General features: G+C 70.5%; 45 protein-coding genes (1 of these 45 cut by a window edge). 18 read left to right on the forward strand and 27 right to left on the reverse strand.

Annotated features, from left to right (window positions below; all coding sequences use genetic code 11):
• The 7 genes from FHY05_RS01050 to FHY05_RS01080 form a co-directional block, all read left to right on the forward strand.
• Positions 1-2,294, forward strand: the 3' portion of a protein-coding gene (locus tag FHY05_RS01050; protein WP_260181075.1) for a TonB-dependent receptor. 514 nt of this gene lie to the left of the window's left edge; the window shows 2,294 of its 2,808 coding nt (coding positions 515-2,808); its start codon lies off the left edge, out of view; its stop codon occupies positions 2,292-2,294.
• 273 nt (positions 2,295-2,567) lie between these two features.
• Positions 2,568-4,898 (forward strand): beta-N-acetylhexosaminidase, encoded by a 2,331-nt coding sequence (locus FHY05_RS01055; protein ID WP_183942575.1) that lies wholly within the window; start codon positions 2,568-2,570, stop codon positions 4,896-4,898.
• Positions 4,898-7,492 carry a glycoside hydrolase family 2 protein gene (locus FHY05_RS01060; RefSeq protein ID WP_183942576.1) on the forward strand — a complete coding sequence of 865 codons (2,595 nt, stop codon included), beginning with the start codon at positions 4,898-4,900 and terminating at the stop codon, positions 7,490-7,492. The genes FHY05_RS01055 and FHY05_RS01060 overlap by 1 nt, the downstream gene beginning before the upstream one ends.
• 53 nt (positions 7,493-7,545) lie before the next feature.
• On the forward strand, positions 7,546-10,008 hold the full coding sequence (locus FHY05_RS01065) for a glycoside hydrolase family 3 C-terminal domain-containing protein (RefSeq protein ID WP_183942942.1): 2,463 nt from the start codon (positions 7,546-7,548) through the stop codon (positions 10,006-10,008).
• Positions 10,009-10,144: 136 nt separating this feature from the next.
• Positions 10,145-11,578, forward strand: a complete 1,434-nt coding sequence (locus tag FHY05_RS01070) for a glycoside hydrolase family 125 protein (protein ID WP_183942577.1) — start codon at positions 10,145-10,147, stop codon at positions 11,576-11,578.
• Between the two features lie 131 nt (positions 11,579-11,709).
• The gene (locus FHY05_RS01075; protein ID WP_311732337.1) at positions 11,710-14,067 is read left to right on the forward strand and encodes a GH92 family glycosyl hydrolase; all 2,358 of its coding nucleotides are present in this window, start codon (positions 11,710-11,712) and stop codon (positions 14,065-14,067) included.
• 113 nt (positions 14,068-14,180) lie between these two features.
• On the forward strand, positions 14,181-16,085 hold the full coding sequence (locus FHY05_RS01080; RefSeq protein WP_183942578.1) for an alpha-L-fucosidase: 1,905 nt from the start codon (positions 14,181-14,183) through the stop codon (positions 16,083-16,085).
• A gap of 185 nt (positions 16,086-16,270) precedes the next feature.
• On the opposite strand, the gene FHY05_RS01085 is transcribed toward FHY05_RS01080, so the two are convergent.
• The 3 genes from FHY05_RS01085 to FHY05_RS01095 form a co-directional block, all read right to left on the reverse strand.
• Entirely contained in the window at positions 16,271-17,728 is a 1,458-nt protein-coding gene (locus FHY05_RS01085; RefSeq protein ID WP_409321554.1) for a glucoamylase family protein, read from the reverse strand.
• A gap of 64 nt (positions 17,729-17,792) precedes the next feature.
• Positions 17,793-20,951: a TonB-dependent receptor domain-containing protein gene (locus FHY05_RS01090; protein ID WP_260181077.1), complete on the reverse strand. Its 3,159-nt coding sequence runs from the start codon at positions 20,949-20,951 to the stop codon at positions 17,793-17,795.
• Complete coding sequence (locus FHY05_RS01095; RefSeq protein WP_183942579.1) at positions 20,948-21,967, reverse strand: LacI family DNA-binding transcriptional regulator; 1,020 nt, start codon at positions 21,965-21,967, stop codon at positions 20,948-20,950. The genes FHY05_RS01090 and FHY05_RS01095 overlap by 4 nt, the downstream gene beginning before the upstream one ends.
• A 118-nt stretch (positions 21,968-22,085) precedes the next feature.
• On the opposite strand from FHY05_RS01095, the gene FHY05_RS01100 reads away from it, so the two are divergent.
• The 3 genes from FHY05_RS01100 (at position 22,086) to FHY05_RS01110 (ending at position 28,789) form a co-directional block, all read left to right on the forward strand.
• Positions 22,086-24,380, forward strand: coding sequence for a glycoside hydrolase family 3 N-terminal domain-containing protein (locus FHY05_RS01100; protein WP_183942580.1), 2,295 nt, complete (start codon positions 22,086-22,088; stop codon positions 24,378-24,380).
• A gap of 146 nt (positions 24,381-24,526) precedes the next feature.
• Complete coding sequence (locus FHY05_RS01105) at positions 24,527-27,748, forward strand: TonB-dependent receptor domain-containing protein (protein ID WP_183942581.1); 3,222 nt, start codon at positions 24,527-24,529, stop codon at positions 27,746-27,748.
• A 78-nt stretch (positions 27,749-27,826) separates the two neighbouring features.
• Positions 27,827-28,789 (forward strand): 2OG-Fe(II) oxygenase, encoded by a 963-nt coding sequence (locus tag FHY05_RS01110; protein ID WP_183942582.1) that lies wholly within the window; start codon positions 27,827-27,829, stop codon positions 28,787-28,789.
• Between the two features lie 39 nt (positions 28,790-28,828).
• Here FHY05_RS01110 and FHY05_RS01115 read toward each other — a convergent pair whose 3' ends face one another.
• The gene (locus tag FHY05_RS01115; RefSeq protein WP_183942583.1) at positions 28,829-31,966 is read right to left on the reverse strand and encodes a S8 family serine peptidase; all 3,138 of its coding nucleotides are present in this window, start codon (positions 31,964-31,966) and stop codon (positions 28,829-28,831) included.
• 286 nt (positions 31,967-32,252) lie between these two features.
• Positions 32,253-32,570, reverse strand: coding sequence for an I78 family peptidase inhibitor (locus FHY05_RS01120; protein ID WP_183942584.1), 318 nt, complete (start codon positions 32,568-32,570; stop codon positions 32,253-32,255).
• A 147-nt stretch (positions 32,571-32,717) separates the two neighbouring features.
• Between FHY05_RS01120 and FHY05_RS01125 the strand changes: the two genes are divergently transcribed.
• Positions 32,718-32,861, forward strand: coding sequence for a hypothetical protein (locus tag FHY05_RS01125; protein ID WP_183942585.1), 144 nt, complete (start codon positions 32,718-32,720; stop codon positions 32,859-32,861).
• A 61-nt stretch (positions 32,862-32,922) separates the two neighbouring features.
• Here the strand turns inward: FHY05_RS01125 and FHY05_RS01130 are convergent, their stop codons facing one another.
• Positions 32,923-33,123, reverse strand: a complete 201-nt coding sequence (locus FHY05_RS01130) for a DUF6356 family protein (protein WP_260181078.1) — start codon at positions 33,121-33,123, stop codon at positions 32,923-32,925.
• A 122-nt stretch (positions 33,124-33,245) separates the two neighbouring features.
• On the opposite strand from FHY05_RS01130, the gene FHY05_RS01135 reads away from it, so the two are divergent.
• Entirely contained in the window at positions 33,246-33,713 is a 468-nt protein-coding gene (locus FHY05_RS01135; RefSeq protein ID WP_221190931.1) for an Lrp/AsnC family transcriptional regulator, read from the forward strand.
• A 10-nt stretch (positions 33,714-33,723) separates the two neighbouring features.
• On the opposite strand, the gene FHY05_RS01140 is transcribed toward FHY05_RS01135, so the two are convergent.
• From FHY05_RS01140 to FHY05_RS01160, 5 genes are all read right to left on the reverse strand, one after another.
• Positions 33,724-34,512 carry a pyrroline-5-carboxylate reductase dimerization domain-containing protein gene (locus tag FHY05_RS01140; protein ID WP_311732338.1) on the reverse strand — a complete coding sequence of 263 codons (789 nt, stop codon included), beginning with the start codon at positions 34,510-34,512 and terminating at the stop codon, positions 33,724-33,726.
• 5 nt (positions 34,513-34,517) lie between these two features.
• Complete coding sequence (locus FHY05_RS01145) at positions 34,518-35,024, reverse strand: YbjN domain-containing protein (RefSeq protein ID WP_183942948.1); 507 nt, start codon at positions 35,022-35,024, stop codon at positions 34,518-34,520.
• Positions 35,025-35,072: 48 nt separating this feature from the next.
• On the reverse strand, positions 35,073-35,333 hold the full coding sequence (locus FHY05_RS01150) for an accessory factor UbiK family protein (protein WP_183921080.1): 261 nt from the start codon (positions 35,331-35,333) through the stop codon (positions 35,073-35,075).
• Positions 35,334-35,357: 24 nt separating this feature from the next.
• A complete protein-coding gene (locus tag FHY05_RS01155) occupies positions 35,358-35,879 on the reverse strand; it encodes a TspO/MBR family protein (RefSeq protein ID WP_183942587.1) in 522 nt (173 codons plus the stop codon).
• Positions 35,880-35,987: 108 nt separating this feature from the next.
• Positions 35,988-36,722 (reverse strand): TlyA family RNA methyltransferase, encoded by a 735-nt coding sequence (locus FHY05_RS01160; protein WP_183942588.1) that lies wholly within the window; start codon positions 36,720-36,722, stop codon positions 35,988-35,990.
• 182 nt (positions 36,723-36,904) lie between these two features.
• Between FHY05_RS01160 and FHY05_RS01165 the strand changes: the two genes are divergently transcribed.
• Together FHY05_RS01165 and FHY05_RS01170 are read left to right on the forward strand one after the other, a co-directional pair.
• The gene (locus tag FHY05_RS01165) at positions 36,905-37,567 is read left to right on the forward strand and encodes an alpha/beta hydrolase (protein ID WP_183942589.1); all 663 of its coding nucleotides are present in this window, start codon (positions 36,905-36,907) and stop codon (positions 37,565-37,567) included.
• A 172-nt stretch (positions 37,568-37,739) separates the two neighbouring features.
• Positions 37,740-38,051 carry a UrcA family protein gene (locus FHY05_RS01170; protein WP_183942590.1) on the forward strand — a complete coding sequence of 104 codons (312 nt, stop codon included), beginning with the start codon at positions 37,740-37,742 and terminating at the stop codon, positions 38,049-38,051.
• A 176-nt stretch (positions 38,052-38,227) separates the two neighbouring features.
• Here the strand turns inward: FHY05_RS01170 and FHY05_RS01175 are convergent, their stop codons facing one another.
• The 3 genes from FHY05_RS01175 to parE all read right to left on the reverse strand — a co-directional run bounded on the left by FHY05_RS01175 (position 38,228) and on the right by parE (position 42,789).
• Positions 38,228-39,805, reverse strand: a complete 1,578-nt coding sequence (locus tag FHY05_RS01175; protein WP_183942591.1) for a winged helix-turn-helix domain-containing protein — start codon at positions 39,803-39,805, stop codon at positions 38,228-38,230.
• A 330-nt stretch (positions 39,806-40,135) separates the two neighbouring features.
• Positions 40,136-40,801, reverse strand: a complete 666-nt coding sequence (locus tag FHY05_RS01180; RefSeq protein WP_183942592.1) for a YoaK family protein — start codon at positions 40,799-40,801, stop codon at positions 40,136-40,138.
• Complete coding sequence (gene parE, locus FHY05_RS01185) at positions 40,798-42,789, reverse strand: DNA topoisomerase IV subunit B (RefSeq protein ID WP_409321525.1); 1,992 nt, start codon at positions 42,787-42,789, stop codon at positions 40,798-40,800. The genes FHY05_RS01180 and parE overlap by 4 nt, the downstream gene beginning before the upstream one ends.
• A gap of 129 nt (positions 42,790-42,918) precedes the next feature.
• Here parE and FHY05_RS01190 point away from each other — a divergent pair, with 129 nt between their 5' ends.
• The gene (locus tag FHY05_RS01190; protein ID WP_183942594.1) at positions 42,919-43,779 is read left to right on the forward strand and encodes an outer membrane protein; all 861 of its coding nucleotides are present in this window, start codon (positions 42,919-42,921) and stop codon (positions 43,777-43,779) included.
• A gap of 163 nt (positions 43,780-43,942) precedes the next feature.
• On the opposite strand, the gene FHY05_RS01195 is transcribed toward FHY05_RS01190, so the two are convergent.
• A complete protein-coding gene (locus FHY05_RS01195; RefSeq protein ID WP_183942595.1) occupies positions 43,943-44,641 on the reverse strand; it encodes a GcrA family cell cycle regulator in 699 nt (232 codons plus the stop codon).
• Positions 44,642-44,702: 61 nt separating this feature from the next.
• On the opposite strand from FHY05_RS01195, the gene FHY05_RS01200 reads away from it, so the two are divergent.
• Positions 44,703-45,554, forward strand: a complete 852-nt coding sequence (locus FHY05_RS01200; protein ID WP_183942596.1) for an ABC transporter permease — start codon at positions 44,703-44,705, stop codon at positions 45,552-45,554.
• Between the two features lie 145 nt (positions 45,555-45,699).
• Here FHY05_RS01200 and FHY05_RS01205 read toward each other — a convergent pair whose 3' ends face one another.
• Positions 45,700-46,461, reverse strand: a complete 762-nt coding sequence (locus FHY05_RS01205) for an alpha/beta fold hydrolase (protein WP_183942597.1) — start codon at positions 46,459-46,461, stop codon at positions 45,700-45,702.
• On the reverse strand, positions 46,442-46,888 hold the full coding sequence (locus FHY05_RS01210; RefSeq protein ID WP_183942598.1) for a GFA family protein: 447 nt from the start codon (positions 46,886-46,888) through the stop codon (positions 46,442-46,444). The genes FHY05_RS01205 and FHY05_RS01210 overlap by 20 nt, the downstream gene beginning before the upstream one ends.
• A 119-nt stretch (positions 46,889-47,007) precedes the next feature.
• Between FHY05_RS01210 and FHY05_RS01215 the strand changes: the two genes are divergently transcribed.
• Positions 47,008-47,616, forward strand: coding sequence for a YitT family protein (locus FHY05_RS01215; RefSeq protein WP_132910578.1), 609 nt, complete (start codon positions 47,008-47,010; stop codon positions 47,614-47,616).
• 155 nt (positions 47,617-47,771) lie between these two features.
• Here the strand turns inward: FHY05_RS01215 and FHY05_RS01220 are convergent, their stop codons facing one another.
• The 6 genes from FHY05_RS01220 to FHY05_RS01245 all read right to left on the reverse strand — a co-directional run bounded on the left by FHY05_RS01220 (position 47,772) and on the right by FHY05_RS01245 (position 53,477).
• Positions 47,772-48,845 (reverse strand): aspartate-semialdehyde dehydrogenase, encoded by a 1,074-nt coding sequence (locus tag FHY05_RS01220; protein ID WP_183942599.1) that lies wholly within the window; start codon positions 48,843-48,845, stop codon positions 47,772-47,774.
• Between the two features lie 85 nt (positions 48,846-48,930).
• Positions 48,931-51,168: a S9 family peptidase gene (locus FHY05_RS01225; RefSeq protein WP_183942600.1), complete on the reverse strand. Its 2,238-nt coding sequence runs from the start codon at positions 51,166-51,168 to the stop codon at positions 48,931-48,933.
• A gap of 534 nt (positions 51,169-51,702) precedes the next feature.
• Positions 51,703-52,089: a 50S ribosomal protein L19 gene (rplS, locus tag FHY05_RS01230; RefSeq protein WP_132910575.1), complete on the reverse strand. Its 387-nt coding sequence runs from the start codon at positions 52,087-52,089 to the stop codon at positions 51,703-51,705.
• A 4-nt stretch (positions 52,090-52,093) separates the two neighbouring features.
• Positions 52,094-52,822 carry a tRNA (guanosine(37)-N1)-methyltransferase TrmD gene (trmD, locus tag FHY05_RS01235; protein ID WP_183942601.1) on the reverse strand — a complete coding sequence of 243 codons (729 nt, stop codon included), beginning with the start codon at positions 52,820-52,822 and terminating at the stop codon, positions 52,094-52,096.
• On the reverse strand, positions 52,819-53,184 hold the full coding sequence (locus tag FHY05_RS01240) for a type II toxin-antitoxin system VapC family toxin (RefSeq protein ID WP_221190964.1): 366 nt from the start codon (positions 53,182-53,184) through the stop codon (positions 52,819-52,821). Before FHY05_RS01240 ends, trmD begins: the two co-directional genes overlap by 4 nt.
• A gap of 5 nt (positions 53,185-53,189) precedes the next feature.
• On the reverse strand, positions 53,190-53,477 hold the full coding sequence (locus FHY05_RS01245; RefSeq protein ID WP_183942603.1) for an AbrB/MazE/SpoVT family DNA-binding domain-containing protein: 288 nt from the start codon (positions 53,475-53,477) through the stop codon (positions 53,190-53,192).
• A 52-nt stretch (positions 53,478-53,529) separates the two neighbouring features.
• On the opposite strand from FHY05_RS01245, the gene FHY05_RS01250 reads away from it, so the two are divergent.
• Positions 53,530-54,438, forward strand: a complete 909-nt coding sequence (locus tag FHY05_RS01250; protein ID WP_183942604.1) for an NAD(P)/FAD-dependent oxidoreductase — start codon at positions 53,530-53,532, stop codon at positions 54,436-54,438.
• A gap of 247 nt (positions 54,439-54,685) precedes the next feature.
• Here FHY05_RS01250 and rimM read toward each other — a convergent pair whose 3' ends face one another.
• The 4 genes from rimM to ffh all read right to left on the reverse strand — a co-directional run bounded on the left by rimM (position 54,686) and on the right by ffh (position 57,395).
• Positions 54,686-55,129, reverse strand: coding sequence for a ribosome maturation factor RimM (gene rimM, locus FHY05_RS01255; protein WP_183942986.1), 444 nt, complete (start codon positions 55,127-55,129; stop codon positions 54,686-54,688).
• A 25-nt stretch (positions 55,130-55,154) separates the two neighbouring features.
• Positions 55,155-55,307, reverse strand: a complete 153-nt coding sequence (locus FHY05_RS01260; RefSeq protein WP_183942605.1) for a hypothetical protein — start codon at positions 55,305-55,307, stop codon at positions 55,155-55,157.
• A gap of 71 nt (positions 55,308-55,378) precedes the next feature.
• The gene (gene rpsP, locus FHY05_RS01265) at positions 55,379-55,771 is read right to left on the reverse strand and encodes a 30S ribosomal protein S16 (protein ID WP_183942606.1); all 393 of its coding nucleotides are present in this window, start codon (positions 55,769-55,771) and stop codon (positions 55,379-55,381) included.
• A gap of 97 nt (positions 55,772-55,868) precedes the next feature.
• Positions 55,869-57,395, reverse strand: coding sequence for a signal recognition particle protein (gene ffh / locus FHY05_RS01270; RefSeq protein WP_183942607.1), 1,527 nt, complete (start codon positions 57,393-57,395; stop codon positions 55,869-55,871).
• Positions 57,396-57,671 lie beyond the last annotated feature (276 nt).

Below are 57,671 nucleotides of genomic sequence, written 5' to 3' on the forward strand. Positions count from 1 at the left end.
TCGAGGACGGCAGCCTCGGCGGCACGGTGATCGTGCGCACGCGCCGGCCGCTGGAGCTGGAGGCCAACTCGCTGTTCGGCTCGGGCGGCTACACGTACAACGACCGCTCGGACAAGGGCAGCGTCCGCGGCTCGGGGCTGTACAGCTGGAAGAACAAGGACGAGACCTTCGGCTTCCTGGTCGCCGCCACCTATGACAAGCAGCAGCTGGTCCGCGCCGGCGTCGAGTTCTTCGGCTATGACAATAGCGCGCCCAACGCCGACGGCACGTACAACAGTCCCTTCGTCAATCGCGACAGCGCCACCGGTGCGCTCAGCCTGAAGAACCCGAACGCGACGATCAGCGGCGGCACGATCTCGGACCTGTACAAGGCGGCCTCGCCGTTCGGCATCAACTACGCCTATTTTCAGCAGCAGCGCGAGCGCACGAGCGTCTCGGGAACGGTGCAGTACCGCCCCGCCAGCAACCTGACGCTGACCCTGAACGGCCTGCACATCAACGGCAATTACAACAACTACAGCCAGGCGATGTACACCATCCCGGGCGCGTGGAGCGGCGCGGACCTGCAATCGGCGACGATCTCGAACGGGCTCGTCACCGCGGCATCGTTCGGGGCGGCGACCAGCCAGCGCAACGCGCAGGTCGATACGTTGGTGCGAGCGACCAAGCTGAAGACCGACAATCTCAACTTCTTCGCCGACTGGGAAGGCGATGACGGCGCCAAGGTGACGTTCCTCGGCGGGTGGAGCAAGGCGACCGGCGGGCGCAACCCGGAATATCTGTTCAACGTGCAGACCAAGCTGCCGTTCAGCTACGCGATCAGCCCCACCACGGCCGAGGTGAACTATACCGGTGACCTGACCAACCCGGCCAATTACTTCACCAACCCGCAGAACAACCCGGTCACGATCGAGGGCGTGCCCTACAACGTGAACGGCACGCAGCTGAACGCGGCGCAGATCGGCGGCCTCGACTACAGCGTCACCACCGACCGCGACATCTTCGGCGACTTCGACGCGACCGTCCCGCTCGGCGACGGCTTCTTCAAGCAGGTGCTGATCGGCGCACGGATCACCGATCACGTCAACAAGATCGACGCGCGCGGCATCAACACCTACCTGACCACGTCTAAGCTCGGCTCCGAGCTTGGTGTCACCACGCTGACCACGCCCGACGGCATCTTCGACGGCTCGGGCGGGTCGGGGTCGGCGACCCAATACCTCAACCTGCCGCGCGACGCGGTGATCGATATCCTGGCGAACAGCATCAACACGCCGCTGTTCACCAAGGTCGGCGGTTCGACCCGCGTCGAGGAGCGCACCGCCGCCAGCTACGTCCAGGTCAACTTCGACCAGGGCGGCCTGCGCGGCAATCTCGGCGGGCGGCTCGTGTACACGCGCGACGTCTCCTATTACGCGCTGTCGCTGCCGACGCTGGACAATCCCAATCCGGTCCCGGTGCCGACCAGCACCTCGACCGACTATCTGAAGTTCCTGCCCGCGCTCAACGTCGCCTACGAGATCAACCCGCAGGTCATCGTGCGCGGCGCGGTGGCCAAGGTGATCTCGCGTCCGCGCTATCAGGACCTCGCGGCGTCGATCACGCAGAACGACGTCACCTTCGACGCGGGCGGCGGCAACCCGAACCTGAAGCCCTATGAGTCGACCAACTACGAGGTGACCGCGGAATTCTACCCGCGCGCGGGCGCGCTGCTGTCGCTGGAACTGTATCGCCGCGAGATCGGCAACTACATCCTGTCGACCACGCTCAACAACCAGAGCTTCTACAATTCCCTCGAGGGCCGGGTGATCAACACCTATCGCCTCTCCAGCCCGATCAACGCGGGCAAGGCCAAGGTGAACGGCGTGCTGGTCAACGGCCAGGCGGAGATCTGGGGTGGGTTCGGCATCCAGGCCAACTACGCCTATCAGGACAGCTCGACCTCGGTGATCCCGGGCGTCGACGGCGAACTGAACCTGCCTTACCTCTCGAAGCACACGGTCAACGTCATCCCCTATTTCGAGAAGGGACCGTTCCAGGCGCGGGTTAGCTACAATTATCGCTCGTCCTACTTCCGCGCGATCGGCCGCCTCAACTCGTTCGAGATGGTCGCGCCGTACAACCAGCTTGACGCCTCGGCCTCGCTCGCGCTGACGCCGAACATCTCGCTCACCGTCAACGCGCAGAACCTGCTGGACGAGACCTACCTGCAATATAGCGGCACGCGCGACCGCCCGTCGGCCTTCTACAAGAACGGCCGCACCTTCGTGGGGAGTGTCACCTTCCGGATGTGAGTTCGGCTGCCATAGCTGTCGCCCCGGCGGAAGCCGGGGCCCAGGTGGGAAGGCCGGAGTGGGAGCCACCAACCTCGCCCAACTGGACCCCGGCTTCCGACGGGGCGGCAGTAAGCGAGCGCGGTTGCGCTCTTCCCATAGCTCCGGCTCTCCCCACGGGGTGATGCCATCTCCCCCAGACCGCAGCCTTTCTTTTTATGGCCGAGGCATGGACGCCCGGCGGCGCATCGGTCATGATACCTCTTAATACCAAAACGTAACCAAGGGGTGGGCATGATCCGCAGCACGCTGGGGGCCTCGATCGGGGCGGCATTGGTGATCGCGACGCCGGCGACGGCGCAGCGCGACGGTGACGTACCCAAGCTGCTCCCCATGCCGCAGTCGATCACGCGCGGAACCGGCACGCTGACGGTCGCCGCCGGCACCGGCGTGGCCGCGGAGACGCCGCTCGCCGAGCCCGCGGCCAGGCTGCTGGTCGACCACGTCCGCACCGCGCGCGGCATCGCGCTCGCCCCCGCCGAGGCCGCGACCGCACGCATCCGCTTCGTCGCCGACCCCTCGATCAAGGGGGACGAGGCCTATCGCCTCATCGTCGCGCGCGACGGCGTCCGCGTCGCCGCCTCCGCCGCGCCCGGCTTCGTCCACGGCGCGATGACGCTCGTCCAGCTGCTGAGCCCGGACGCGCGCTTCGGCCAGCCCGCGCGCGTCCCCGCGATGACGATCGAGGATACGCCGCGCTTCGCCTGGCGCGGGCTGATGCTCGACACCGCGCGCCACTTCCTCCCGCTTCCCGAGATCGAGAAGATCGTCGACCAGATGGCGGCGGTGAAGCTCAACACGCTCCACCTTCATCTCAGCGACGACCAGGGCTGGCGCTTCGAGGTGAAGCGCTATCCCAGGCTCATCGAGGTCGGCGCGTGGCGCACCCCGCCCTCCACCGGCGGCGCGGCGCCGGAACAGCGCTACGGCGGCTTCTACACGCAGGACGAGCTGCGCGGCCTAGTGCGCTACGCCGCCGACCGCGGCATCACGATCGTCCCCGAGATCGACCTGCCCGGCCACGCGCAGGCGCTGGTCGCGGCCTATCCCGAGTTCGGCGTGCTCGGCGACCGGCCCGAGACGGGCAACGGCTGGGGCATCTTCCCCTATCTGCTCAATCCCGGCCCCGAGGGCGTCGCCTTCGTCAAGCAGGTGCTCGACGAGCTGATCGACGTGTTCCCCGGCACCTATGTCCATCTCGGCGGCGACGAGGCGGTGAAGGACCAGTGGGAGCGCAGTCCCGCGGTGCAGGCACAGATCAGGGCGCTCAACCTCAAGGACGAGAACGCGCTGCAGAGCTGGCTGATCGACGAGCTCGGCACCTATCTGTCGAGCAAGGGTCGGCGGCTGATCGGCTGGGACGAGATCCTCGAGGGCGGTCTGCCGCCGTCCGCCTCGGTGATGTCGTGGCGCGGCGAGAAGGGCGCGGTCGACGCCGCGAACCAGAACCACGACGTCGTGCTCTCGCCGGCGCCGACGATGTACATCAACTATCTCCAGAGCCACCGCGCCGACGAGCCGCCCGGGCCGATCCAGGTGCAGACGCTCGCCGACACCTATGCCTATGAGCCCATGCCCAAGGGGCTCGACCCGGCCAAGGCGGGCCACGTGCTCGGCGCGCAGATGAACCTGTGGAGCGAGTATCTCGTCACGCCCTACCAGTATCAGCATTCGATCTTCCCGCGCCTCGCCGCGCTGGCGGAGAACAGCTGGATCGAGCGGCCGCGCGACTTCGCCGGCTTCCTGACGCGGCTCCAGCCGCAGGTCGCGCGCTGGAAGCGCGGCGGGGTCGAGGTGGCCGATTCCAGCGCCGCGGTCGACTTCCGGCTCGCTGGCACGCGCGGCGAGGCACTGCGCGGCAAGAAGGTCGGCCTGACGCTCGCGCAGGACGCGCCGCAGGGGACGATCCGCTACACGCTCGACGGCTCGGCGCCGACGCCGAAATCGCGCCGCTACGCCGCGCCGCTGTCGCTGCCGTTCGGGCACACGGTGCGCGCGGCGCCGTTCGACGCCGCGGGCACCGCGCTGGCCGCGCCGCGCGCGTTCGACACGGGGCGCGAGGCGCTGCTCACGCGCGTGTCGGGCGAGCTGGCGGCCTGCCCGGGCGAGACGCGCGGACTGCGCGTGCCGCTCACCGCCGACGCGACCGCGAACGCGCCGACCTATGACGTCAATATCTTCAACCTGTGCAGCGTCTATCCCGCCGCACCGCTCGACGTGGCGGGCGGCTTCACCGTCGAGGTGGCGCGGCTGGCGCGCAACCACGGGTTGGCGCACGATGTCGACAAGGTACGCCGCCACTTCAACGTCACCCCGCACGGCGAGCTGCTGGTGACGCTGGGCTGCCCCGCGATGAAGGACGGCAAGCCCGTGCCCGACGCGCCACGCCCCGTTATCGCCGCGAGCTTCCCGCTGCCCGATCCCGCGAGCGCGCCGCAGCGGCTGCGGTTCACCGGCACGCTGCCGGCGACGGAGGGCGACCGCGACCTCTGCTTCCAGTTCACCGCCCCGCTCACCGAGCCGCTCTACGCGGTCGAGCGGGTCAGCCTCACGGACCGTCGTTGATGCGTCGCACTGCCCTGCTCTGCCTGCCGCTCCTGTTCGTCACCGGCGCCGCGGCCGCCGCTCCCAAGACCGTCACCCCGCTCGACGCCGGCTGGCGCGTGCGGATCGATCCCGCCGACGCCGCCGCGGCCAGGGCGCATCCCCGCGCCGCGCGCTGGTTCGCCGCGACCGTGCCGGGCAGCGTCCAGCAGGACCTGATCGCGACGCGCCAGGTGCCCGACCCGTTCCTGCGCACCAACGAGGCCGCGATCCAATGGGCCGGGCTGGCTGCCTGGCAGTATCAGCGCGTGCTCGACGTCACGCCCGCGATGCTCCAGCGCGACCATCTCGACCTCGTGTTCGACGGGCTCGACACGTTCGCGACCGTCTCGATCAACGGCCAGGTCGCGCTCACCGCGGACAATGCGCACCGCCGCTGGCGGGTCGACGCCAAGACGTGGCTCCGCGCCGGTCGCAACGAGGTGACGATCGCCTTCGCCTCGCCCATCAGGAAGCTCCAGCCGATGGTGCTCGCCGAGGCGAACCCGCTGCCGGGCGAGTATGACTCGGCGTTCGGCGACGAGCCCAAGGGGAAGCAGACCTCGCCCTACATCCGCAAGCCCAAATACCATTACAGCTGGGACTGGGGCCCGCGCATCGTCAACATCGGCGTGTGGCAGGACGTGCGGCTGGAGGCGTGGGACGACGCGCGGCTCGACCGGATGACGGTCGAGCAGGTCGCGCTCAACGACCAGGAGGCGCGGCTCGCCGCCAAGTTCGAGGTGATCGCCGACCGCGCCCGCACCGCGACGCTGCGCGCGCAGGTGGCAGGGCCGGACGGCAAGGCCGTCACCGCCGAGCAGAAGGTGTCGCTCGCCCCCGGGCTCAACCGCGTCACCGTGCCGCTCGCGATCGCGTCGCCGCAGCGCTGGCAGCCGGTCGGCTATGGCGCGCAGCCGCTGTACCGCGTCACCGGCGCGCTGGTCGAGGACGGCACCGCCAGCGACGGCGCCGAGCGCCGCATCGGCCTGCGCACCGTCGAGCTGATCCGCGGCGACGGCGCGTTCGGCTTCCGCGTCAACGGCATCCCGATCTTCGCCAAGGGCGCGAACGTGATCCCCTTCGACAGCTTCCCGTCGCGCGTCACGGCTGAGACGATGCGCGGGCTGCTGCGCGACGCCAAGGCGGTCAACATGAACATGCTGCGGATCTGGGGCGGCGGCCACTATCTGCCCGACTCCTTCTTCGACGCCGCCGACGAGATGGGGCTGATGATCTGGTCGGACTTCATGTTCGGCGGCTCGGTCACCCCGCCCGACGCGGCGTTCCGCGAGAACGTCCGCGTCGAGGCCGAGGAGCAGGTCGCGCGCCTCTCCGGCCACCCCTCGATCGTGCTGTGGGCGGGCGGCAACGAGGTGCTGTCGGGCTGGGAGAATTGGTCCGATCGCAAGGCGTTCAAGAAGCGCGTCGGCGCGGACGAGCAGGAGCGGATCGGCACCGGCATGGCGGTGCTGTTCGATCGCGTGCTGCGCGACGCGGTGCGCGACTATGACCCGGCGGTCCCCTACTGGCCCGGCTCGCCCTCGACCGGCTACGAGGGCCCGGTGGACACCGACGCCGCGGGCGACCGCCACTTCTGGGACGTCTGGTCGGGCTCCAAGCCGGTCGAGAATTACCTCGACAGCTGCCCGCGTTTCATGAGCGAGTACGGCTTTCAGGGCGCCCCGGACCTCGCCACGATCAAGGACTTCGCGGGCACGCTGGAGCTGGCGCCGGACGCGCCGGTGTTGCGCGCGCACCAGAAGTTCCTCGCCGGCGAGGGCAACGAGCGGCTGATGTTCTACCTGCGCGAGCGCCTCGGCGAGCCGCGCGACCTGGCCGACTTCGTCTATCTCACCCAGGTCAACCAGATGCAGGCGATCGAGCTGGCCGCGCTGCATCACCGCGCCTGCCGGCCGACCAACATGGGCTCGCTCTTCTGGCAGCTCAACGACGTCTGGCCCGCGATCTCCTGGGCCAGCATCGATCACTCGGGGCGGTGGAAACTGCTCCAGTACGCCGCGCGTCGCTTCTTCGCGCCGCAGGCGATCGTGGCGGAGCATCGTGACGGCAAGCTGCGCGTCGCGGCCGTGTCCGACGCGACCCAGCCGATCGCGGCGCGCTGGCGCGTGCGCGCCTTCGCTACTGACGGCAGCGCTCTGGGCGAGCGCGGCGGCGACCTCACGCTCGCCCCGCTCGCCGCCGCCGAGGTGGCGTCGATCGCCGACGCCGAGCTGTTCGCCGCCGCCCCGGCCGAGGCGAGCTACGCCGTGGCGGAGCTCCTGATCGGCGACGCGGTGGTGAGCCGCCGCGTGATCGAGCGCGTGCTACCCAAGGCGATGCGCTGGCCCGACCCCGGGCTCAGCGCGCGCTGGGACGGGCGCAGCGTCACCGTCACCGCGCGCAAGCTCGCGCAGGCGGTGATGCTCGACTTCGGCGCCACCGCGGCGCAACCATCGGATGACGGCTTTGACCTCTTGCCGGGGGAGAGCCGCACCGTCACGATCGAGTCCGCCGCGTCGGACGCCGCGCTGAAGCGCGCGCTGGTGGTGCGCTCGCTGGGAGGAAGCAAGTGATCTGGCTGTTACTCGCGCAGGCCGCCGACCCCGTGGCCGCGACCGTCGCGGCGATGACGATCGAGGAGAAAGCGGCGCAGCTGCAGAGCACCGCGCCCGCCGATGCCAAGGCCAAGCTCCCGGCCTATGACTGGTGGAACGAGGGGCTGCACGGGCTGGCGCGCAACGGCTATGCCACCGTCTTCCCCCAGGCGATCGGGATGGCGGCGACCTGGGACACCGACCTGGTCCACCGCGTCGGCGACGTGGTCGCGACCGAGGCGCGCGCGCGCTTCAACGCGCAGCCGGTGGATGCCGACCGCCGCATCTACCAGGGGCTGACGATCTGGTCCCCCAACATCAACATCTTCCGCGATCCGCGCTGGGGCCGCGGGCAGGAGACCTATGGCGAGGACCCGTATCTCACCGGCAAGCTGGGCGTCGCCTTCATCACCGGGCTGCAGGGTCCGAACCCGCTCTATCCCAAGGTGATCGCCACCCCGAAGCATTTCGCCGTCCACAGCGGCCCGGAGGCCGGGCGCGACAGCTTCGACGTCGATCCCAGCCCGCAGGACCTGGAAGCGACCTATACTCCCGCGTTCCGGCTCGCGATCACCGAGGGCAGGGCGCGCTCGCTGATGTGCGCCTACAACTCGATCCACGGCGTGCCCGCCTGCGCCTCCTCGCCGCTGCTCAACGATCGGCTGCGGCGCGACTGGGGCTTCACCGGCTTCACCGTCTCCGACTGCGACGCGGTCGCCAACGTCCACCTCTTCCACCATTATCGCCTCGACGCCGCCGAGGCGGCCGCGGTGTCGGTACGCGGCGGCGATGATCTCAACTGCGGCAACACCTATGGCGCGCTGCCCGAGGCGGTGAAGCGCGGGCTGGTGAGCGAGCAGGAGGTCGATCGCGCGCTGATCCGCTCGCTCGAGGCGCGCCGCGCACTCGGCATCGCGTTCGGCGCGACCAGCCCCTGGTCGCGGATCGCGGCGAGCGAGGTGGGCACGCCCGCCCACCGCGCGGTGGCGCTGGAGGCGGCGCGCAAGGCGATCGTGCTGCTCAAGAACGACGCGGGTCGGCTGCCGCTCGCGGCGGGCACCAAGGTGGCGGTGATCGGCGCCAACGCCGACGACCTCGGCGTTCTCCAGGGCAATTACCACGGCACCGCGGCGCAGCCGGTGACGCCGCTCCAGGGCGTGCGCGCGCGCTTCCCCGGTGCGACCTTCGCACAGGGGTCGGTACTCGCCGAGGGCGCCCCGGTGGTGCTGCCCGAGACCGCGCTCAAGGGGCTCACGGTCGGCTATACCGCGGGCGACCGCACCATCGCGCCCACCGCCGCGCGCACGATCGACCTCGACCTCAACCGCGCCGCCCCGACGCCAGAGCTGCCGGTGACCGGCTATGTCGCGCGCTGGACGGGTGCGCTCCAGCCGCCCGCGGCGGGACGCTACCGGCTGGTGCTCGACCAGACGCAATGCTGGAAGAACTGCACCACGCACGACAGCGCGCGGCTGACGATCGGCGGGCGCGTCCTCCACGACGGCCCTCTGCCCAAGGGCCGCGTCGAGATCGACTATGACAGCGACGGCAGCGCGCAGCCGCTCGAGCTCACGCTCGACCATCGCAGCGAGGACGACAGCTTCCGCCTGCTGTGGCTGCCCCCCGCCGACGCGCTGCTGAACGAGGCCGTCGCCGCGGCGCGTGCCGCCGACGTGGCGGTGGTGGTCGGCGGGCTCTCGCCCGACCTCGAGGGCGAGGCGCTCCAGGTGCAGGTGCCCGGCTTCGTCGGTGGCGACCGTACCGATATCGCTTTGCCCGCGCCGCAGCAGCGGCTGCTCGCCGCGCTCAAGGCGGCGGGCAAGCCGATCGTGCTGGTGCTCGCCAGCGGCAGCGCGGTGGCGGTCGATCCCGCGGTGGCGGACTCGATCGTGGCGTTGTGGTACCCCGGCGAGGCTGGCGGCACCGCGCTGGCGGACGTGCTCTCGGGCGCGACGAACCCGTCGGGCCGGCTGCCGGTGACCTTCTACAAGGCGACCACCGACCTGCCCGCCTTCGTCGATTACGGCATGAAGGAGCGGACCTATCGCTATTTCACCGGCACGCCGCTGTGGGGCTTCGGCCACGGGCTGAGCTACACCCGCTTCGGCTATGACCGGGTGAGCGCGCCAGCGACGCTCGCCGCCGGCGCGCCGCTGACGCTCACCGCGCGCGTCACCAACCAGGGCCAGCGCGGCGGCGAGGAGGTGGTGCAGGCCTATGTCGTGCCGCCCGCCGCCAAGGGAGGCAGCTTCACCGCGCCGGTGCTCCAGCGCCAGCTCGCCGGCTTCCAGCGGATCGCGCTTAGGCCGGGCAAGAGCGGGACCGCGCGGCTCACGATCGACCCGCGCTTCCTCAGCGTGGTCGAGCGCGACGGTCGCCGCCACGTGCCGCCCGGCGCCTATCGCGTGTGGGTCGGCGGCGGTCAGCCGGGCGATGGAGAAGGAAGCTGGACCGACGTGACTCTAACGGGCGAGGACAAAGACCTGCCGAAGTGAAGGCGCCTCGCCTTACCACCTCGTCGCCCCGGACTCGTTCCGGGGCCTACCTCGCAGCGCACCTCGCGATCGCGGCGCGCGCGGCGCGGTGGATCCCGGACCAGGTCCGGGACGACGACCTAGGAGAAGACATAGCATGACGATCGATCGCCGCACCTTCGTGGGCGCCGCCGCGGCGCTGGCCACCGCTCCCGCCGTCGCGCGTGCCGCCACCCCCGCGGCCTTCGCCAGCAAGCGCCCGCCGCTCGGCGAACGCCGCTTCACCAGCCGCGCGGTGGAGCAGGAGATGCAGCGCGTCTCGGCCAAGATCGGCGACCCCAAGCTGCGCTGGATGTTCGGCAATTGCTACCCCAACACGCTCGACACGACGGTGCGGCTGGGCACGGTAGACGGGCGCGCCGACACCTTCGTGATCACCGGCGACATCGACGCGATGTGGCTGCGCGACAGCTCGGCGCAGGTCGCGCCCTACGTCCATCTCGCCAAGGCCGACCCGCGGCTGGCGGAGCTGTTTCGCGGGCTGATCGCGCGCCAGGCACGCTGCATCCTGATCGACCCCTATGCCAACGCCTATCTCGAGGACCCGCGCGCCAAGACGACACTGGAATGGTCGCTCAAGGACGTCACCGAGCTCAAGCTGGGCGTGGCCGAGCGCAAGTGGGAGATCGACTCGCTCTGCTATCCGATGCGGCTGGCCCTGCAATATTGGCGCGCGACGGGTGACGCGCGCCCGTTCGACGCCACCTGGGCGGAGGGCGCGCGCGCGAGCATCCGCACGTTCCGCGAGCAGCAGCGCAAGGACGGACCGGGGCCGTACCGCTTCCTGCGCGTGTCGGACCGCAACACCGAGACGATGCCGCTCAGCGGCTACGGCAATCCGATGAAGCCGGTCGGGCTGATCGTCTCGGGCTTCCGCCCGTCCGACGACGCCTGCCAATATCCTTTCCTGATCCCGTCGAACCTGTTCGCGGTGAGCGCGCTGCGCGGACTCGCGACGGTGGCGAACGAGGCCAAGCGCGACGCCGCGCTCGCGCAGGAGGCGAGCGCGCTGGCCGACGAGGTCGACGCGGCGCTGCGCGCCTACGGCACGATGAAGCTGCGCGACGGACGCGAGGTCTGGGCCTATGAGGTCGACGGCTACGGCAACGCCTATTTCATGGACGACGCCAACGTGCCGTCGTTGTCGGGGCTCTCCTATCTCGGCTGTGTCGCCCCCGACGACGCGCTGTGGCGCCGCACCGAGGCGGCGGCGTGGAGCGACGACAATCCCTATTTCTTCCGTGGCCGCGCCGGTGAGGGGATCGGCGGGCCACATGCGGGCATGCGGCAGATCTGGCCGATGTCGCTGATCGTGCGCGCGCTGTCGACCAGCGACCCGGCGGTGATCCGCACCTGCCTCAGGACGATCCGCGACACCGACGCGGGCACGGGCTTCATCCACGAGAGCTTCGACCAGGACGATCCGACCACGTGGACGCGCCACTGGTTCGCCTGGGCCAACGGGCTGTTCGGCGAGCTGATCGTGCGGCTGGCGACGACGCAGCCCGCGCTGCTGGCGGGACCGATGTGATGGGGCGGGATGAGGTCGAGACACTCGCTATGATCGGCCCCGCCCCGGCGGACGCCGGGGCCCAGGTGGGGGACGCTGGTGCCAAGTCACCACGGCTGCCCCAACCGGACCCCGGCGTCCGCCGGGGTGGTGTGGCGACTCGCACCTACGCGCCGCGCCCGGCCCGCCTCCAGCTCAGCCGCCGTACGCTGCTCGCCACCGCCGCGAGCACCGCGCTCGCCGCCCCCTTCCCGCTCGCCGCCGCGGCCCGCACGCAGCGCATCGCACCCAACCTCTTCGTCGGCACCGGCGGCGACGGCCACACCTACCCGGGCGCGACGCTGCCGTTCGGCATGGTGCAGCTCTCGCCCGACACCGACGTCGAGCGCTGGGACACCTGCTCGGGCTACCACCACGGTGACGGCTCGATCATGGGGTTCAGCCACACGCACCTGTCGGGCACGGGCATCGGCGACATGCTCGACGTGCTGCTGGTCCCCACACGCGGCCCGGTCCAGCTCACCCCCGGCCCGCTCGCCGACCCCGACGCGGGCTATCGCCAGCGCTACTCGGACGAGCTCGCCGAGCCCGGCTATTACCGGGTGAAGCTCGAGAGCGGCGTGCTCGCCGAGCTCACCGTGACCGAGCGCACCGGCTGGCACCGCTACACCTTCCCCGAGGGCGCGGCGCACGTGCTGGTCGACCTGTCGCACCTCGTCCTCGACAAGAGCGACGCCAAGCCGCTGATCGACGAGGCCTCGCTCGCGCTCGATGCCGAGGGCACGCTGACCGGCAGCCGCCGCGTCCATCGCTGGGCCAAGGGGCGGCGCGTCCATTTCGCGCTCCAGCTCTCGCGCCGGCCCGACCGGGTCACATTCTACGGCGACGACGACGAGGAGCAGCCTGCCGGCGCCGGCGGCGTGCAGGGCAAGCGCGTCAAGGCGGTGCTCCACTTCGACGAGGCCGGGGGGGCGCCGCTGCTCGCGCGCTGCGGCATCTCCGCGGTCGACGTCGCGGGCGCGCGCGCCAACCTCGCCGCCGAGGCGCGCGGCTGGGACTTCGACGCGGTCCGCCGCGCCGCCGCGCGCCGCTGGGCCGAGCAGCTCGGCGCGATCGCGGTCGAGGGCGGCAGCGCCGATCAGCGCGTCATCATGGCCTCGGCCTTGTACCACGCGATGGTCGCGCCGACGCTCTTCTCCGACGTCGACGGCCGCTATATCGGGCTCGACCGGAAGCCGCAGCGAGTCCCCGCGGGCGAGCGCGCCTTCTCGACCTACTCGCTGTGGGACACGTATCGCGCGCTCCACCCGCTGCTGACGCTCGTCGCGCCCGATCAGGCCGGCGCGCTGGTGCGCGACCTCGTCCGCCAGACGCAGCAGAGCCCCTATGGTCCGCTCGTCTGGCCGCTCCAGGGCATCGAGACCGGGACGATGATGGGCTGGCACGGCGTCTCGGTGCTCGCCGAGGCGCAGGCCAAGGGCATCCCGGCCGATTATGCCGCGGCCTGGCCGGCGATCCGCAAGCGCTCGTTCGACTTCGCCGCGCCCGATCTCGACAACAGCAAGGGCCGCGACCTGTACGACGCCAAGGGCTATGTCCCGGCCGACGCCTGGTTCGAGAGCGTCAGCCGCACGCAGGAATATGCGTATGACGACTGGGCCTCGTCGCACCTCGCGCGCGCCGCGGGGCAGAGCGCCGACGCCGAGCGGCTGGCGAAGCGCTCGGGCAATTGGCGGAACGTGATCGATCCCTCCATCGGCTTCGCGCGCCCGCGCTTCACCGACGGCAGCTGGTGGAAGGACTATGACCCGATCCAGCTCGGCCACATGCCCAAGCCGTGGTGGCGCGACTACACCGAGGCGAACGGCTGGCAGGCGACCTTCCTCAACCAGCACGACGTCTACGGACTGATCCGGCATATCGGCGGCGACCAGGCGTTCGAGGCCAAGCTGGACGCGCTGTTCACCGCCCCCTCGACGCTGCCCAAGAACGCGCCGCCCGACATCGCCGGGCTGGTGGGCCAATATGCGCACGGCAACGAGCCCGACCAGCACGCGCCCTATCTCTACGCCTATGTCGGCGCGCCGTGGAAGACGCAGGCGATGGTACGGCGACTCTGCGTCGAGATGTACCAGAACGCGCCCAAGGGCGTGATCGGCAACGACGACTGCGGTCAGATGAGCGCCTGGTTCGTGTTCTCGGCGCTGGGCTTCTACCCGGTCGATCCGGTCGAGGCGGCCTATGTGTTCGGCTCGCCGCTGTTCGAGCGCGCGACGCTGCGGGTCGGTGACGGCAGGCGGCTGGTGATCGAGGCGCCGGGCAACCGCGCCGACACGCCCTATGTCGCCGCGGTAGCGTGGAACGGTCGGCCGTGGAGCAGGAGCTGGATCAGCCACGCCGAGTTGGTGAAGGGCGGTACTCTGCGCTTCACGATGAGCGCGACGCCGGTGCGCGGCTTCGGCCGCGCCATGGCGGACCGGCCGCCGTCGTTCGGGCGGGTGCCCTCATGACGCGGTGCCCCGGCGCAGGCCGGGGCCGACTTGAGGGACGTCGCCGCTCTCCCCGACCCGATACTGCGCCCCGGCCTTCGCCGGGGCACTAGCTCTTCACGCTGGAGCCGCCCATGACCGACCTCACCCGCCGCGCGTTGCTCGCCGCCGGTGCCGCCACCGCCGCGCTTCCGGCCGCCGCGCAGCGCGTCGGCGCGCCCAGGCCCTGGGGCGCGACGCCGTCGCGGCGTCAGCTCGCCTGGCACGCGCGCGAGCAATATGCCTTCGTCCACTTCTCGATCAACACCTTCACCGATCGCGAATGGGGCTACGGCGACGAGAGCCCGGCGTTGTTCAACCCCACCGACTTCTCCGCCGACCAGATCGTCGCCGCGGCCAAGGCGGGCGGCATGCGCGGCATCATCCTCACCGCCAAGCACCACGACGGCTTCTGCCTCTGGCCGACCCGGCTGACCGAACATTGCATCCGCAACAGCCCGTACAAACAGGGCGAGGGCGACATCGTCCGCGAGATGGAGCAGGCGACGCGGCGCGCCGGCCTGGCCTTCGGCCTCTACCTCTCGCCGTGGGACCGCAACCATCCGGAATACGGCCGCCCAGGCTATGTCGACTATTTCCGCAAGCAGGTGGTCGAGCTCTGCACCAACTATGGCGAGCTGTTCGAATTCTGGTTCGACGGCGCCAACGGCGGTGACGGCTATTACGGCGGCGCGCGCGAGGCACGGAAGATCGACGCGCCGAGATACTATAACTGGCCCTCGATCGTGGCATTGGTCCACCAGCACCAGCCGATGGCGTGCACCTTCGACCCGCTCGGCGCCGACGTGCGCTGGGTCGGCAACGAGGACGGCGTCGCGGGCGACCCATGCTGGCCGACCATGCCCAACCACCCCTACGTGCAGAGCGAGGGCAACTCGGGCGTGCGCGGTGCGCCTTTGTGGTGGCCGGCCGAGACCGACGTCTCGATCCGCCCGGGCTGGTTCTACCACGCCGACGAGGACGCCAAGGTCAAGGATCCGGCGCGGCTGCTGCGGCTGTACGACGAGTCGGTCGGGCGCGGCACCAACCTCAACCTCAACCTGCCGCCCGACCGCCGCGGCCGGCTCCACGATCATGACGTCGCGGTGCTCAAGAGCTTCGGCGACGCGCAGGCGGCGACCTATGCGACCGATCTCGCGCGCGGCGCGGTGGCGCACGCCAGCGCCGAGCGCGCGCCGGCCTTCGCCGCGGCGCGCGTGCTCGACGGGCGGCGCGACACCTATTGGTCGACGCCCGACGCGGTCACCACCCCCACGCTGACGCTCGACCTGCCGCCGGGCCGCGCGTTCGACGTGATCCGCCTGCGCGAGCATCTCCCGCTCGGCGTGCGCGTGACCCGCTTCGCGGTCGACCTCAAGGAAGGCGGCGCCTGGCGCACGGTCGCGGAGCACCAATGTATCGGCGCGCAGCGGATCATCCGCCTGCCGCGGCCGAGCGAGGCGCGGCGCCTGCGACTGCGCGTGGTCGAGGCGCCCGCCTGCCCCGCGATCAGCGAGATCGCGCTGTTCCGCCAGGTCGCGCCGGTTGCGGTGGCGCCGGTGCGCTCGTCCGACCCGACGGTACTCGCCAAGGACAAGTGGCGCATCGTCGCGGCGAGCGGCGCCGGCGCCGAGGCGCTGATCGACGGCGACGCGGCGACGCGCTGGACCGTCCCCGCGCCCTCCCCCGCCGCGCCGGCGAGCGTGACGATCGATCTCGCCGCGGCGGTGACGCTGACCGGCTTCAGCCTCACGCCCTCGCGCACCGTGGCGAAGGATACCGCGCCGCCGCGCGGCTATCGCTGCGAGACCAGCGCGGACCGCACGAGCTGGCAGCCCGCGGCCAGCGGCGAGTTCGGCAACATCGCCTATGCGCTGTCGACGCAGCGGGTGACGTTCACGCCGCGCCGCGCGCGCTACCTGCGCGTGACCTTCGACGCGGTGGCGCTCCCGGCGTCGCAGCTGACGGTGGCGGAGATCGGCGCGTTCGGGGAAGCGTGAGCAGGGCGGCAGGCGCTCGCCAGACACGCCGTCGACGCCCGTCATGTCGGGCCTGACCCGGCATCCATGTTGCCGCGAGCGCCGCGACCGTCGGCGCGCGGACGGGCGGATCCCGGCTCAAGACCGGGATGACGAGGCGCGGAAGGGAACAGGCGTCGCCGAACTACCCCCAGGCGACGGCGCGCTCAGCTCCCCATCCACCCGCCCTTGAAGCCGGCACGCTCGAGCCCGGCGCGGATGTACGGGTTGCGCTGCATCGTCTTCCAGATCAGTCCGCTGCGCCAATTCTCGATCATGCAGGCGATCGGCCCCTGGTCGATGCCGAGATAGTCGCTCGCCACCCAGCCCACGCCGGGGACCACCTTGCCGTGCTTGAGCGGTACGTCCGGCAGCGTCAGCGTCGGGTTGAAACTGTCGAAGAAGCCGTACTGACCGTAGATCGCGGTGCCGTAGCGCTGGTACATCTCGCGCGCGGCGGGAAGCACGATCTCGGGCGCGAAAGCGATCGAGCCGAGCGCCGCGGTCGGGGCGATCGTGCCGTCGTCGCGGTCGCCGGGTCCGCGCGCCGAGTAGGAGAAGAACTCGCGGTTGCGCCCGTCGATCTCGCGGACGAAGTCGCCCGGGCCATCACACGCGGTGAGGCCCCAGACGTTCTCGTCATAGCCGCGCCAGCCCGGCGGGTTGTTGATGCAATAGCGCCGCTGCGCGTAGGTGGCGCGGCGGCTGTTCTCGAAATAGTCGAGCCCGCGCCGAATGGAGTAGGCGTCGCGCACGCCGCGGAAGTCGAGCCACACCTGGCTGTACTGGTGGCCGAACAGCGGCGGGAAGGCGGTGAAGGGGTTGTCGTACTTCTCGTCCCACGAGGGGTCGAAGCGCGCGGTCCACTCGTCCCAGGTGGTGGGCGGCAGCGCGTGGGTCGGCGATCCGAGCGCGAGCACGTAGAGGATCAGGCTCTCGTTGTAGATGTTCCAGTCGGAGCCGATGAAGCCGCTCTCGGGGTGCCAGCCCATCGCCACGAAGGGCGCGCGCGGCGTGATCCAGTCCCATTCTACGCCGCGGTAGATCTGGTCCGCGAGGTCGCGGATCTGCTTCTCGCGCGCGTCGGTCGGGTCGTCGAACCAGGTCTGCGCGAACAGCACGCCGCCGAGCAGCAGCGCGGTGTCGATCGTCGACAGCTCGCAGCGCGCGAAGCGGTGGCCCTTGGTGGTGCCGAGGAAGTGATAGAAGAAGCCCTTGTAGCCGCTGGTGTCGTCCCCCGGCCCCTGCGGCGCCTCGGCGAAGAAGCGCAAGGTGGTGAGCGTCCGCTCGGCCGCCGCCGGCCGCGTGATCCAGCCGCGCGTCGCCGCGATCGGATAGGTGGTCAGCGCGAAGCCGACCGCGGCGATCGAGGCGAAGCTCGGGGTGGGCCAGCGATCGGGAGCGAGCCCCATCACCTGGTCGGTGGTGTTCCAGAAGAAGCTGACGGTACGCTTCTGGATGTCGTCCATCAGCGGGTCGCTCGCCGAGGCGGGGGTGGTGCCCAGTTCGGGCAGCACGCCGGGGAAAGCGAGCCGCGGGACACGCGGTGCCGGGGCAGTACATCCCCCGGCGAGGGCCGCGCCGCCCCACGCGGCGGCGCGCAGCATATCACGTCGGTCGAGGATCATGCACCTCCTGCGAATAGGGCGCGGCGGACGAGGTCACACAGCTCGTCCGCCGCGTCATGGGTCAGAAGCTGAACCCGGCCGAGAGTTTCACCGTGCGCGGTGGATTGCCGCCGATGCTGTAGGTCGAGCGTTCGCGATAGATGCTCGGTGACGCGTCGGTGCGCGTCGTGTCGGTCGGGTCGTTGTTATAGTCGACGAAGTTGCGGTCGTTCATCGCGTTGAGGATGTCGACCCGCAGGCGCACGCGGGTCTGGTCCGAGAGGAAGCCCAGCGGCACGTACTTCGTGAAGGCGAGGTCGAGCTGGCGCCGGCCCCAGCGATCGCCCAGCCCGAACACCTCGGAGCCGACGATCCGGCGCTCATACGGGGTCGCGGTGTCGAGCAGCGCGCGCTGGAACAGCGGCGACTCGATCTGGAACTTGGCCGAGAGCGTCACGCCGATCGGCGTGTCGGCGCTGCCCGCGATCACGAAGCGGTGCCGCGGCACCACGCCCGAGCGCAGCATCGGGTAATCCGAGGCGCTGGGGAAATCGAGCAGGAAGTAGGCTGCCTGGTCGTTGTTGGGCCGGTTGTCGGTCGCCGCGGTGAAGGTGTAGGTCGCGTCCAGGCTCCACGGCGACGCCGCCGAATAGGCCTTGGTCAGCTTCACATAGGCCGAGTCCGCCTTGGTCTCGAGCCCGTTGTCGCCGATGATGATCGCGCCGTAGCCGGAGGGTGCGAACGACACGTCGGGGCCTTGCGGCGCGCCGGTGCTGGGCGACGGCGCGAAGAAGGAGCCGTCGGGGCGGCGCGTGCCGAGCAGGTAGACGAAGCCGTCCTTGCTGACGATCCGCGTGTAACCCAGCTCGAGCTCGACCGGGTTGAAGCGACCGCGGATGCCGAGGCTGAACTGGTCCGAGTAGGGGATCTTCAGGTCGTTCTTGATGAAGCGGAACTCGCGCCCGCCCGGCACGCCGTTCCCGGCGAGCTGCTGCCGGCCTGCCTCGGTGAGATAGGTGTCACTCCACGGGATACAGGTCGCGCTCGGCGTGCACGGGTTGACCGTGTCGGCGCCCTGGAAGAGGAACTGGCGGCGCTGGAAGCGACCGTTCGACAGCTCCTGCTGGAGGAAGTCGAACTGGTTGCGGTCGTAGGACCGGCCGTACCCGCCGAACACGGTGAAGCGGCCCTGCTCGTCGAGCCGGTAGGTGAAGCCGACACGCGGCTGCCACGCGCCCTTGAACGCCTTCCGGTTGTTCCCGGTCGAGATATAGTCGTTGATGTTGTAATCGGCATCGTTGAGGTTCGGGTAGTTCGCCGAGGATACCGCGGCGAGATCCTCCGCCGACGTGACGTAGTTGAGGAACGCCGGCGTGCGCTCGTAATCCCAGCGGACGCCGAGGTTGAGCGTCAGCCGGTCGGTCACGTCCCAGTCGTCCTGGACGTAGGCGCCGAACTGGAAATTGTTCGAGCGGATACGCGGGTCACCCAGCGAGCCGTTGGCGCCGAACTCGAGGCTGTACGGTATCGTGTTGTTGAAGCTGCCGCCGGTCGGCAGCGTCGTATCGTACGAGTAGAGCGGGTTGATCAGGTTCTGCTCGAGCGAGTTGAGCTTCACCCACTTCGCCTTGGCACCGACCTTGATCGTGTGGCCCTCGAAGCCGGTCCAGGTGAAGTCGTCCTGTACCGTCCAGCCAGTCTGGCCCTTGTCCTGCAGGCTCAGCCCGGCACCGTCGCGGAACAGGTTGTAGGTGCTCACCCCCGTCGGCGTGCGCGAGGTGGCGCGGAACTGCTGACTGATGCCGTCCGTCGCCGGCTGCGGCGACCAGCTGACGTCCTCGTAGGAGACGCGGAAGTCGTTGACCCACTTCTCCTCGCTGTGCTGCCACCGGCCCATCGCGCGGATCTCCTCGACCTTGGTCAGGGTCGCGGTGGAATAGGCGGCGATGCCGTTGCTGATCTGATAGCCCGACTCGTTGCGATACTTGCCGGTGAGCTCGAACAGGTCCCTGTCGGTCGGAGTCAGGTCGATCTTGCCGAAGTACAGGTCCTGCTTGAAGGTCGAGTTGAACGAGCCGAACAGGTCCTGATACTGCGCCGGCAGGCTGCTCACGGCCACGCCGTTGCCGGGCAGGATGTCGACCGGGATCTCGCGGCGCTTGCCCTCGTAGCTGACGAAGAAGTGCGCCACGTCCTTGACGATCGGGCCACCCAGCGCGACGCCATATTGCTTGTCGGTCGACGCCACCTTGTCGATCTTCTGCGGGAAGATCTCGGTCGGGCGGCGATCGCGCAGGTTCTGGTTCGTGTAGTCGAAGAAGCCGTCGCCGTGGAACTCGTTGGTGCCCGATTTGGTGCCGGCGACGATCGCGACCGAGCCGACCTGGTCGAACTCGGCCTTGTAGTTCGACGACAGCACCTGATACTCGCCGATGGCGAGCTGCGGGAACGGGTTGCCCGGCGAGCTGTCCTGCCCGGTGAGGCCGCCGCGCAGCACGTAGTCCTTCTGGCTGACGCCGTCGATGAAGACGTTGACCGAGTTGCTGCCCTGCGCGCCGCCCTGGATGCGCGAGCTGCCGTCGGCGCTCTCGATGAAGCGCACGCCCGGCGCCAGATCGGCGAAGGCGAGGAAGTTCCGGCTGTTCTGCGGCAGCTGCTCGATCAGCCGCTGGGTCACGTTGATGCCCACCTGCCCGCCCGAGAGCGAGCGCAGCCGGCTGCCGGTGACGATGATGTCGCCCGGCTCGGCCTGCGGCGTCGCCCCGCCCTGTTCCTCGGTAGCGGCGTCTCCGGTCGCGCCCTGCTGCGGCGCGTTGCCGTTGCCGTCCGCTCCCGTGGCCGGCGCCGGTGCGGTCGCGGCGGGGGCGGAGAGATCGAGGTCGAGCCCGGCGTTCTGGCCGACTCGAAGCGTGAACTGGTCCGAGTTGCGCACGCCCGCCTTGGTGCGGATCTCGAGCCGATAGGCGCCGGCACGCAGCGAGGCGAAATTGTAGCTGCCGTCCGGACCGACGACGGTGGAGCGGCGGTAATTGGTCGCGACCTCGACGATCGTCACCTCGGTGACGGGGTTGTCGGGGGTGGAGCGGATGACGCCGCGCAGCGATGCCTGCCCCACCTGCGCCGCCGCGGGGGCGCTCCAGCTCGCGGCGAGCGTGGCGCCGAGCGCGCCGACGGCGCCGAGCGCGGTCGCGCGCGCGCACGCCGCTCGGATCGTCCTGCGCCGGTTCGAGCCCATGATCATGACTGTTTCTCCCTGTCCGTTTCTGTTGTCGTGTCGCGCACCACCAGACGCGGGACGATCGCCGCCGCGTCGGCCGGGCCGACCTCCACCAACCCCTCAGCCGGCGCGGCGATCCGCCGGGCCAGCAGCTGCACCGCGCGGGCGCCCAGCGCCGCGATATCGACCCGCATCGTCGTGAGCGCCGGCGTCACCAGCCGCGCGAGCGGGATGTCGTCGAAGCCGGCGACGCGTACCTGTCGCGGCACCGCGACCCCGTGCCGCTTCAGCGCGACCAGCGCGCCGATCGCCATGGCATCGTTGGCGGCGAACAGCGCGTCGGCCCGGACCGCGCCGTGCGCCACCTGTGCCGCGGCGGCAGCGCCGCTCGCCTCGTTGAAGTCGCCCTCGATCACCGTCAGCGCGACACCGGCGCGCTCGGCCGCGGCGACCGCGCCGGCACGGCGCTCCTCGGCGTCGACGTTGCCCGGCGGCCCGGCGACATGCGCGATCGCGCGCGCGCCCGCGGCGACGAGATGGTCGACCATCGCCGCCGCGCCGGCGGCATTGTCGACGCGCAGCGCCGTGCCGGCGAGCCCGGGCACGCAGTTGAGGAATACCGCGGGCAGTCCGGCGGGCAGCTGCGCGCGCAGCTCCGCCGCGCCGAGCTGCGGTGCCATCACCACCAGCCCGTCGACCTGACCGCGCAACCGGGCCAGCGTGTGGAGCCCCCGCCCGTCCTGCAGCACGGTCAGCAACAGTGCGAGCTGCTGCGCCGCCGCCTCGCGATCCATGCCGCGCAGCAGCTCGGAGAAGAACTCGCCGTGGAGATCGGGCAGCACCACCCCGATCGCGGAGGTTCGCGCCAGGCTGAGGCTGCGCGCGCCGGCGTGCGGCACATAGCCGAGCCGCGCCGCCACTGCCTGCACGCGCGCGCGCAGCTCGGGCCGGACCCGCTCGTGCCCGTTGAGCGCGCGCGACACCGAGGCGACCGATACCTGCGCCTCGCGGGCGACGTCACGGATCGTAGCGTTCGGCATGCGCCGCGTGGACATCCTCTCCCGGGACGGCGCGCACGTCGCGCATTGCCGCCGCTGATGTAACCGTTTACACGTAACATCCGAGACGATCAATCCTGTGCGGACGAGGGGAGAGGACATGACTCAGGACTCATCACGGCCCTCGCGCCGCGCCTGGCTGATGGGGGCGGGCGCGACGCTCGCCTGGGCCACCAGCCCGGCCCGCGCGCTGCTGGCCGAGCGCGCCGCCGCGCCGCTGCCCGCCGCGGTCGAGTCGCTCGTTGCCCGCATGACGGTGGAGGAGAAAGCGGGCCAGCTCACGCTGATGGCCGCGGCCTGGGCGGGCGGCGCGGCGACCGCGCTCAACCCCGCGGGCGCGGGCGCCAGCTTCGAGGGGCAGTTGCGCGACGTCCGGCGTGGCCGACTCACCGGCGTGTTCAACGGCAATGGCGCCGTCATGGCGCAGCGGATGCAGCGCGCGGCGATGACGCAGTCGCGGCTCAAGGTACCGCTGCTGTTCGCGGCCGACATCATCCACGGCTTCCGCACCGTCTTCCCGGTGCCGCTGGCCGAGGCGGCGAGCTTCGACCCCGAGCTCGCGCGCCGCACCGCGCGCGCCGCCGGCGCGGAGGCGGCGGCGTCGGGGATCGACTGGACCTTCGCGCCGATGGTCGACATCGCGCGCGACGCGCGCTGGGGCCGCGGCGTCGAGGGCGCGGGCGAGGACGTGCTGCTCGGTCGGCTGATGGCGGCGGCGCGGGTGCGCGGCTTCCAGGGCGAGAACGGGTTGGCCGACCCGCGCGCGGTCGCCGCCTGCGCCAAGCATTTCGTCGCCTATGGCGCCGGCGAGGGCGGGCTCGACTATAACAGCGTCGACGTCTCGGAGCGGACGCTGCGCGAGATCTATTTCCCGCCGTTCCAAGCGGCGCTGGCGGCGGGTGCACCCACGCTGATGGCCTCGTTCAACGAGATATCGGGCGTTCCCGCCACCGCCAACGACTGGCTGCTCACCGAGGTGCTGCGACGCGAGTGGGGCTTCGGCGGCTTGGTCGTCTCCGACTATACCGGCGACGAGGAGCTGATCGCGCACGGCCTCGCCGCCGACGCGCGCGAGGCGACCAGGCTGGCGTTCCTCGCCGGCGTCGACATGTCGATGCAGAGCGGCTTCTACCTCCAGCACCTCCCCGGCCTCGTCGCTAACGGCGAGGTGCCCGCGGCGCGGCTCGACGAGGCGGTGCGGCGCGTGCTCGCGCTCAAGGTGGCGCTGGGACTGTTCGACGATCCGTTCTGCCGCATCGACCCGGCGCGCGAGCGTGCCGAGGTGCGCACGCCGGCGACGCTGGCGCTGGCGCGCGAGGCCGGGGCGCGCTCGATCGTGCTGCTCAAGAACGACGGCCAGCTGCTGCCGCTGCCGCACGCGGGCCAGCGGATCGCGCTGATCGGCCCCTTCGTCTCGGGCCAGCACGACCTGGTCGGCCCGTGGAACGTCTATGGCACCGACGCCGGCGCAGTGGACCTCGCCACCGCGATCCGCGGCGCGGTCGCGGACGCGTCGCAGGTGAGCGTCACGCCGGGGTCGGCGATCCACGCGCCGCTCCCCGGCGGGATCGCCGCGGCGGTCGCGGCGGCGCGCGCCGCCGACGTCGTCGTGCTCGCGATCGGTGAGGCGCAGGACATGTCGGGGGAGGCGCAGTCGCGCTCGGCGGTGGTGGTGCCCGAGCCGCAGCTCGCGCTGGCGCGCGCGGTCGCCGCGACCGGGACGCCGGTGGCGGTGCTGCTGCGCACGGGGCGCGCGCTCGCGCTCGACGCGACGGTGCTCGGCGCCCGCGCGATCGCGGTGACCTGGTTCCTCGGCTCGCAGGACGGTCCGGCGATCGCGGACATGCTGTTCGGCGCGGTGCCACCCTCGGCGCGGCTGCCTGTCTCCTTCCCGCGCGCGACCGGCCAGTCACCTTATTATTACGCGCACAAGTCCACCGGGCGCCCCAACCCGCCCGGCCCGCTCCAGCCGTTCAAGGCGCATTACCGCGACTTCGAGCAGAGCGCGCTCTTCGCTTTCGGCCACGGCCTGACCTACGGCGACGTCGCTTACTCGGACCTGTCGCTGAGTGGCGACCGCCTCGCCCCCGGCGGTACGCTGACGGTGCGCGCGACGGTGACGAACCGCGGGCGCCATGCCGCCGAGGAAGTGGTCCAGCTCTACGTCCACGATGTCGCCGCCAGCGTCACCCGCCCGGTCCGCGAGCTCAAGGCGTTTCAACGGGTGGCGCTGGCGCCAGGCGAGCGGAAGACGGTCGCTTTCGCGCTGCGCCGTGACGACCTGCTGTTCGTCGGGCGCGAACTCCGGCGCACGGTCGAGCCCGGCGCCTTCCGCCTGTGGGTGGCGCCATCGGCCGAGGCAGCGGGGGTGAGCGGTTCGTTCAGCCTGGGCTAAGCCGCTACCCTGCCGTGTCGCAGAGTTGTAAGAATGTCACATCGTTTTGCAAATTTATTACCGCCGCGTTGCAGCGGTGCTACCGGGCTTGTTTCTTTCGGCCTCACCGTTTTGAGTGACCCCAATCGATAAAAAGGGGTTACCTCATGAAATTGTCGCGTTTTCTATGCGCCACCGCGATCGCGAGCGCTGCCCTAGCGTCGCCGGTCGCGGCCTTCGCTCAGGCCGGGTCGCCGACCCAGGAGCAGGACGCCACCGCGCCGGGCACGACCGAGGTCGGTGCCGAGGACGTCGTCGTCACCGGCTCGCGCATCCGTCGCCCGAACGATGAATCACCGATCCCGATCACCACCATCACCGCGCAGGACATCTTCGAGACCGGCCGCATCTCGATCGGCGACACGCTCAACCAGCTGCCGCAGCTGCGTCCGTCGCTCGGCTCGCAGAACTCGACCTCGGGGCTTGGCACCCGCGGCGTGACCTTCCTCGACCTGCGTGACCTCGGGCGCTCGCGCACGCTGGTGCTGGTCAACGGCCGCCGCCACGTCTCGGCCGACATCATCAACAACGGCAACGCCGTCGACGTCAACACCATCCCGACCGACCTGGTCGAGCGGGTCGACATCGTCACCGGCGGCGTGTCGTCGGTGTACGGATCCGACGCGATCGCGGGCGTGGTCAACTTCGTGCTCAAGGACAGCTACGAGGGGCTGCAGCTGCACGGGCAGAACGGCATCAGCACCTACGGGGACGCCGGCAACCAGTATGTCTCGGTCCTCGCCGGCAAGAACTTCGCCGACGGGCGCGGCAACATCGCGATCAACGCCGAGTTCGCGCATCAGCAGGACTATTACGCGTCCGGCCGACCTAACCTGCGCCAGAACAACAGCTTCATCGTCACCGACACCGATGCCGCCAGCGCGCCATCGGACGGCGTGTTCGATCGCACCTTCTACAACGACCTGCGCGGCGCGACGATCTCGCTCGGCGGTCAGGTCGGCATCCGCTATCGCGCCGGCACCGCGCCGTGCGGCGCCGACTCGGTCGGCAACTCGTTCACTTGCGGGTACCTGTTCCAGCCCGGCGGCACGCTGACGCCGCAGACGGGCACGCGCGTCGGCCTCGCGCCGAACGGCAATTTCATCGGCGGCAACGGCACGACCAGCCGCGAGGCGAACCTGACCGTCCTCTCGCCCGACCTGAAGCGCTACGTCGTCAACGTCCTCGGTCACTTCGAGGTGTCGCCGGCGTTCGTGCCGTTCATCGAGGCCAAGTACGTCCGCACCGAGGCGTTCGGCTCGCAGAGCGGCCCCTTCTTCTCGCAGGGACAGACGTTGCAGGACGGGATCGACGCTGGCTTCTCCGATCGTTCCTACTCCAACGCCGGCTCCGTGACGAACCGCGAGGGCATCCGGCTCGACAACCCGTATCTGGATAGCGCCGCGCGCGGCACGATCTCGCAGCAGCTGATCGCCGCGATCAACTCGGGCGTGAACCCGAACACCGGCGCCGCCTTCACCGGCGCCAACGCGGCGGCGAACCAGGCGGCGGCGCTGGCGCAGGTGGCGGCGGGCACCTACCGCTTCTCGCTGCGGCGCAACTGGATCGATCTGGGCACGCGCGACGAACGTCTGGTGCGCGACACCTATCGCGCCGTGGTCGGCGTGCGCGGCGACTTCAACGACGACTGGCACTATGAAGTGTCGGCCAACTACGGCCAGCACAAAGAGAATAGCGTCATCACCGGCAACGTGAACACGCAGCGCTACCTGCTGGCGGTGGACACGACGCGCAACGCCGCCGGCCAGATCGTGTGCCGCTCGCAGGTCGACCCGGCCTATGCCGGAGAGGACATCGGCGGCGATCCCTCGCGCCTCGCCGCCGACATCGCCGCCTGCGTGCCGCTCAACCCGTTCGGCCAGGGCTCGGTCAGCGACGCGGCGCGCGCGTACCTGATCAGCCCGACGACCGCCGAGGGCAAGGCGACCCAGTTCGTCGCCAGCGGCTATGTCGCCGGTGACCTCAGCCAGCTGTTCGAGCTGCCCGGCGGCCCCGTCGGCTTCTCGGTCGGTGCCGAGTACCGCCGCGAGACGCTGAGCTACGACCTCGATCCGCTGACCCAGGCGGGCTATAACTTCTACAACGCGATCCCGAGCTTCCGCTCGCCCGCGTTCGAGGTGAAGGAAGCGTACGGCGAGCTGTCGATCCCGCTGATCAAGGACGTGTTCCTGATCAAGGAACTGACGCTCTCGGGCGCGGGCCGCGTCGCCGATTACAAGGGTTCGGTCGGCACCGTGTTCGCCTGGAACGGGCAGGCCGTGTGGCGCCCGGTCGCCGACCTGCAGCTGCGCGGCGGCTATGCCAAGTCGGTCCGCTCGCCCTATCTCGGCGAGACCTACGCGCCCGCCGGCCAGAATTTCACGCCGGCTCCGGCGGACCCCTGCTCGGCGCGCAACATCGGCACCGGCTCGGCCAACCGCGCCGCCAACTGCGCCGCGGCGGGCATCCCGACCAGCTACGACTACGTCTACTCCTCGTCGCTCGAGATCAACAGCGGCGGCAACCGCAGCCTCTCGGAGGAGACGTCCAAGTCGATCACGCTGGGCGGCGTCTTCCAGCCTCGCTTCGTGCCCGGCCTGTCGGTGTCGGTCGACTATTACGACATCAAGGTCGAGAACGTGATTACGTCGCCGGACGTCCAGCAGGCCCTCAACGCCTGCTACGACGCGCCGTCGCTCGATAACCAGTTCTGCGCGCTGTTCCAGCGCGCCGGGGCGGAGGGTGGCCCGAACGGCGAGGAGCCGTATCGGATCATCGAGGGCTCGTACCAGGACTCGCCGCGCAACTACGCTCAGCTGCGCGCGCGCGGCATCGACACCCAGGTCGCGTACAACCACGATTTCGGCATCGTGCGCGCCTCGGTCGAAGGCGTGTGGACTCACATCCTGCAGCGCGACGACTTCACCGATCCGTCCAACCCTCAGTTCAAGAACGTCATCACCGACGAGCTCGGCACGCCGTCGGATCGCTTCAACATCAGCACCAACCTGAAGTTCGGCGCGTTCAGCATCGGCCACACGCTCCGCTGGCTCGACGGCATGTACCTGAACACCTGGGAGGACTATAACGGCGTCAACGGCGAGCCGCCGCAGAACGCCGACTATGCGCCGATCAAGAAGTACCCGACCGTCACGTACAACGACATCCGCTTCTCGCTGGACGTGAACGACCAGTTCAACTTCTACGGCGGCGCCACCAACATCGGCGACGTCAAGCCGCCCTACGGCCTCACCGGCATCGGGCTGGGCTCGGGCATCTACGATAACCGCGGCCGCTTTATCTACATGGGCCTCACCGCGAAGTTCTGATCCGCCGATCAGCGTGATACGGATGGAGGGGTCGGGCATCTGCCCGGCCCCTTTTTCAATGTGGCGCGGGAGCGGCGGATGGCGGTGGACGAAGCAGAGCGGCTCGCCGCGGCGGGGCAGGCGGTCGCCGCCGCCAAGCGGCTCGCCGTCGCGGCACGCGCCGGGGACGCCGATGCGGCGATGCTGCTCGCGGTCTGGCTGCTGCGCGGCACGCCGCTGCGGCGCGACCTTGCCGCGGCGCGGATCTGGTTGCGGCGGGCAGTGGAGATCGGTCACGTCGACGCCGCGCTGACCGAGGTCGCGCTCACCGCCAACGGCACCGGTGCGCCCGGGGACTGGCCGCGCGCGCTCACGCTGCTGCGGGCTGCCGCGGCCAGCGATCCCGTGGCGGCGGCGCAGCTCGCGCTGGTGGAGGCGATGGCGCTCGACGCCGCGGGGCTGCCGACCCACCTGCCCGATCCCGTCCCGTTGAGCACGACGCCCCGCGTCGTCCGCTTCCCCGCGCTGCTCACGGCCGCCGAGTGCGCCCATCTCGCCGGCGTGGGCGCGGCGCTGCTCGAGCCGGCGCGCGTGATCGATCCGCGCACCGGCGCCTGGGTGGCGCATCCGATCCGTACCTCGGACGGGGGCGCGATCGGGCCGACGCGCGAGGATCTGGTCGTGCGCGCCATCAACGCGCGTGTGGCGGCGATCAGCGGCACCCGCGTCGAGCAGGGCGAGCCGCTGACCGTGCTACGCTATCGTCCTGGCCAAGAGTATCGCCCGCACCTCGACACGATCCAGGGCGCCGCCAATCAGCGGATCGTGACCGTGCTGCTCTACCTCAACCAGGGGTTCGGCGGGGGCGAGACGCACTTTCCCGAGCCGGGCGTCACGGTCACGCCGCGCGGCGGCGACGCGCTGCTGTTCGCCAATACGGGCGCCGACGGTCGTCCCGACCCTTCGTCGCGCCATGCCGGCCTGCCCGTCACCCACGGTGCGAAGTGGCTGGCGACGCGGTGGATCCGCGCGACACCGGTGGATCCCTGGACGATCGCCTGAGCGGGTCGGCCGGATCGCACCCGGCCGGCCCGGCGACCCTCAGCCGACGTAGCCGAAGGCGTCGCCGGTGAAGCTCAGCTGTCCCGGCTGGATGCCCTTGAGCAGGATCGTGTTGCCGTCGCCCAGGTCGATCAGCGTGTCGCTGCCCACGTCGGTGACGATCGGCGCGCCGTCGAGCGTGTAGGCCGCGATGTCGATCGTGTCGCCGCGCCCGAAGTCGCGGATCGTGTCCTTGCCGAAGCCGTCGGCGAACACGAAGCGGTCGCTGCCACTGCCACCGGTGAGCAGGTCGTCGCCGCCGCCGCCGATCAGCGTGTCGTTGCCGGCCTCCCCGCTCAGCGCATTGGCACCGGCGCTGCCGCGGATGACATTGTTCAGCGCGTTGCCGGTGCCGCTGTAGGCACTGCCGCTGAGCGTGAGGTTCTCGACGTTCGCGGCGAGGCGATAGTCGATCGAGGCGAGCACGAGATCGATACCCTCCCCGCTGAGCTCGATCACCTGATCGCCGCGGCTGTCGACGACATAGGTGTCGTTGCCCGCCTCACCGCGGAGCGTGTCGTCGTCCTTGCCGCCGTCGAGCCGATCGTCGCCGGCGCCGCCGAAGAGCGTGTCCCTGCCGCTGCCGCCGTAGAGCTTGTCATTGCCCTCCCAGCCGCGCAGCAGGTCGTTGCCGTCCACGCCCCACAGCGAATCGGCGCCGCCGGTACCGTAGAGGTCGTTGTCGAGCCCGTTGCCCGTGCCCGAACGCGCCGCGCCCGTGAGATACAGCTTCTCGACGTGGGAGCCGAGCGTATAGTCAATGGCGGCGTAGACGGTGTCGGTGCCCTGGTTGGGATCCTCGATCACCACGTCGCCCCGGTTGTCGACGACATAGGTGTCGTTGCCCTGCTCGCCGCGCAGCACGTCGGCGCCGCTGCCGCCGTCGAGCCGGTCGTCCCCCAGCCCGCCGAACAGGACGTCGCTGCCGGCGTCGCCGAACAGGCTGTCGTTGCCACGCATGCCATGCAATTCGTTGGCCAGCGCGTTGCCGAGGAGCGTGTCGTTGCCGTCGCCGCTGACCGCATTCTCGATCTGCGTGCCGGTGCCGATGGTGAAGGCCCTGGTGCCGCCGAAGCTGGTCACGCCGCCCTGCTTGAGCGAGATCGTCACGTCGCTGGCGATCGCGGCGGCGTTGATCCAGTCGGTGCCGCCGTCGCTGTCGACCAGCGTGCGCCGCCCGCCCTCGCCCGCGATCGCGGCCATGGTGAAGAACTCGTTGGTGTAGGTGTAGACGTCGCCCGTCCCCGGCGCGGCACCGTACATGTCGAGCTTGAGGGTGTTCACGGTGGTGCGGTTGGCGTCATAGGTGCCGAACACGCCGGCGGTCTGTTCGAACTGGAAGGTCCAGGTTCCGAGCGTGTCGACTCCGCGGAAGCCGCTGAGCCCGAAGGTGAAGGTCTGCGACGAGCCGGTGACGGTGGTGGCGTTTGTATCGCTCAGGTCGATGTAGCCCTCCGTCCCGTCGGGCGCGATCAGCTTGATCTTCAGCCCGACCGCGCTGGTGTTGAGCAGCGAGGTGCCGTCGCCGAGCAGGGTGGCGAAGTTGAGCGTGAGGTCGAGGTGCTCGATGTCGACGTTCTGGGTGACGCGGAACTGGAAGCTGGTCGGCGTACCGACGAAGTCGTGGAACTGCGTCAGCGCAGTGTCCGCCTTGGTGGCGACCGAGGTCTTGACGACGCGGATCGTACCAGTGGTGGCGCTGACCTCATTGTCGCTGGTCTTGGCCGCGCCGAACAGCGACCACACCTCGGCGAGCCGTACCGCATTATAGGCGTCGACCGCGCCATAGCCGTAGTCGTTGCTGAAGTGCATCGCGCCGCCGTTCCATCCGGCGTCGTCGCCGTTGAGCTGGAACTGGCGATTGTTCAGCACGTAGGTGAGGCCGCTGATCGTCGAGGTCGCCGCGGTCTGCCCGGTGTCGAAGGCGACCGGCAGCTTGGCCGAGGCGGCGAGGATGTCCTTGACGTCGCGCCAGCCGAGCTCGCTGTTGGCGTCGAGGATCAGGCTGACGACGCCGCTCACCACCGGGGTCGCGCCCGACGTGCCGCCGAAGGAGTCGGTGTAATCCTCGGCGCCGCCGGGCTTCGCTATCGTATTGTAGCCGTCGCGGCCGAGCAGGTCGGTGGTCACCTGGCCGGTACCGCCGAGCTCGGCATAATCGTTCGACGGCGCCGACACGAGCAGGTGCGCGCCGCTGTCGACATATTGCGACGAGCTGCCGTCGACCTCGCGATACGAACCGACGGTGACGATGTGGCGGTCGCTCTTCCAGCTGTCGGCCTGACCGTCGATCACGTCGTTGCCGGCGGCGGCGACGTGGACCGTGCCGAGCCCGCCACGTCCCTCGGCCGAGCCGTAGCTGAGCGCCGTCACCATCCCGTTGGCGAACGAGCCCGCCGTGGTCCGGGCCGCGGAGGTGGAGACATAATCGAGCCCGCCCCAGCTGTGATTGGTGACGTCGTAGCGCGCCGACTGCTTCACCGCCTCGAAGAACTTGGTGAGATCGGCGCCGTTGACGAAGATCCCCTCCTTCGAATCGTCCTCCGAATAGGGGTCGAAGATGTTCACACCGGTGACGTGCGCGCCGTAAGCGACGCCCACCCCGCCCGCGCCGTTGCGCTCGGCCGCGATCAGCCCGGCGACGGAGGTGCCGTGCGGGCCCGAGGCGGGGCGATAGTCGCCGTCATAGACCTTGCCGTCGACCACCACCTGCTTGGAGGCGTCGTAATTGCCGTCGAGGTCCCAGTGCGCATATTGCACGCCGGAGTCGTAGACGCCGACGGTCACGCCCTTGCCGGTATAGTCCTTCCACACCGTCTGGAGGTCGCCGAGGCGCTGGAGATGCCACTGGTCCTTGGCGAGCGGATCGGCGACGTCGATCGCGTACAGCTTGAACGCGGTGGTCACCGCCCTGCCGGTCGAGAGATCGAAGGCCGGGATCGGCGCGGCGGCCGCCGTCGGCGCGGCGACACTGGGCTGAGCGCTCAGCGCGGCGCCGTCGAGCGGACCCGTCGTGGCGCGCTGCCCGACGGAACCGGCGCGCACCGGTGCGAGCGCGGCCATGTCGCCAGGGCCGTAGGTGCCCTGGTCGATCCGCTGCCCGGCCATCCGCGGCGCTGTGTTGAGCTTCGATGCCATGCCTGTCTCACTCCCGGTGAAGGTCGGCCGGCCGGGGATGCACGAGCACGCGGCGGTGGTGCCGCCGTTGTCGTCGTCGCCGCTTCCCTGATCGGTCGGACGCACGTTTCTGCTCGAGCGTCGATGAGGTTAACTGTGGTTGTGGAGGCTGACAAGGCGAAGAATTTCAGCACTGCAATAAAGCGAGATCGGCCGAAACGTTCGTTACAGTTCTTCCGCAAAGCTACTCCGCACCGTTTCGTACCGTCCCGGCTCCACAGCCTTCCGGAACGCGTGCGTCGCTCACTCAGCCGCAGGTGATCGCGACGACGCGCCCGGCCGAGTCGAGGATGACGTTGAGCCGATCCTCGCGCAGGTCCGTCGTTCGCGGCTGACCGACGCGCAGCAGTCGCACCTCGCGATGGCCGTCGCCCAGCAGTGGTGCGCGCATCGCCTCGGACCATCGCTTGCCGACGAGATCCGCGGCGCCGCAGCTGGTCGCCGCTCCCGCGCCCGCGAGCCGGCGCTGCTGCGCGCCGGGCGGCGGCAGGCGCGAGCGGCCTGGTGCCTGCTGGTCGGGCGCGTCGGTCATCAGCGTCGCTCCGAGGACGAGGAGAATGAACATGGCGGCCCCTCCGGCTGGGACGATGGACCACTATAAGCGATCGCGCGTCGAGCAGGGAAGCGGTCACCCGTCGGCCGACCTGGCCCCGGCCTTTTCCAAGCGTTTTCGCGGGATGACAGCCGCGACCGACTATGTCACAGGCCCGCCATGATCGACGTCACTCGCGAACTCGTCGCTTATGCGATCATCGGAGCGGTCCTTCTGGTCGCCGTGCCGACGGCGATCGTCCTGCTGCGCCGACGCCATCGCCAGAAGCTGCGGCGGCGCGGCATCAAGCGCTTCGGCCATTGAGCGCCTGATCCGCTGGGAAGCGGATACTGGTCAGGGCCCGCCGCGCCGCGCGCACCGTATGTCAACCAGCCCGGCGACGGGCGGCCATCTCCTCGCACAAGCGCTCCACGGTGCTGCTGCCGGTTGACCGAAACAGCCCCGGGACCAGCGCGTGGATCAGGCACGCCGCTCCCGCGCCGATCAGGGAGAGCCCGAAGCGGGAGGCGACGCGCGCGTGCGCGACGTAGCTCTCACCGGCCGCGCGAGGATGATCGACGAACATTCGGCTGAGCATGGCGTGCCTCCTCCACTAGAGGAGGATCATAGCCGCGTTCGCGCGTGAAATGCGTCTCTTCGGCCCACTTTATGCGGCCGAATTCGATGCCGTCATGCTACATTCACGCGATGACGGAGAATATCATTCTTGACGCGACCGATCGGCGCCTCCTCGCTCTCCTCCAGGACGACGCGACGATCTCGATCGCCGATCTCGCCGCGCGGGTGAGCCTCTCCCCCACGCCGTGCTGGAAGCGGGTGAAGCGGCTCGAGCGAGTCGGCCTGATCCGGTCGCGCGTCGCGCTGCTCGATCGCGCCGCACTGGGACTCGACGTCACCGTCTTCGTGGCCGTGCGCACCACGCAGCACAGCGACGAGTGGCTGCAGACCTTCGCCGAGGGCGTGGCTCGGATCCCCGAGGTGGTGGAATTCTACCGGATGAGCGGCGAGGTCGATTACCTGCTCAAGGTCGTGGTGCGTGACATCGCCGATTACGACCGGATCTATCGCAAGCTGATCAAGGTCGCGCCGCTGCACGACGTCAGCTCCTCCTTCGCGATGCAGGAGATCAAGTCGACCACCGCCCTGCCGCTCTAGGCTCGATGAACTATTCGCCCGCCGCCATCTCGGCGCCGCGCCGCGCCACCGCGCACAGCGTCTGCTCGAGCAGCACCGCCAGCGCGCGGTCGCGGTCAAGCACGTCTAGCCCGGCGCGAGTCATGCCGCCGGGGCTCGCCACCGCGTCCGCCAGCGCGGCCGGGCTACGCTCGCTCGCCGACGCCATCGCCGCCGCACCGTCGACGGTCGCGAGCGCCACCGCTCCGGCCTCCGCGCGTGACAGGCCGATCGCGACCCCGCCCGCGGTCAGCGCGTCGACGAAGCGGAACAGGAAGGCGGGGCCGGTGCCCGACAGCGCGCCAGCGGCGGCGAAGCGTGCGGCGTCGTCGAACCATTCGACCAGGCCCAGCGGCGCGAGGAGCCGGTCCACCACCGCGCGCGCCGGCGCCGGCGCGCCGGGCGCGTGAACCGCGACCACGCCGCGGCCGAGCTCGACCGGCAGGTTGGGCATGGTCTGGATCGGCACCGGACCGGGGAAGGCGGCCGCCAGCCGCGCCGGATCGGCCCCGGCGAGCATCGAGATGAGCAGCGGCGCGTCGGCGACCCGGCCGCGATGCAGCGCCGCGACCTCCTCCAGCTGTTGCGGCTTGATGCCGAGGATCACCGCGTCGGGCGGCGGCGCGTCGGGCAGCTCACGCGCCTGACGCACGCCGACGGGCAGGACGCGATCCTGGCGGTTGACGACGTCGACATCCTCGGCCGCGACCGCCCCGCTCGCCAGCCAGCGCCGCAGCATCGCCGAGGCCATGTTGCCGCAGCCGATCATCCACAGCCGCACGCGCGTCAGGCCTCGCCCGCGGTCTCGACCATCGCCGCGGCGATCGCCTCGCTTGGCGACTTGCCGCCCCACAGCACGAACTGGAACACCGGGTAGAAGCGCTCGCACTCGTCGATCGCGGACTCTACCAGCAGCTCGGCCGTGCTCAGCGCCATGGTCGCCTCGCCGTCCTCGGCCTCGATGGCGGTGGCGTTGCGATAGAGCAGGATCCCGCTGCTCGACCAGATCTCGAAATGCCCCATCCAGAGCTGCTCGTTGACGAGCGCGAGCACCTCGTAGACCGGCGCCCGCCGGCCCTCCGCCACCTTGACGTCGGGGAAGGCGAGCAGCTGGAGCACGCCATCCTCCTCGCGCCACAGCGCCCGAAGTTCGTACTCAGTCCAGCTGCCCTTGACCGAGGCCGTGATCTCGTCCTCGCCGCGCTCGCACGGCCAGCCATGCGCGAGGAAATAGGCCTCGAGCATGTCGAGTGGCGCCTCACCGGCATTGTCGTCGTCGGCCTCGTCGAGCATCAGTGACTTATCGCTTGGCACGCGGCCCCCTCTCCTGGCGCGGCGCGATCAGACGCCCGACTTGGCGGCCAGGGCCGCCTCGAGCGTCTCGATCCGTGCGCGCAGCGCCTCATTCTCGTCGCGCGCCGCGGCCGCCATCGCCTTCACCACCTCGAACTCGTCGCGTGCGACGAAATCGAGACCACCGATCCACTCGCGCGCGCGGGCGCGGGCATTCGCCTCGGCCTCGCGCCCGACGCCGGCGAGCGTGCCCGCCGCGCCGTTGAAGAGCTTGGCGAGGTCGCCGAACAGATGGTTCTCGGACTGCATAAGATCAATTTCCTGTAGAGGCGCTTAACCGACCATCTGGGACGCCGCGGCCGGCGACACAAGCCGTTCCGCGTCGGGGTTGAGCTGATCGATACGCCAGTTGAGCGTGCCGGCGAAACCCAGCCACATCATATACGGGACGAGCAGCCACGCGGCGCGACGGCGCACCTGCGCGAAGACGAACGCGGTGAGGATCGTCAGTCCCAGGATGGCGACGATCAGCAGGAACGCCGCCGAGACCTGGTGCGCGCCGAAGAAGAGCGGCGTCCACAGCAGGTTGCCGGCGAGTTGCGCGGCGAACAGCGCGACCGCGAGCCAGCGCAGCCGCGCCCCCCGCGCGCTCAGCACCAGCGCCAACGCCACGCCCATCATCACGTACAGCAGCGACCAGGCGACCGGGAACAGCCAGCCCGGCGGGGTCAGCTCGGGCTTGGCCAGCGCGCGATACCAGCCGTTGGCGTCGCCCGACGGCACCGTGCGCCCCGACAGGAAGCCGAGCAGCAGCACGCCGGGCACCGCCACCGCCGCCCAGCGCAGGAACGACATCCGCAGCTGCTCCCTGGAAGCGACACCTCCCACTTTCGTCTCCCGATCGGTCCGTCTCGGCACTGCTGCCGCAACGTCCACCTCAGGTAAATGGTGCTTGTACCATTTTCACCCCCGAGCCGCGGCGACGAGGAACTCGACATTGCCCTCGGGTCCCGTGATCGGGCTCTCGACCACGCCCCGGACCCGCCAGCCGCCTCGCTCCAGCCACGCGGCGACCTCCGCGCAGACGCGCGCGTGCACCGCGGGATCACGCACCACCCCGCCCTTGCCCACCTCGGGGCGACCGGCCTCGAACTGCGGCTTGATCAGCGCCATGACTCGCCCGCCCGGGCGGACGAAGCCGAGCGGCACCTCGAGCACCTTGGCCAGACCGATGAAGCTCGCGTCGCACACCACCAGGTCGATCGGCTCGGGCACGTGCGCGGCGGTGAGCAGCCGCGCGCTGGTCTGCTCGTGGACGACGACGCGCGAGTCCTGGCGCAGCTTCCAGGCGAGCTGGTTGGTGCCGCTGTCGACCGCGTAGACCCGCGCCGCGCCGCGGCTGAGCAGCACGTCGGTGAAGCCGCCGGTCGAGCTGCCGACGTCGATCGCCACCGCGCCCGTGACATCCCAGCCGAGTTGGTCGAGCCCGTGCGCCAGCTTGATCCCGCCGCGCGACACCCAGGGGTGGTCACGCCCGCGCACCTCCAGCGCCACGTCGTCGGCGAGCGCCTGACCGGGCTTGTCGACCTTGCGCTCGCCGGCGAAGACCAGCCCCGCCATCACCAGCGCCTGCGCGCGGGTGCGCGACTCGGCGAGGCCGCGATCGACGAGCATCTGGTCCACGCGCTGCTTGGGCATGGCCCCCTATCGCGTCGCTTCGACCGTGCCGCAACCGCTCGTCGCTCGGCCGCCTCCGTTCGCGTCAAATGCTGCGCCGCAGGATTGCCGATCGATTTAGTAGGCAATAGCTAAGCGTCAGAGGCCGCGGCCGTGCCGACCCCTAGACCGATCGCCGCGGTCTCACCAACAGGAGGTGTGTCATGGGACATTCCGCGTTCGATCTGTCGGTGCAACCGACCGTTCTGACCGTCCCGGGGTTGGGCGGATCAGGGCCGGCACACTGGCAGACGCTGTGGGAGAAGAGCCGCCCCGACACCGCCCGGATCGACCTGGGCATGTGGGACAGGCCGCATCGCAACGCCTGGGTCACCAAGATCGACCAGGCCGTGGCGAGTGCGCGCGCGCCGGTGATCCTGGTCGCGCACAGCCTCGGCTGCGTCGCGGTGGCGTGGTGGGCCTCACTGAGCCCACAGCCTTATGGCTGGCCGGTCGCGGGCGCGCTGCTGGTGGCGCCGGCGGATGTCGATCGTGCCGGCGTGGCGCCCGAACTCGCACCGTTCGCGCCCACGCCCAAACAACCGCTCCCCTTCCCCTCGATCGTCGTGGCGTCGAGCGACGATCCGTGGGTGACGCTCGACCGAGCGCACAGCCTCGCGGTCGATTGGGGCAGCCACTTCATCGATTATGGCGTCTGCGGCCATATCAACGCCGCGAGCGGGCTGGGCCGCTGGCCCGAGGGGCTCGAGCTGCTCGACCGCGTGATCGCCGCCGCTGGCGGCCCGCACGGTGAGGCGCGCACCCCGGGCGATGCCCGCGCGATCCTCGCGGGACCGCGCGGGCGCGAGAGCGCGCTGCGGGTGTGAGCAGGAGCGCCTGACAGCACTTCGGCGGTGTCCCGCTTGCCCCTGAACCGCCACTTCTCGCCCCATCATCGGCGAACGATCGGCCGGATATCGGCTCCACCGCCGCGACTCGACGGGGCCGAACGACGAGTCTCCGACGCAGCGACGATCCCGTCGCCATCGGAGACTCGCCATGCGCTCGCACATCGTCCTCGTTCTCGTCTCCGCCTCGCCGCTCGCTCTGCCCGCCGCCGCGCAGAGCTGGCGCGTCGGCGACAGCAGCTACCACATCGTCGCGCGCGACCTCGACCAGCGGACCCCCGCGGGCCGCGCCGCGATGCTGACGCGGGTGGAGCGCACCGCCGCGCGGCTTTGCGAGCATGAGCCGCTCACCGTGGACCGGCGCACCTGTGCCGCCGCCACCGTCGCCGACGCGGCGCGACGCTCGTCTCCGCTGCGGATCGCGCTGGCCGAGCGGGGTACCTCCGCGCTGGCGGCGCGCTGACAGGCTCGGGTGATCGAACGGCGCACCCGAGGCGCGGACGCCGCGATCGCCATCTCTTCCGCAGGCGTCATCCTGCGGTCGATCCAGTATTCACTAAGCCGTGGACAGCGCCGCTGCCGAGGGCGCGGCATCGTGGATCCTGAGACGAGCTCGGGATGGCGCCCAGCAACAGCGACTCAGACCAGCACCACCGCGGGATCGTCCGGCCGAGCCCCGGTCTCGCGCCAGTAGCGCGTCAGCCCCATCGCTTGGGCCAGGGCGCCGAAGCGCGGATCGCGGCGCAGCGCCGCGCAGGGCGGCGCGAAGAGAAACCAGCTCACGCGCTGGTCCGGCGCGGTATAGGTGCCCTGCCGGCGCGAGAAGCGGAGCGTGTCGACGGCGAAGCCGCGACGCAGGAAATAGCCCTCCGCGATCGCGAAGGCCTGGTCGAGCCGGCCCGCCGCGCTGAGGAACTGGATCGCGTTCTCGGCGTGGCCGCTGCCGCGATGCGCCGCCTCGACATAGGCCGCGGCAGTGGCGTCGATGTCGCGCGGGTCACGCGTCGCCAGCGCGCGCGCGATCCCCGCGGTCAGGGCGAAGCTCGAGTCGTCGACGTCGCTGGGGCGGTGATCCGAGTCCTCGATCATGCGCAGCGCCTCCGCGCCGCGGCCGGTATAGGCGAGCAGGAAGGCGCGGGTGAACCACACGGCATAGTGGAGCGGGTAGAGGGCATAGGCCTCCTCCATCGCACGATCGGCCTCCTCCAGCCGATCGGCGCTCCACAGCGAGACGACGCGCTGGTACATCGCGATCGGCGACGGGCCGCCGAGGGTAAGCGCGCGCGTGAAAGGGGCGATCGACTCACGCATCCGCCCCACCATCTGGAGCATGCGGCCCAGCGCGTCGGCGATCATGTCGTCGTCGGGATGCGCGCGCGCGGCGCGGGCGGTGACCTGCTCCTGCGCGCGCCAGTTGCCGAGCAGCGGCGCGCGCCGCATCCGCGCCAGCGCGGCAAAAGCGTTGCCCGGATCGATCGCCTCGGCGCGGCGCTCGGCCGCGAGCGCGCGCGCCGCGAAGGCGGCGCGGTCGGCCGCGGTGGCGATCCGCGCCGCGACCGCGCAGCAGAGCGCGAGCTGGCCCCAGGCGTCCGCGTCGTCCGGCGCGAGCAGCACCGCGCGGCGCAGCAGCCCGATCGCCTGCCATAGGCCCTGGCGGTCGGCCTGACGCTGCGAGTCGCGCGCCTGGGCGATCAGCGCGGCGACCTCGGGCGAGCGCGGCGGGGCGCGGCCGCTTCGCCACCACCAGGCACCGCCGACGACGGTAGCGCCCGCGACACCGAGCCCGGCGATCAGCGCACGACGTGGCACAATGGGGAGAGCGGCGCGCACGGGCGCCTCGGGCACGGGACCCGCCGCGTCGGCGGTGACGGAACGAGGCGCCAGCGGAGCGCTCGCCTCGCCGACGATCAGGCGATAGCCGACCCGCGCGATCGTCTCGATGCGGAAACGGCCCGCGCCGATGCCGTCGCCGAGGCGGCGCAGTCGCCCGACGACGCGATTGATCGCGTCGTCGCCGACGATGCGGCCGCCCCAGCATTGCGCCACCAGCTCGTCGCGCGACACCACCGCGCCGCCCGCTCGAGCCAGTGCGACCAGGACCTGCATGACGCGGGGCTCGAGCAGTTCCTCGTGCTCGCCGAGCGCGACGAGGCGGAGCGAGGGGCGGATCGTGAGGCCGGCGAGGTCGAGATCCGGCGCGCGCGCGAGGTCGATCATGGCGTCCGGTCGACGCGGCGGCGGGTGGAACCGAGGAGGCGTGATCGCTCCCGATCCTCCCCGGCACGGGGAGCGAGGCCAGCCGAAGGGGGGTGGAGGCGGACTTTCATGGTCGGACCGTCAACGCGGACGCGATCACACGGCCGCGGTCGGCCGGCGTGAGCCCCCCTCGCCCACCCCCAGCGAGTGCGATCTCCCACCTCGTGCAGGAGAGGATCTGAGGCACGATCCCCCGGTGTCAGCCAGAGAGGCTCGCGGCCTGCGCTCGCAACGTCGCATTGCCGCTCAAGACCATTCCCGCCCCCCGTCATCATCGCCCCCTTCTCGATCTCACTCGCGCGGCACACGGCCTCCCACCGTCGTCGTCGTCGCCGCGGCGAGCAGCGCGATGCCCAGTGCCGCCACCGTCGCGTGCCACAGCGCGGCGTTCTCGGGCGCGGCATAGTCGGCCGTGCCGAGGAACGCGCCCGCGACCAGCCCCGACCATAGCAGCAGGTACGGCAACCAGTCCCAGCGCGCGCCGTCGCCCATCAGCGCGCCGGCGAGATGCTGGCCCAGCTTGACCAGCGCGCCGGTCATATAGGTCACCCCCACGCTGACCTCGCCGTCGCGCTGAAAGACGGTGTTGAGCCCGCCCATCGCCAGCGCGAGCAGCACCGTGCCGAGCCCGCCGAGCGGGCCGAACTCGGGGAGCGCCGCCGCGACCGCGAGCGGCACCGCGGCGAGCACGATCACGCCCGGCCGGCGCCAGCGCCCCAGCGCCGCGCCCGCGGTGGCGCCGACCACCACGCCCGCGACGAAGGCGAGGATCAGTGACGCCGCGGTGAGCGCCAGCGGCGAGCCGCCCGCCAGCGCCACCGCCAGCCGGGTCGAGTTGCCGCTCATGAAAGAGACGAACAGGCCGTTGAGCCGGAGAAAGCCGATCGCGTCGACATAGCCCGCCAGCGCCGCCAGCGCGATCGCCAGCCACCATTCGTGTCGTGGATGCCGGGTCACGCGTCGATCGCCTCCTCGTCCAGGCGCGCCGCATTCTCCTGGATGAAGGCGAAGCGATGCGCGGGATTGGTGCCCATCAGCCGGTCGACCAGGTCCTTCACGCCGGCGCGCTCCTCATATTCCTGCGGCAGCGTGATGCGGATCATGCTGCGCTTGGCCGGGTCCATCGTCGTCTCGCGCAACTGGCTCGGGTTCATCTCGCCCAGGCCCTTGAAGCGCGCCACCTCCACCTTCTTGCCGCGGAAGACCGTGCGCTCCAGCTCGGCGCGATGCGCATCGTCGCGCGCGTAAAGCGACTTGGCGCCGACCGTCAGGCGATAGAGCGGCGGCTGCGCGAGGTGCAGGTGTCCCTGTCGCACCAGCTCGGGCATCTCCTGGAAGAAGAAGGTCATCAGCAGCGTCGCGATGTGTGCGCCGTCGACGTCGGCATCGGTCATGATGACGATCTTCTCGTAGCGCAGCTGCTCGGGGCGGCACTCCTTGCGGGTGCCGCAGCCGAGCGCCTGGATCAGGTCGGCGATCTCCTGGTTGGCGAGGATCTTGGCCGAGGTGGCCGAGGCAACGTTGAGGATCTTGCCGCGGATCGGCAGGATCGCCTGGGTTTTGCGATCGCGCGCCTGCTTGGCCGAGCCGCCGGCCGAGTCGCCCTCGACGATGAACAGCTCGGTACCCTCCGAGCTGTCCGAGGCGCAGTCGGTGAGCTTGCCCGGCAGCCGGATCTTGCGCGCGGAGGTGGCGGTCTTGCGCTTGACGTCGCGCTCGGCCTTGCGACGCAGCCGCTCGTCCATGCGCTCGAGCACATAGCCGAGCAGCGCCTTGCCGCGCTCCATGTTGTGCCCGAGCCAATGGTCGAAATGGTCGCGCATCGCCTTCTCGACGAGGCCCGCCGCCTCCGGCGAGGTGAGCCGGTCCTTGGTCTGCGACTGGAACTGCGGCTCGCGGATGAAGACGCTGAGCATCAGCTCGCTGCCCACCATCACGTCGTCCGCGGTGAGGTCCTTGGCGCGCTTGTTGCCGACGAGGTCGCCGAACTGGCGCAGCCCGCGCACCAGCGCCTGGCGCAGCCCCTGCTCGTGCGTGCCGCCGTCGGGCGTGGGGATGGTGTTGCAATACCAGCTGTAGCTGCCCTCGCTCCACAGCGGCCAAGCGACCGCCCACTCGACCTTGCCCTGCTGGTCGGGGAAGTCCTGCTGGCCGGCGAAGAAGTCGGCGGTGGCGCACTCGCGGCCGGCGATCTGCTCGCGCAGATGGTCGGACAGGCCGCCGGGAAACTGGAACACCGCCTCCGCGGGGATCCCGTTCGCGCGGTCTCCGTCGCCGATCAACTCGGGCGCGCAATGCCAACGGATCTCGACGCCGGCGAACAGATACGCCTTGGAGCGCGCCAGCTTGTAGAGCCGCGCCGGCTTGAACAGCAGCTCGGGGCCGAAGATCTCGGTGTCGGGCGTGAAGGCGACCGAGGTACCGCGGCGGTTGGGCGCCGCGCCGACCGTCTCGAGCGGGCCGAGCGTCTGCCCCCTGCTGAAGCGCTGGCGGTAGAGCTGGCGGTCGCGCGCGACCTCGACCACCGTGTCGCTCGACAGTGCGTTCACCACCGAGACGCCCACGCCGTGCAGGCCGCCGGAGGTGGCATAGGCCTTGCCCGCGAACTTGCCGCCCGAGTGGAGCATCGAGAGGATCACCTCGAGCGCCGACTTGTCCGGGAACTTGGGATGGGGGTCGACCGGCATGCCGCGGCCGTTGTCGACGATGGTCAGGCGGTTGCCCGGCTCCAGCGTGATCTCGATGCGCGTGGCGTGTCCCGCCACCGCCTCGTCCATCGCATTGTCGAGCACCTCGGCGGCGAGGTGATGCATCGCGCGCTCGTCGGTGCCGCCGACGTACATGCCGGGCCGGCGGCGCACCGGCTCCAGCCCCTCGAGCACCTCGATCGACGAGGCGTCATAGGCCGGGGTGCCGGCAGTGGGGGATGCGAACAGATCGGCCATGACCGTCATATAACGATCTGCGCCGCCCGACCCAAGCGCGGCAAGGTCGGTTGCCGCGGCAATGATTCCTCACGCAACATAACCTGAATGAGGCTCGTTCGCGGATCGTTCGATCAGGGAGTGACCTACATGAGAGCGTATTTGACCGCCGCCGCGATCGCGGCGTCGCTGACGGCTGTCCCCGCGCTGGCGCAGGACGGTGGCGACCCGTCGGTCAGCAGCGGCTTCTCCGGCATCTACGTCGGCGCCGCGGGTGGCTATGACGTGCAGCCCAACGACGGCGGCGCGCGCCTGGAGTTCGACCGCAACCTCGACGGCCGCTTCGGCGACACGGTGCTGACCGGCACGGGCGCGAACGCCTTCTCGCCGGGCTTCTGCGGCGGACGCGCGCGCGCCGCGCAGGGCCCGCGCAACGGTGGCCCGGGCTGCACCAAGGACCGCGATGGCTGGAGCTATTACGGGCGGGTCGGCTTCGACCAGCAGAGCGGACCGATCGTCTACGGCGTGGTCGGCGAGTTCGGGCGGACTCACATCAACGACAGCACCTCGGGCTTCTCGACCACCCCGGCCAACTACGTGATGTACCGCCAGGTCAACTGGGAAGCCGCGGTGCGCGCGCGGGCCGGCTACACGCCCAACGACTCGACGTTGTTCTACGGCACGTTCGGCCCGTCGCTGGCGCGGATCGACAGCGAGTTCTCGTCGAGCCAGAGCACCAACAGCTTCACCGCCCGCGGGCGACAGGACCAGTTCGGCTTCCAGGGCGGCGGCGGCATCGAGCAGCGCTTCGGCGACCATTTCTCGGTCGGGCTCGAGTATGTCTACCACCAGTACCAGGACGACGACTATCGCGTCCGCGCCGCCGGCCCGGCGGGCACGCCCTTCACCAACGCCGGCAACGGCGGCACGGTCGAGGGCACCGACTTCCGCCGCTCGGACGAGAAGTTCCGCTGGCACAGCCTGCGCGCCACCGCGGCGTTCCGCTTCTGAGGTGACGGGGGCGGGTGCGCAGGAGCGCCCGCGCCCCATTCTCTTCGCTCCCCGGCGAAGGCCGGGGCCCAGTCGGGCGACGCAGGTGGGACACACCACGGCCGCTCCAACCGGGCCCCGGCCTCCGCCGGGGTACAACGGCTTGATGTGACGGCGATCACCCTCAGCGCATGCGGGGGCCACCGAACGGCAACGGCGGCGCGCGCCGGTCGCGGCGCGGCAGCTGCGCCTGATAGGCGTGGCCGCAATGCTCGACGCAATAGGGGAAGCCCGGGTTCACCTTGACGCCGCAGAAATGGAAGTCGGGTTCGCCCGGATGGCCGAGCGGCCACTTGCAGATCTTGTCGTTGAGGTCGAGCAGCGAGGTCTTGTTGGCGAACTCGGGCGCGGTCCGCGCGGGCACCAGCCGGCGCGGCGGCGCGGGCGCGATCGGCGGCTGCTGCTCGCCCGGGGCCTGACGGACGAAGCCGCCAGGACCGACCGACCTGAGCACCGGCTCGCGCTTGACCGGCGGCGGGCTCGGCGCCTCATCGGCCTCATCGTCGACGTCGGTGGGCGCAGGCGCCGGGTCCGGCGCCGACTCGGTCGCGAAAGGCGGCGGCGCCGGCGCGGGGGCGGCGCGCACCGGCGCGGGCGTGGGCTTGGGCGCGGTGACGGGAGGAACCGCGGGCGCCGGCTCGGCCGCACGCGCCTCCTCCTTGGTCGTCACGGGGGATGGGCGCGACTGCAGCCCGAGGCGATGCGCCTTGCCGATCACCGCGTTGCGGCTGACGCCGCCGAGCGCCTCGGCGATCTGGCTGGCGGTCTGGCCCGCCTCCCACATCGTTTTCAGCGTGTCGATCCGCTCGTCGGTCCAGGACATCCTTGTCTTCCTCTAGCGTTCCGGTTGCGGGCGCGCGCCGCAGCGGTTACCCGCACAGGCGATGAGCAGCCAGCCTCCTACCGAACATATTCCGTCAGCAATCAGGCACGCCCCCGGCGAACCGGTGATCCGGAACGTCAATTGGGGCGGCCTGCGAACCCTCTATGTGAAGGAGGTGCGCCGTTTCTTCAAGGTGCAGCTCCAGACGGTGTGGGCGCCGGCGGTGACGACGCTGATGTTCCTGGTGATCTTCACCGTCGCCAACGGCGCGCGCAGCCCGGTCAATGTCGGCGGCGCGCCCGTCGCCTTCGCCGATTTCATCGCGCCCGGGCTGATCGTGATGGGGATGCTCAACAACGCCTTCGCCAACGCCAGCTTCTCGCTGCTGGTGGGTAAGATCCAGGGCAATATCGTCGACTATCTCCAGCCGCCGCTCTCCACCAGCGAGCTGCTCGCGGCACTGGTCGGCGCCGCGGTGACGCGCGCCTTCTGCGTCGGCTGCGCGGTGTGGCTGGCGATGGCGCTATGGCCCGGCGTGCACGTGACACCGCATCACCCGCTGGCGGTGCTGTGGTTCGGGCTGCTCGGCGCGATGTTCCTGTCGTTCGCGGGCGTGCTCACCTCGATCTGGGCCGACAAGTTCGACCATGCCGCGGCGGTGACCAACTTCCTGATCGCGCCGCTGACGCTGCTGTCGGGCACCTTCTACTCGGTCGACCATCTCGCGCCCGCGTTCCGCGCGTTCAGCCACGTCAACCCGTTCTTCTACGTGATCTCGGGCTTTCGCTACGGCTTCCTGGGCAGCGCCGACTCACCGGTGGCGGTGGGCAGCGTGGTGATCCTGGCGATCGACGTGGCGCTGGGGGTGCTGTGTTACGTCCTGCTCAAGCGCGGTTGGAAGCTGAAGAGCTAGGCCGCCCCCCCCTCCCCGCTCGGGGAAAGGGGAGCCCTGCGAAGCATGGTGGAGGGGGCGCTCCTCGCACGCACCCGCTCACAGGCGGAAGCCTCCCTCCGTCAGCGCTGACGCGCCCCGCCACTCCCCCGCGAGCGGGGAGAATCTAGTCCGCCACGAAATCGGCGATCGCCTGTCCGAGCTCGGGCTTGGTCACCGCGCTCATGTGGTTGCCCGGCACCTCGGCGTAACGCGCGTGGGGCAGCGCGTCGGCGAGCGCCGCCGCCGAGCCGTTGTCGTGATCGTCGACGCCGCTGAGCACCAAGGTGGGCCGATCGAGCGTCTTCAGCACCTCCGCGGGCGTGCTCGCGAACGTGTCGATCACGCCGAGCAGCGCCACCGGGTCGCCGCCGGTGGTCTTGAGGAAGGCCTCGGCGAGCCACTCGGGGCTGCCGCGCTCGTGTTGGCCGAGCCGGGTGAGGATGTTGCGGAAATGATCGGCGCGCCGCTCGGCGCCGACGATCCCCTCCCACCCCATGCCCGCGAGCACGACCCGCCGCGGCGTCGCACCGCGCGCCAGCATCCGCACCACCGTCCGCGCGCCCAGCGAGTAGCCCCCGAGATCATAGTCGGTGAGCCCGAGGTGGCACACCAGCGCCTCGCCGTCGAGCGCCAGTGCGTCGGGCGGGTAAGCGGCGGGATCGTGCGGCTTGCCGCTCTCGCCGTGCGCGCGCAGGTCGGGCAGGATCACGCGCACGCCGCGCGCGGCGATCGCGGCGGCGTGGCCGTAGCGCAGCCAGTTGGTGCGCGCGTCCGAGAAATAGCCGTGGATCAGCACCAGCGGTCGGCCCTCGCCGAGCTCGCGCCAGGCGATCTGCGTGCCGTCGAAACTGTCGAAGAAGCGTGTCTCAGTCGGGGAGCTTGCCACTCGTTTCCATCCATTTGGCGACGAGATGCGGGAGCTCGTCGGTGCGTTTTTGGGGCAGCCCGGCGGTGTCGCGCCAGGCGGCGTGGCGGCTCTCGACGCCGAAATGACCGGTGGGATGAAGCGACGCCGCGTCGTCGAAGCTGCCGACGGTGAGATCGAGCTGGTCGGCACCGTTTCCCTCGTAGGTGAGCGGGGTGCCGCAGTCGCGGCAGAAGCCGCGCGCCGCGATCGGCGACGAGGCGCGGCGATCGGGCTCGCGCGTGGTCCAGCGCAGCGCCGCGCGCGACACCTGCTTGAGCGCTGCGAAGACGCCGCCGGTGGCGCGCTGGCACATCCGGCAGTGGCACAGATAGGCGCCGTCGTCCTCGACCAGCACGGCGTAGCGCACGCTGCCGCACTGGCATCCACCGGTCATCTCGCGCGCCATGCCGCCGCTCCCGCTGCCCAGGTGGAGCGACCTAACGTGGCGAGCGCGCCAGGTAAACGCGTGAGCCATGTTGCATTGCAGCACTCGACGGGAGCGAGTGTCGCTGGCACAGCGGCGGGGTGACTCGCCCGCCTTCCCTTCCGCACAGCGCGATCGAGGATGCCTATGCGCTCGCGCTCGGCTGCATCCTCGTCGTGCTCGGGCTCGCGCTGCTCCATGCGGCGGGGCTGGTGACGGGCGGGATCGCGGGCGTGGCGCTGCTGCTCTCCTACGCGGTGCCGCTGCCGAGCGGAGTGCTGTTCACCTTGCTCAACCTGCCGTTCTTCTGGCTGGCGTGGCGCGCGATGGGGCGGCGCTTCACCCTGCGCACCGCCCTGGTCGGGATCGGCGTGGCGGGGCTCGGTACGGTCACGCGCTACGGGCTGAGCATCGCGTACATCGATCCCGCCTTCGCCGCGCTGGCGGGCGGGTCGGTGATCGGCTTCGGCGCGCTCGCGCTCGCGCGGCACCATGCGGGGATCGGCGGCACGGGGGTGGTGACGCTCTGGCTCCAGCAGCGCCGCGGCTGGAACGCGGGGCGGACGCAGATCGCGATCGACGCGGTGATCCTGCTGGTGTCGCTGGTGGCGCTGCCGGTGGAGCGCGTGGCGTGGTCGGCGCTGTCCGCGGCGGCGATCAGCGGCATCCTGATCGCCTGGCACCGGCCGGGGCGGTATACAGGGTATTGAGCCGATCCGACGCTGCGTAGCGTCGGAGTGCTGTTAATGCTTCTCCCCTCCCCTTCAGGGAAGGGGCTCGGGGTGGAGCATTTCAGCGCACGCCGCGCTAGCGGAGAAGCCCCACCCGCCCCCTCCCCTGAAGGGAAGGCTTGCCGCGGATAAGCTCACTCGTCCCCGGCGAACACCGCGTCGAAGGCGGCGTCGTCGGTCTCGTCCGCTTTCCTGAGATGACGGCGGCCGAGCAGCTCGGCGATCTGCACCGCGTTGAGCGCCGCCCCCTTGCGGAGGTTGTCGCTGACGCACCACAGCGCCAGCCCGTTCTCGACCGTGGGGTCCTCGCGCACGCGGCTCACGTAGGTGGCGTCGTCGCCCGCGCTCTCGATCGGGGTGACATAGCCGCCGTCCTCGCGCTTATCGACCAGCATCACGCCGGGCGCCTCGCGCAGGATCCGCTGCGCGTCCTCGGCCGACAGCTCGTTCTCGAACTCCACGTTGAGCGCCTCGGAATGGCCGACGAAGACCGGCACGCGCACGCAGGTGGCGACGACCTTGATCTTAGGGTCGAGGATCTTCTTGGTCTCGACCACCATCTTCCACTCTTCCTTGGTGGAGCCGTCGTCGAGGAAGCTGTCGATGTGCGGGATGACGTTGAAGGCGATCTGCTTGGTGAACTTCTTCGGCTCGGCGGGGTCGCCGACGAAGATGTTGCGGCTCTGCTCGAACAGCTCGTCCATGCCGATCTTGCCCGCACCCGAGACCGACTGATAGGTCGCCACCACCACGCGCCTGATCGTCGCGGCGTCGTGCAGCGGCTTGAGCGCCACCACCATCTGCGCGGTCGAGCAGTTCGGGTTGGCGATGATGTTCTTGGCGCGATAGCCGTCGATCGCCGCGGCGTTCACCTCGGGCACGATCAGCGGCACGTCCGGGTCCATGCGGTAGAGCGACGAATTGTCGATCACGGTGCATCCCGCCGCGGCGAACTTGGGCGCGTAGACCTTCGTCGCCTCGCTGCCGATCGCGAACAGCGCCATGTCCCAGCCGGTCGGGTCGAAATGCTCGATGTTCTTGACGGTGAGCATGCGGCCGGTGTCGCCGTACTCGATCTGGTCGCCGGTCGAGCGCGACGACGCCAGCACCGCGATCTCGTCGGCGGGAAACTCGCGCTCGGCGAGAATGTTGACCATCTCGCGCCCGACATTGCCCGTGGCCCCCGCCACCACCACCCGATAACCCATCGTCCGTCCTTCCCGGCGCGCCGCGTGCGCGCGTTCTCATCCCGCGGCGGCCCTAATGCGCCCGCCGCGCGCGCGACAGCAAGCTTTACTTGGGCCCGCTGCCGACGTGCGCGTCGAGGAAGCGCTCAATCGTGGTCCAGACGTGGATGTCGCGCACCGCCGAGTGGGTCTTGCCGGGATAGAACATCAGGTCGAACGGCATGTCCGCGGCCTGCAGCGCCGCGGCCACCTTGGTGGAATTGTCGAGGAAGACGTTGTCGTCGGCCATGCCATGGAGCAGCAGCAGCGGCGTGGTGATGCGCTTCGGATCGCGCACCGCCCGCGACGCGTCATAGCCAGCGGCGTCGGTGCGCGGGTCGCCCATGTAGCGCTCGGTGTAATGCGAGTCGTAGAGGTGCCAGTCGGTCACCGGCGCGCCCGAGATCGCGGCGGCATAGAGGCCGGGGTCGGCCTCGATCATCTTGAGCGACATATAGCCGCCGTACGACCAGCCGTAGGTGGCGATCCGCTTCGGGTCGACGTAGCCGAGCGTCTTAAGATAGGTCGCGCCGGCGCGCTGATCGGCGACCTCCACCGTGCCCATCGCATGCCAGATCGCGCTCTCGAACGTCACCCCGCGGTTGGCCGAGCCGCGGTTATCGAGCTCGAAATAGATCCAGCCGCGATGGACGATGTGCTGGATCAGCGGGTTCTTCCAGTCACGCGCGACGTTCTGCGGCCCCGGTCCGCCGTAATGCTGGAAGAAGACGGGGTAGCGCTTGCCCGGCTCCAGCCTGGGGGTGACCATCTGCCAGTGCAGCTCGGTGCCGTCCTCCGCCGCGATCGTGCCGAACGTCACCGGGCGGTGCGCGGCGAGATAGGGCGCGTAGGGGTGACCGCGCTCAACCCGGTTCTCGTTGACCCAGGCGAGCCGCTTGCCCGCGGCGTCGGCGAGATAGACCTGCGGCGGCTGGTTGGGGTTGGAGCGGGTGACGAGGAAGCGCTGCGCCGCGCCGTCGGCGGTGACGCTGTTCTGCCAGCCGCGCTCGGTCAGCCGCTCGGGCGTGCCGCCGGCGAGCGGGACGACGTAGAGCTGCTGCTCGAGCACGTCGTCCTTGTTGGCCATGAAATAGACCTTGCCCGCCGCCTCGTCGACCGCGACCAGCCCGGTGACCACCCACGGCCCCTTGGTCAGCTGGGTCCACTGGCCGCCGCGCAGCAACCAGAGGTGACCGTAGCCGTCGCGCTCGGAGCGCCACAGGAGGCCGCCGTCGGCGAGCGCGCGATAGCTGTCGGTGAGGTTGATCCAGCTGCGCGGCGCGGCGGTCTCGCTGAACAGCGGGGTCGCCATGCCGGTGGCGGGGTCGACGCGGAGGACGTCCAGCCGGGTCTGCGCGCGGTTCTCGCGCTGGACGAGCAGCGCGGAGCCGTCGGGCAACCAATCGACTCGCGCCAGATAGATATCGGGGTCGGTGCCGAGATCGACCTTCACCTGCCCCTTGCCGTCGGCGCGCATCACGTGGAGCTCGACGGCGACGTTGGGCGTGCCCGCGGCGGGGTAGCGCTGCTGGTAGATCTCGGTGCCGGCGGCGCCGATCGCGGCGCGGGTGAAGACCTGCACCGGCGCCTCGTCGAACCGCTCGACGGCGACATAGCGGTCGTCGGGGCTCCACCAGTAACCGGTGCGGCGGTCCATCTCCTCCTGCGCGACGAACTCGGCCTCGCCGAAATGGACCGTGCCGCCGCCGCCCTGGGTGAGCGCGCGCGCGGCGCCGCCGGCGAGCGGCTGGAGCCAGAGGTTCTGGTCGCGCACGTAGCTGACGAAGCCGCCGCGCGGCGAGACCTCGCCGTTGAGCACGCCGCCCCTCACCTCGGTGAGCCGGCGCGTCGTGCCGTCGAGCCCGGCCAGGTAGAGATCACCGTCGGCGGGGACGAGCAACTGGCGGCCGTCGGGCGACCAGTCGTAGCGGATGACCCCGGTCAGCGCGCCGATGCGCGCGCGCTCGCGTTGCATCTTCTCCGCCTCGGACAGCGCCGCGCCGCTGCCGACGCGCGTGCTGTCGACCAGCATCCGCTCCTGCCCGGTGGTGGTGTCGCGCGCCCAGAGATCGAGGCGGAAGCGATCGTCGGCGCGCGGGCGCAGGAAGGTGAGCAGCCGTCCGTCCGGCGAGAGCTTGAGCGAGCGCGGCTGCTGGCCGCCGAGGTCGGGCGCGGCGAAGATGCGCTCGAGCGTGAGTCGCTGCGCCGCGGGTCGGGTCGCGCCGGCCTGTGCCTGCGCGGCGTCAGCCACGAGCGCCCCTGTTGCTACCGTCGCGAGCGCCACCACCGCCAACCATGAACGCATCCATTCCTCCGGGATCGCCACCCGGGACCGGGCGCGCCGCCCTTATCGCGGCGGGAGCTGGCGAGGTAAAGCGTCACCCTTGCTGTCGTGGTGGGGCGCTCTTCCGGGCGAAAGGCCGATGCCGATGCCGATGCCGACGCCGACGCCGACGCCGACGACGACGCGAGCGCCGACGACGACGCGGGCGCTCCGTCACTACAAGCGCACCACCCCGGCGGACGCCGGGGTCCAGGTGGGGAAGGCCTGCGTGGCCGTCACCAGCCTCCCCCACCTGGACCCCGGCGTCCGCCGGGGTGGCCCTTAGGGACGTAAGGCATCTCCTACCCCACCGGCGTCATCCTGAGCTTGTCTCAGGATCCACTGTGCCGCGCACCCAAGTGCCGGTGGTGATCGCGGACGGCTAGATCCTGAGACGAGCTCAGGATGACGCCGGCTACGGCGAACCGGCGGTGCGACGCCTCCCCCCCCGAACAAGAAAGGGGCGCGGTGGTCTCCCACCGCGCCCCTCGCGCTCCGGCCGAAACCGGGTGTCGCTTACTCGGCGGCCTGCGCCTGCGGGCGGTTGTCGCGGCGCTCGGCGATGCGCGCCGACTTACCGGTGCGGCCACGCAGATAGTAGAGCTTGGCGCGACGCACCGCGCCCTTGCGCACCACCTCGATCGAGTCGACGTTGGGCGAGTACAGCGGGAAGACGCGCTCCACACCCTCGCCGAAGCTGATCTTGCGGACGGTGAACGACGAGCCCATGCCCTTGTTCGAGCGCGCGATGCACACGCCCTCGAAGTTCTGGACGCGGGTGCGCTCGCCCTCGACCACCTTCACGCCGACCTTCAGCGTGTCGCCGGGGCGGAACTCGGGGAGCTTCTTGCTCTCGTGGAACTTGGCGATCTGCTCGGCCTCGAGCGTCTGGATCAGGTTCATCGCGTCAATCCTTACTTCCGTGCCGCGCGCCAGAGGGCGAGCCGACCCGAGCGCCCTCGTGACGCTCCCACAGGTCCGGCCGCCGTAGCCGTGTGTCGATCTCGGCCTGTGACTGACGCCACGCCGCGATCCTCGCATGATCCCCCGATCGCAGCACCTCGGGGATCGTGCGCCCTTCCCATTCGACAGGTCGGGTATAATGCGGATATTCGAGGAGGCCGCTCTCGAAGCTCTCCTCGTCCCCGCTCGAAGCCGCGCCCATTACCCCCGGAATCAACCGAACGCAAGCGTCCAGCAGCACCAGCGCGGCCATCTCGCCGCCCGAGAGGATATAGTCGCCGATCGACAGCTGCTCGATGGCGCGCGCCTCGAACAGGCGCTCGTCGAACCCCTCGAACCGCCCGCACAGCAGCAGCGCGCCCGGCCCGGCGGCGAGGTCGCGGACGCGGCGTTGCGTCAGCGGCGCGCCCCGCGGCGTGAGCGCGATCAGCGGGCGCCCGTCGGCGTGCGCGTCGACCGCGCGGCCGACGATATCGGCGCGCAGCACCATCCCCGCCCCGCCGCCCGCCGGCGTGTCGTCGACGGTGCGGTGGCGGTCCTCGGTGAAGTCGCGGATGTTCACCGCGTCGCAGGTCCACCGCCCCTCGCGCAGCGCGCGGCCCGCGAGCGCGACGCCGAGCGGGCCGGGGAACATCTCGGGGTAGAGCGTCAGGATCGTGGCGCGGAAGGTCATCGTGTCCAGTTCTCGACGGCGAGGCCGGGAATGCCGGCGAAGTCGCGCTCGTTGTTGGTGACGAGGATGGCATCGAGCGACAGCGCGTGCGCCGCGATCAGGCGATCGAAACTGCCGCGTCGAAACGGTAGCCGGGCATAGGCCCATGCCGCCCTCGCGTCGAAAGCGAGCACGTCGAACAGGCGGGTCACCTGCTCGAGAACCTCCGACGCCGGGCGCTTGCCGCAGACGCTACCCAGCGAGACCTCGGCGAAGGCGATCGACGAGATGACGATAGTCCCGCGGCGACAGCGCTCGACGCGCGCGCGCAACGCGGCGGGTTCACCGGCGAGCAGCGCGATGACGATGTTGGCGTCGAGCATGTACCTCACCGGTCGGCTTCCGCCCCCCAGCCAGTCCAGTCAGGATCGTCCCAGGCGCGGGGCGACGGCTCGAACGCGCGCTCTTCAGCCGAGCGCGGTGCGAGCCCGGGACACTTGCCCCATACCGACGCGAGATCGAGTCGATCGTCCCTCACCACGGGCGCGAACTCATAATGGTCGCGTTCCTCGCGCACCACCATCTCCGTACCCTCCTTCAGCCCCAGCGCCTTGGGCAGGCGCAGCGCGACCGAATTGCCGGACTTGAACACCTTGGCGCGATATTCGTTACTCATCGCCGATCTCCCGTATGCACGGGATGTATATACACGCGGGAACGACAGCAAGATGGACGACTGCCTCATCATCGGTGCCGGTCCCGCCGGGCTAACCGCGGCGATCTATCTGGCGCGCTATCATCTCTCGATCCGGCTGTTCGACTCGGGCTCGAGCCGCGCCGCGATGATCCCGTGCACGCACAACCACGCCGGCTATCCCGAGGGGATCGCGGGCACCGAGCTGCTGCGGCTGATGCTCACCCAGGCGGAGAAGTATGGCGCGCGGCGCGAGCCGGTGAAGGTGACCGGGCTGGCGCAAGACGGCGACGGCTTCGTCGCCACCACCGACCGGGGCACGCATCGCGCACGCACCGTGCTCCTAGCGACCGGGGTGGTGAACCACCGCCCGCACGGGCTGCTGCCCGAGGTGCACGATCCGGCGCTGGCGCGCGGGCTGCTGCGTTACTGCCCGGTGTGCGACGGCTATGAGGTCACGGACAAGCGAGTGGCGGTGATCGGCACCGGTGATCGCGGCATGCGCGAGGCGCTCTTCCTCCGCGGCTTCACGCGCGACATCACGCTGATCGCGCCCGAGGCGGAGCATCTGCTCGACGCTGCCTGCGCCACGGCGCTCGACGAGGCAGGCGTGGTGCGCGTCGACGGCCCGTGTGGCGGCTATGCGATCGAGGGCGACGAGTTCGCGCTCGACACCGCGCGCGGGCGGATGGCGTTCGACAGCGTCTACCCCGCGCTGGGCTCACGCATCCGCTCGCGCCTCGCGATCGAGGCGGGCGCGCGCGCGAGCGACGACGGCTGTCTCGAGGTGGACGATCATCAGCGCACCAGCGTGCCGGGGCTGTTCGCTGCGGGGGACGTGGTGAAAGGGCTCGACCAGATCAGCCACGCCATGGGTGAGGCCGGCGTCGCGGCGACGACGATCCGCAACCTGCTCGCGGAGCAGCGACCGCTGCGACGGTGAGCGGTGTTCCTGCGCACGCAGGAACCCAGGTGAGTTGGCGCCGCGTCCGTGGCTCTGGGCTCCTGCTTGCGCGGAGCACGGCGTGCTTCGAGAGCGCGCCTACTCATTCCCGTCATCCCGAACTCGTTTCGAGATCCATCGTGCCACATACTCAGCTGCGGCGGCGCCTGCGGCGCGGTAGATTCTGAAACGAGTTCAGGATGACGGCAGAAGGAAGCAAGAGGAGGAACGCTCGCGCCCCCTCCCCTCACTCCACGAACGCCGCCTCTACCACCAGCCGCTCACGATCCCACTCGGGCACCGCGTTGATCGGCACCATGAAGCGCTTGCCGCCGTCGCGCTCGATCTCGATCACGTCGCCCGCACCGAAATTCTCCACCGCGACGACACGCCCGACCGGCTCGCCGGCGGTCGACACCGCGGCGAGACCGAGCAGGTCGGCGTGATAATATTCGCCCTCGCCGAGCGGCGGCAGCGCCGCGCGCGCGACGGTGAGCAAGGTGCCGCGAAGCTGCTCCGCGCCGGTGCGGTCGGTCACCTCGGCGAAGCGCGCGATCGTGCCGTCGCGTAGCTTCACCAGCGTGAGCGCACCGCCGTTGAACGTGCGATGCGCGTCGAGCGCTTCGGCGAACACCTTGAGGCGCACCTCACCGGTGATGCCGTGCGCCCCCGTCACGGCGGCGAGCACCACCGCGTCGGGGTCGATCGGCGCCGCCTCAGGCCTGGTCGGGCGAGCCGGCGCCGCCGGCGGGGGCGTCGTCGTCCCCTTCGGCGGGCTGCTGGCTCGAGACGCCCTGGTTGGTGGCGTCCTGGGTGGTGGAGTCGTCATTATCGTCGGGCGCGGTGCGCAGGTCGGGATCGTTCGTCATCGTGCGGTCCTCTCGGATCTCGTTCAGAGCCGGGAGTAACGCACGAGCGGACGATCGATTTCCCGGCCGGCTTACTCGGCGCTCGCCGCCTCGGTCTCGGCCGGGGCCGCCGCGGCCTCCTGCTGCGCCTTCAGCTTCTCGGCACGCTCCTCGGCGCGCTCCTTGGCCTTCTCGCCCGGCTCACCCTTCTTGGGGTTGCTGCGCGCGGCGCGCTCCTTCACGCCCGCGGCGTCGAGGAAGCGGGCGACGCGGTCGGTCGGCTGCGCGCCGACGCCCAGCCAGTGCTTGGCGCGCTCGGCGTCGAGCACGATGCGCTTCTCGTCGTCCTTGCCGAGCAGCGGGTTGTAGTTGCCGATCTTCTCGATGAACTTGCCGTCACGCGGGCTGCGCGCGTCGGCCACGACGATGCGATAGTAAGGACGCTTCTTCGAGCCGCCGCGCGACAGGCGAATGCTGAGTGCCATGGTGTTCGTCTTCCTTCTGTCTGTCTGTGCCCCGGCAAGCGCCGGGATCGTCTAGGTGAATGTCGTCACGTCCGCGCCGCCGCGGCGGCGCGCATCGTTACTTCTTGAACCGGAACCCGGGCGGCAGGCCGCCGGGGATGTTGCCGGGCAGACCGCCGCCCGGCAGCCCCGGCAGCCCCGGACCGCCGCCCGGCCCGCCGAGCTTGCCCATCATGTCGCCCATGTCGGCGCCGCCGATCGCGCTGCCGAGGCCGCCGAGGCCGCCCTTGCCGAGCATCGCCATCATCCCCTTGAGCCCGCCCATCTTCTTGATCTTCTTCATGGCGGTCGACATCTCGAGGTGCATCTTGAGGAGCTTGTTGACCTCCTGCACGGTCGTCCCCGAGCCCTTGGCGATGCGGATCTTGCGCTTGGCGTTGATCAGCTCGGGCTTGGCGCGCTCCTTGGCGGTCATCGAGCCGATCATCGCGTCGAGGTGGACCAGCATCTTGTCGCTGCCCGGCACCGAGTCCATCGCCGCCTGCGCCTTCTTCATGCCCGGCAGCATGCCCGCGAGCGCGCCCAGCCCGCCCATGCGCTTCATCTGCGCGAGCTGGCCGCGCAGGTCGTTCATGTCGAACTGACCCTTGGCGAGCCGGCTCGCCATGCGCTCGGCGTCTTCCTGCTGGATCGACTCGGCGGCGCGCTCGACCAGGCTGACCACGTCGCCCATGCCGAGGATGCGGCCTGCCACGCGCGACGCGTGGAACGCCTCCAGCGCGTCGAGCTTCTCGCCGACGCCGGCGAACTTGATCGGCTTGCCCGTGACCGCGCGCATCGACAGCGCGGCGCCGCCGCGCGCGTCGCCGTCCATGCGGGTGAGCACCACGCCGGTGAGCGGCACCTGCTCGGAGAAGTTCTGGGCGACGTTGACCGCGTCCTGACCGGTCAGCGAGTCGACGACGAGCAGGATCTCCTGCGGCGCCGCCACCTCGGCGACCGCCTTCATCTCGTCCATCAGCGCTTGGTCGACGTGGAGTCGGCCGGCGGTGTCGAGCATGAGCACGTCGAAGCCCTGGAGCTTCGCGGCCTGGAGCGCGCGGCGCGCGATCTCGACCGGCTGCTGGCCCGCGACGATCGGCAGCGTCGCCACCTCGACCTGCGTGCCGAGCGTGGCGAGCTGCTCCTGAGCGGCGGGGCGGTTGACGTCGAGCGACGCCATCAGCACCTTCTTGGCCGAACGCCCCGTCATCGAGCTGCTCGACAGGCGCTTGGCGATCTTGGCCGTGGTCGTGGTCTTGCCCGAGCCCTGCAGGCCGACCATCATCACCACCGCGGGCGGCGCGACGTTGAGCTGGAGCTCGGCCGCGGCGGGATCGTCGCCGCCGAGCATCCGCACCAGCGCGTCGTTGACGATCTTGACGACCTGCTGCCCCGGCGTGACCGAGCGCAGCACGTTCTGGCCGACCGCTTCCTCGGTGACCTCGTCGACGAAGGCGCGCGCGACCGGCAGCGCGACGTCGGCCTCGAGCAGCGCGACTCGCACCTCGCGCATCGCGGCGCGCACGTCGGCCTCGGTCAGCGCGCCGCGGCCACGCAACCGGTCGAAGACGCCGCCGAGACGATCGCTGAGGCTATCGAACATCGTGTTTCCTTCCCATCCGCCGCCAAACGCAAAAGCGCCGGCGGGCGAAACCTCGCCGGCCAGCGGGCACCACATGGGCGCATGTCGATCGCGTTCAACGGTGGAACGTGCGGCGGCTGTTAGAGGAAGTGGGCGCGGGATGCAAGCAACGTGGGGGCGGATGGCCGACTGCGTCCATTCACACCGTCATCCCGGACTTGATCCGGGATCCATGTCGCCGCGCACACGGCGAGCGTTGCTCTCGCGGAACCATGGATCCCGGCTCAAGGCCGGGAT

The sequence above is a fragment of the Sphingomonas sp. BK580 genome (assembly GCF_014194975.1).
Classification (GTDB): Bacteria; Pseudomonadota; Alphaproteobacteria; order Sphingomonadales; family Sphingomonadaceae; genus Sphingomonas.

Bases quoted from the DNA above. Each gene is read 5' to 3' on its own strand.
- FHY05_RS01150 (WP_183921080.1), bottom strand. From the start codon at position 35,333: ATGCAGTCCGAGAACCATCTGTTCGGCGACCTCGCCAAGCTCTTCAAC.
- FHY05_RS01145 (WP_183942948.1), bottom strand. From the start codon at position 35,024: ATGCTCGACGAGGCCGACGACGACAATGCCGGTGAGGCGCCACTCGAC.
- FHY05_RS01070 (WP_183942577.1), top strand. From the start codon at position 10,145: ATGACGATCGATCGCCGCACCTTCGTGGGCGCCGCCGCGGCGCTGGCC.
- trmD (WP_183942601.1), bottom strand. From the start codon at position 52,822: ATGACCTTCCGCGCCACGATCCTGACGCTCTACCCCGAGATGTTCCCC.
- FHY05_RS01065 (WP_183942942.1), top strand. From the start codon at position 7,546: ATGACGATCGAGGAGAAAGCGGCGCAGCTGCAGAGCACCGCGCCCGCC.
- FHY05_RS01130 (WP_260181078.1), bottom strand. From the start codon at position 33,123: ATGTTCGTCGATCATCCTCGCGCGGCCGGTGAGAGCTACGTCGCGCAC.
- FHY05_RS01170 (WP_183942590.1), top strand. From the start codon at position 37,740: ATGCGCTCGCACATCGTCCTCGTTCTCGTCTCCGCCTCGCCGCTCGCT.
- FHY05_RS01195 (WP_183942595.1), bottom strand. From the start codon at position 44,641: ATGTCCTGGACCGACGAGCGGATCGACACGCTGAAAACGATGTGGGAG.
- ffh (WP_183942607.1), bottom strand. From the start codon at position 57,395: ATGTTCGATAGCCTCAGCGATCGTCTCGGCGGCGTCTTCGACCGGTTG.
- FHY05_RS01160 (WP_183942588.1), bottom strand. From the start codon at position 36,722: ATGCCCAAGCAGCGCGTGGACCAGATGCTCGTCGATCGCGGCCTCGCC.
- FHY05_RS01190 (WP_183942594.1), top strand. From the start codon at position 42,919: ATGAGAGCGTATTTGACCGCCGCCGCGATCGCGGCGTCGCTGACGGCT.
- FHY05_RS01250 (WP_183942604.1), top strand. From the start codon at position 53,530: ATGGACGACTGCCTCATCATCGGTGCCGGTCCCGCCGGGCTAACCGCG.
- FHY05_RS01225 (WP_183942600.1), bottom strand. From the start codon at position 51,168: ATGCGTTCATGGTTGGCGGTGGTGGCGCTCGCGACGGTAGCAACAGGG.
- FHY05_RS01060 (WP_183942576.1), top strand. From the start codon at position 4,898: ATGCGTCGCACTGCCCTGCTCTGCCTGCCGCTCCTGTTCGTCACCGGC.
- FHY05_RS01100 (WP_183942580.1), top strand. From the start codon at position 22,086: ATGACTCAGGACTCATCACGGCCCTCGCGCCGCGCCTGGCTGATGGGG.
- FHY05_RS01120 (WP_183942584.1), bottom strand. From the start codon at position 32,570: ATGTTCATTCTCCTCGTCCTCGGAGCGACGCTGATGACCGACGCGCCC.
- FHY05_RS01135 (WP_221190931.1), top strand. From the start codon at position 33,246: ATGACGGAGAATATCATTCTTGACGCGACCGATCGGCGCCTCCTCGCT.
- FHY05_RS01240 (WP_221190964.1), bottom strand. From the start codon at position 53,184: ATGCTCGACGCCAACATCGTCATCGCGCTGCTCGCCGGTGAACCCGCC.
- parE (WP_409321525.1), bottom strand. From the start codon at position 42,789: ATGGCCGATCTGTTCGCATCCCCCACTGCCGGCACCCCGGCCTATGAC.
- FHY05_RS01175 (WP_183942591.1), bottom strand. From the start codon at position 39,805: ATGATCGACCTCGCGCGCGCGCCGGATCTCGACCTCGCCGGCCTCACG.
- FHY05_RS01125 (WP_183942585.1), top strand. From the start codon at position 32,718: ATGATCGACGTCACTCGCGAACTCGTCGCTTATGCGATCATCGGAGCG.
- FHY05_RS01155 (WP_183942587.1), bottom strand. From the start codon at position 35,879: ATGTCGTTCCTGCGCTGGGCGGCGGTGGCGGTGCCCGGCGTGCTGCTG.
- FHY05_RS01055 (WP_183942575.1), top strand. From the start codon at position 2,568: ATGATCCGCAGCACGCTGGGGGCCTCGATCGGGGCGGCATTGGTGATC.
- FHY05_RS01220 (WP_183942599.1), bottom strand. From the start codon at position 48,845: ATGGGTTATCGGGTGGTGGTGGCGGGGGCCACGGGCAATGTCGGGCGC.
- FHY05_RS01245 (WP_183942603.1), bottom strand. From the start codon at position 53,477: ATGAGTAACGAATATCGCGCCAAGGTGTTCAAGTCCGGCAATTCGGTC.
- FHY05_RS01115 (WP_183942583.1), bottom strand. From the start codon at position 31,966: ATGGCATCGAAGCTCAACACAGCGCCGCGGATGGCCGGGCAGCGGATC.
- FHY05_RS01260 (WP_183942605.1), bottom strand. From the start codon at position 55,307: ATGACGAACGATCCCGACCTGCGCACCGCGCCCGACGATAATGACGAC.
- FHY05_RS01090 (WP_260181077.1), bottom strand. From the start codon at position 20,951: ATGATCATGGGCTCGAACCGGCGCAGGACGATCCGAGCGGCGTGCGCG.
- FHY05_RS01210 (WP_183942598.1), bottom strand. From the start codon at position 46,888: ATGGCGCGCGAGATGACCGGTGGATGCCAGTGCGGCAGCGTGCGCTAC.
- FHY05_RS01095 (WP_183942579.1), bottom strand. From the start codon at position 21,967: ATGCCGAACGCTACGATCCGTGACGTCGCCCGCGAGGCGCAGGTATCG.
- rplS (WP_132910575.1), bottom strand. From the start codon at position 52,089: ATGAACCTGATCCAGACGCTCGAGGCCGAGCAGATCGCCAAGTTCCAC.
- FHY05_RS01105 (WP_183942581.1), top strand. From the start codon at position 24,527: ATGAAATTGTCGCGTTTTCTATGCGCCACCGCGATCGCGAGCGCTGCC.
- FHY05_RS01110 (WP_183942582.1), top strand. From the start codon at position 27,827: ATGGCGGTGGACGAAGCAGAGCGGCTCGCCGCGGCGGGGCAGGCGGTC.
- FHY05_RS01200 (WP_183942596.1), top strand. From the start codon at position 44,703: ATGAGCAGCCAGCCTCCTACCGAACATATTCCGTCAGCAATCAGGCAC.
- FHY05_RS01080 (WP_183942578.1), top strand. From the start codon at position 14,181: ATGACCGACCTCACCCGCCGCGCGTTGCTCGCCGCCGGTGCCGCCACC.
- FHY05_RS01165 (WP_183942589.1), top strand. From the start codon at position 36,905: ATGGGACATTCCGCGTTCGATCTGTCGGTGCAACCGACCGTTCTGACC.
- rpsP (WP_183942606.1), bottom strand. From the start codon at position 55,771: ATGGCACTCAGCATTCGCCTGTCGCGCGGCGGCTCGAAGAAGCGTCCT.